Genomic DNA, 56,380 nt, shown 5'->3' with positions numbered 1-56,380 from the left:
TCAACACCGAAGATGCAAAAATAATCGGCATCACTCCGCCTTGATTCAAGCGCAGGGGCAGATAGCTGCGGCTTTCCCGATAAACTTTGCGACCGACTTGGCGGCGGGCCGAAATAATCGGAATGCGGCGAGTACCTTCCTGAACAAAAACAATCCCGACAATCGTCACCAAAAAGACCAGCAGCAGAACTACTACGCGGCCGACAACTTGCGTGTCGCCACTTTGAGCCAATTCAAAAGTTTGTCCCAAAGAACGCGGCAAAACCGACACAATGTTGATAAAGATCAGCAGCGACGCTCCGTTCCCGATGCCTCGTTCCGTCACCAATTCCGAGAGCCACATCACAAACATCGATCCGGCAGTCAGGGCCAAAGCGGTTTGTGCTATGAATAAAGGCGCTGGAGATTGAGCAAAAGGGCTGACCCAAATCGCAATGCCAATGCTTTGCAGAATAGCCCAGCCCAAAGAAACGTACCGAGTAATTTGAGAAATCTTGCGCCGCCCTGCTTCTCCTTCATTTTTCTGCAAGTCTTCTAAACTTGGCAGAGCCGCAGTTAGAAGTTGCACGATAATTGAAGCATTAATGTAGGGCAAAATCCCCAGCGCGAAAATCCCCAAAGCTGAGAGACCGCCTCCTGAAAACAAGTCCAGAAAGCCAATTAAAGGGCTATTTTGGACGTTTTGGGCAAAGGCGGCGCGATCGATGCCGGGGACTGGCAAGTGAACACCCAGGCGCACTAAAATCAATAAGCCAATGGTGACGAGGATGCGGCCCCGCAAACCAGCAGCTTGAGCCATCTGCATGAACGTCTCTTGTGCAGTTGGCGCTTTCTCTTTACTAACGTCCATAGTTACGATTTGGGATTTTAGATTTGGGATTTTCGACTAAATCATTTTCTGATAGCAAGAAGAGAGGATTTGAGATTTGGACATACTCTCAAACCTCAAATCTTCACGCAACTAATTCGCAACTTCCGCCGGCGGCTTCAATTTTGGTGCGAGCACCTGCGGTAAAAGCCTTGGCGCGCACTTGCAGAGCCACATTCAGTTCGCCATCTCCTAAGATTTTCAGCGGCCCATTGTCACTATTGACAATTTTTGCTTCCATCAAAGAGGAGAGAGTAACTTCTGTGTTTGCTGGCAGCGATGCTAATTTACTTACATTAATGGTAGTGTACTCTTTCCGGTTCACTAGAGGGAAGCTTTTCAGCTTGGGCAGGCGGCGGTAGAGGGGATTTTGACCGCCTTCAAAACCGGGTCTAGTGCCGCTACCGGCTCTAGATTTTTGACCGCGCATCCCTTTGCCGGAGCTCGCGCCTTGACCGGCAGAAATACCTCTGCCCAAGCGTCGGGGGCGCTTTTGGGAGCCTGCTTTGGGTCGGGCGTCTTGCAATCTCATAGTTTTAGTAATTGGTAATTGGTAATTGACAGTTGACAGTTGACAGTTGAGAGTTGACAGTTCGTGGAAGATTAAACAAAGAAACTGGTAAGAAGTAACAGACAGCTCAAAGTTGAAAAAACAGGTAATTGCGATCGCTCAACTGTAAACTGTCATAGCTTTGATTCAAGACTCAATATTTAACACCCAAAACTGACTGTTTCCCGTTCCCTCTGCCCTAACCGTAGAGGTTTTCTACTGGAATTCCGCGTTCTTGAGCCACTTCGGACAAGGTGCGGAGGGTGGAGAGGGCGTTGACTGCTGCTCGGGCGTTGTTTAAGGGATTTCCGGAACCTAGCTGTTTGGCTAAGATGTTGCGGACTCCTGCTAGTTCGAGAACAGTTCGCACTGCTCCCCCTGCAATTACCCCGGTTCCCGGAGCGGCCGGACGCATCATTACTTTGGCTCCGCCACCGTCACCGTTGATGGGGTGAGGGATGGAGTTTGATTTGGTGAGGGGAACTTCAATTAGGTGCTTTTTGCCGTCAGCGACGCCTTTTTTAACGGCACCGATTACGTCGCTAGCTTTGCCGACTCCCACTCCAACTTGACCGCGTTCGTTGCCGATAATGACTATGGCGCGGAAGCTGAGTTTTTTACCGCCTTTAACTACTTTGGTAACGCGACGAATCTGAACAACCCGTTCTTGCCATTCGGATTCTTTTTCGCGCCCTTTGTTGTTATTGCTTTTTTTCTTGTTGCGCTGTTCTTTTTGTTCTGCCATAGTTTTGTCTTGTGGGAATTGAAGATTGCTAACTGGTTGTTGGCAAGTAGAAATTAACAATTAGGAATTCAGAATTTTGTTGTCGGTTTTTTCTTCCTTCTTCCTTCTGTCATAGATAGCTAAAACTTGCTTCCTTCTATCCGTTACATCCGTTTCACAATCCGTTGCCGAACTTCCTTCTTCCTAAAAGTCTAACCCGGCTTCGCGAGCTGCATCTGCGAGGGCTTTGACGCGACCGTGATAGAGGTTGCCTCCGCGATCGAATACGACTTTAGCTATGCCAGCGCTGGAGCAGCGTTTGGCAATCAACTGACCGACTTGGACGCTCGCGGAGCAGTTGCCGCCAGAAGTGAGATTTGACTTCAATTCTGGATCGAGGGTTGACGCAGCAGCCAAAGTGTGCTGTGCCGTGTCGTCGATTACTTGAGCGTAGATGTGGTTTTCCGATCGAAATACCGCTAATCTGGGACGTTCGGCGGTGCCGAATACCTTGCGCCGCACGCGGCGGTGTCTGCGGTGAACTGATTCCTTGCGAGTAAGCTTCATTGTTACTTCTTACCTGTTTTGCCTGTTTTACCAGCTTTGCGCCGGACGACTTCGCCGCTGTAGCGAATGCCTTTGCCCTTGTAGACTTCGGGCGGACGCACCGCGCGGATGCGGGCTGCTGTGTTGCCTACGAGTTCTTTGTCAATGCCGGAGACAATGACGTTGGTGTTGCCTTCAACTGCCATTGTGATGCCTTCTGGAGGAGGCATTTCCACCGGCTTGCTGTAACCGACGTTTAAAATTAGGTTCCGTCCTTGAACCTGTGCCCGATAACCTGTGCCGATAATTTCCAGGCGCCGCTGAAAGCCTTGGGATACACCTTCGACCATGTTGGCGACTAGGGTGCGACAGAGGCCGTGCAGTTGTCTGGCGACGCGAGATTCGTCTCGGCGGGTAACGAGTAAAGTCTCGCCTTCGAGTCCCATGAGGATTTCGGCGGGGATTACTCGGGAAAGTTCACCTTTAGGGCCTTTGACGGCTACATTTTGACCGTCTAGGGTGATGGTTACTTTACTGGGAATGCTAATCGGACGCTTGCCAATTCGCGACATAGTTTTTGATTTTTTGTCAGTTGGTAATTGGTAATTGGTAATTGGTAATTGGTAATTGGTAATTGGTAATTGGTTTTCCCAAATTCAGCATTCAGAAGAATTGAGACAATCTATGAATTTACATTTTTAAATTCTTCATCCCGATTACCGATTGCCGATTACCGATTACCAAACATAACAAAGCACTTCACCGCCCAAACCTTGGCGTCGGGCTTCTCTATCGGTCATAATGCCGCTGGAGGTGGAGATAATGGCAATGCCAATTCCGCCTAATACTCTCGGCAGTTCTTTGCGGTTCGAGTAAACGCGAAGTCCTGGTTTGCTGACTCGCTTAAGTGCCGTGATAATGGGCTTGCGAGTTTTACCTTTGTACTTTAGAGAAAGCACTAAATGTCTCTTGATGCCTTCTGGTTCTGCTTCTTCAAATTCGCCGATGAAGCCTTCATTCTTTAGAACTTGGGCGATACTGCGGGTCATTTTTGTAGCTGGAATTTGCGTTGTTTGGTGGCGCGCCATGCAAGAATTGCGAATGCGCGTCAACATATCTGCTATGGTATCGTTAGCTGCCATCTTTTGCTTCTTACTCTAGTGCTTAGTTGTCCCGGAACGGCATTCCCATTTCTTTAAGCAAAGCGCGTCCTTCTTCGTCGGTGTTTGCTGTGGTGATAATTGAAATGTCCATGCCTCGAATTTGATCGATGCGGTCATATTCTATTTCTGGAAAGATTAGCTGTTCTCTCAGACCCAAGCTGTAGTTGCCGCGCCCGTCAAAGCTTTTGGGGCTGATGCCGCGGAAGTCGCGGATGCGGGGGAGTGCGAGGTTGATCAGCCGATCGAGAAAATCGTACATCCGATCGCCGCGCAGCGTCACCATCACGCCGACTGGTACTCCTTTGCGGATTTTGAAGCCTGCGATCGCTTTTTTCGCCCGCGTCACCACCGGTTTTTGCCCGGTGATGATAGCAATTTCGTTAAGCGACGAATCCAGTGCCTTAGCATTTTGAGAAGCTTCTCCCAAACCGCGGTTCACGGTAACTTTGACGAGTTTTGGAACCTGATGGATATTAGTATATTTAAACTGATCCATCAGTTGGGGAACGATTTTTCCTTGATAAAGAACTTTGAGTTTGTCCGGCATAGTTTTTGTGTTTCGTTAACTGTCCCTGGGCTTGGTCAGGGAATTGTTCTTTGTCAGTTGACAGTTGACCTGTGACAGTTGACAGTTGTCACTTGACTGTTGACTGTTGACTGTTGTCAGTTGTTAGTTGTCAGTTAAGGACTGATGACTGATGACTGATGACTAATGACTAATGACTAATTATCGAGGATTTCTCCGGTTTTTTTGAGCTGTCGGAGTTTGCGGCCATCTTCGCTAAATGTATAGCAGACGCGGCTGGCGACTTTCTCTTTTTCGGAATAGTGCATGACATTTGAGCTGTGAATGGGAGCCTCAAACGTGACTATTTTCCCGGATTCTCCCTCTTGCTGGGGCTTGACGTGCTTGGTTCTGATGTTTACGCCTTTAACAATTACTTTGCTGACTTTAGGATATGTCTTTAAGATTTCTCCGACTTTTCCTTTCTCTTTGCCAGTAATTATTTGCACGGTGTCGCCTGCTTTGACGTGCATCCTGTAGCGCTGCGGTTCGCTAGTTGCTTTACCCTTTTTTCCGTACATTTTAAAGTACCTCCGGGGCTAAGGAAACGATTTTAGTAAAGTTTTTGTCGCGCAGTTCGCGGGCGACTGGGCCGAAGACGCGAGTACCTTTCGGGTTGCCTTCGGGATTGATAATCACGGCGGCGTTGTCGTCAAAACGAATGCTCATGCCGCTGTCGCGACGCAAGGCTTTGCGGGTTCTGACTATGACGGCTCTGACGACATCTGATTTTTTGACTGCCATATTGGGGATGGCGTCTTTGACGACGGCAATGATGACATCGCCGACTCCGCCGTAGCGGCGGTTGCCGCCTCCCAATACGCGGATGCACATCAGTTTGCGGGCTCCGCTATTGTCGGCGACATTGAGGTATGTCTGGGGTTGAATCATGGTGATTGGGGAAAAGGTAATTTGATGCTTGCTAACTGCTAACTGCTAACTGCTAATTGATGGTTAATCACAGGGTCGATCGATCGAGAAAGCCGATCGCACTTTTTAGCAATTAGAAATTAACTGTTAGCCATTTTTTGCACCGAAAATCTCAGCAACCGTCCAGCGTTTGGTTTTGCTCAGGGGGCGAGTTTCAGTGATGCGGACGCGATCGCCCGATTTGCACTTATTCTCTTCGTCGTGAGCTTTGTACCGCTTGGTGCGGACTACAATTTTGCCGTATTTGGTGTGGGAAGAGCGGTTTTCGATCGCTACCACGACGGTTTTATCCATCTTGTCGCTGACTACTACGCCAACTCGTTCTTTAACTGCCATAGCTACCTATCTTTATTGTGCAATTGAGTTTTTTTGAGCTGCTGTGCGAGCCTCGGCTGCTGCTCGCTACTCGCTGACTGCGGTTGGAGCCTCGGCTGCTGCTGATTCCGGTGCGGCTTTTGCAGCCGTAGCTTGTGCGTCAGCAGCGATTTGGCGCTCGCGTTCAACTGTCATTAATTGAGCCAGCCGGTGTTTGGCGTGCTTGAACAGGTGAGGCTTTTCCATGCGGCCGGTAGCTTGCTGGAGCCGCAGTTCCATTAGTTGGCGCTTGACGGCTAAAATTTGCTCTGCTACTGCTGCATCGCTTAATTCTCTAGCTTCTTTAATCTTGGTCAAAGACATAATTGTGTGCTTTATCGTTAGCGGTCTCGTGAAGACAGACTTCTTTCTGATGCTGAAGACCGAAGGAAAGAAAAGTTGTGTGTGCCAGACTTTAAATTGCTGTAGCCGTTTAAATTACTGACGGATGCCGACCTAATTCTACCTTCGATCGCCGCTAGGACGGGCTTTCTTCGCGAGTGATGAACTTGGTTTTAATTGGTAATTTGAAAGATGCCAAACGCATTGCTTCGCGGGCAGTTTCTTCAGCTACACCGCCAATTTCAAACATAACCCGGCCGGGTTTGACGACGGCAACCCAAAACTCAGGTGCGCCTTTACCGGAACCCATCCGGGTTTCTGCAGCGCGCTGGGTGACTGGTTTGTCGGGAAAAATGCGAATCCAGATTTTGCCGCCCCGGCGGATATAGCGGGTCATGGCGCGCCGTCCGGCTTCTATTTGGCGAGAAGTGATCCAGGCGGGTTCGACGGCTTGGAGCGCGAAGTCGCCAAAGCTAACTGTGTTGCCGCGGGTGGAAACACCGCTCATTCGCCCGCGCTGTTGTTTGCGGAATTTTGTTCTTTTAGGGCTTAACATGGCTGTGGAATTCAGTAATTGGTAATCGGTATAGCGGACAGCACGAACTTACTCGCCCGGGAGCTGTCAACTGTCAACTGTCAACTGTCAATTGACTGTTAGCCTTCGTTCGATCGATCTTCAAAGTTCTGGCGGCGGCGCTTGTTTTTGGTGCGGGGCACTGCTGCATTTGGTGCGGCTTCTTGTTCCTGTCCGGGAATAATTTCGCCTTTGAAAACCCAAACTTTAATGCCGAGAATACCGTAGATAGTTTGAGCGGTGCAGTACGAGTAGTCGATGTCGGCCCGCAGCGTGTGCAAGGGGACTCTTCCTTCGCGCGTCCATTCGGTACGGGCAATTTCTGCGCCGTTGAGGCGTCCGCTGACTTGAATTTTGATTCCTTGGATGCCGACTTTTTGGGCGCGGGTAATTGCTTGGCGAACTACTCGGCGGAAGGATACGCGCCGTTCTAGTTGCTGGGCGATGTATTCTGCGATCAGTGTGGCATCGGCGTCTACGCGCTGAACTTCAACGACGTTGATGCGAATTTGGCGGTTGCTGCCGAGTTGCTGCTGCAAACCGACGCGCAAAGTTTCAATTCCGGCTCCGCCGCGGCCTACGACAACACCGGGTCTGGCGGTGAATACTTCTAGGTCGATTTGATCGGCTTTGCGCTCAATTTTGACCGAGGAGATACCTGCATTGCTGAGGGTTTTGCGAACGTACTTGCGAATTTTGTAGTCTTCTTGCAAGAGTTCTGGATAGTTTTTGGCGTCAGCAAACCAGCGAGAGCGGTGCTCTTGGGTAATGCCGAGGCGAAAACCAATTGGATGTATTTTTTGGCCCATAAAAGTTTAGGAGTTAATTGGGAAAAAGGTAATTGGGAAAAAGGTAATTGGTAATTGGTGATTACCGTTTTTTTTCAACTTTAAGCTGTTTGTTACCTATTACGTTTTCCCTGGTTTAGTCTTCTGCGATCGGAGCTACTACTACGGTGATGTGGCAAGTCGGCTTGCGGATTTGGTAGGCGCGACCTTGAGCGCGGGGTCTAAAGCGTTTGAGAACTGGGCCTTGGTCTGCGTAAGCTTGAGATACTACGAGCTTGGCTTTGTCCAATCCTGCGTTGTGTTCGGCGTTGGCTACTGCCGATCGCAAAACTTTGACAATTGGTTCGCAGGCGCGGTAGGGCATGAATTCGAGTAAAATCAGCGCTTCTTGGTAGCTTTTGCCGCGAATTTGGTCGAGGACTCGGCGCACTTTGAAGGGCGATGTCCGGATGTAACGGGCGATCGCCTTAATTTCGGTTGTGGTATCTATAGCCATTTCGATTTGGGTAATTGGTAAATGGTAATTGGGAAAAAGGTAATTGGTAATTGGTAAAAATTTTTTCCTCTTACCTATTACCTGTCACCTAATTAGGCTATCTTTTTGCCTTTTTATCACCACTTTTCGCGTGACCTCTAAAGGTGCGAGTGGGGGAGAATTCTCCGAGTTTGTGACCTACCATTTGGTCGGTTAGGTAGACGGGGACGTGTTGCTTGCCGTTGTGAACTGCGATCGTGTGACCTACCATTTGGGGCAGGATTGTGGAAGATCGCGACCAAGTTTTAATTACTTGTTTTTGGCCTGCGGCGTTGAGTTTTTCGATCTTTGTCATCAGGTGGTCTGCGACAAATGGGCCTTTTTTTAACGATCGAGACATAATTTTGGGAATTGGTAATTGGGAATCGGGCATCGGGCATTGGGCATTGGCCAAACAGGTAATTTGTTATTTCCAATAACCCATTACCCATTACCCATTACCCATTACCCATTACCCATTAAACTAACTTTGTCTGCCGCCCTTGCCGCGCTTGGAAGATTTGCGGCGGCGCCGGACGATTAAAGAGTCGCTGCGCTTGTTTTTGGGTCGAGTTTTGGCACCCAATGCTGGTTTTCCCCAAGGAGTGACAGGCCCCGGACGCCCGATGGGCGCTCTGCCTTCGCCACCGCCGTGCGGGTGGTCTACCGGGTTCATTACGCTACCGCGAACTGTTGGTCTGCGGCCTTTCCAGCGGGTGCGGCCTGCTTTACCGAGGCTGATGTTTCTGGCGTCTGTGTTGCCAACTTGACCGATCGTAGCGTAGCAGTCGGCGCGGACTTTGCGCTGTTCGCCGGATGGCAGTTTGAGGGTGACGTAGCTACCTTCTTTTGCCATTAGCTGAGCGCTGGAGCCTGCGGAACGGACGATTTGTCCGCCTTTTCCGGGTACTAGCTCGACGTTGTGGATGCTGGTACCGAGGGGAATGTTCTTCAGGGGTAGGGCGTTGCCGATTTCGATCGGCGCGTCTGGGCCTGAGACAATTACTGTACCGACGTTTAAGTTGAGCGGGTGCAGGATGTACCGTTTTTCGCCGTCTTTGTAGAACAGGAGGGCAATGCGGGCGTTGCGGTTGGGGTCGTATTCGATCGCCTTGACAGTAGCAGGAATGCTGTGTTTGTCGCGGCGGAAGTCAATGTCTCTATACAGCCGTTTGTGACCGCCTCCCCGGTGGCGGCAGGTGATGACGCCTCGGTTGTTGCGGCCTTGTTTGGTGTGCTTGTTGTTGGTTAGAGACTTTTCAGGCTCTGACTTGGTAATTTCAGCGAAGTCCGAGACTGTTTGCTCTCGGGTGCTGGAGGTATAAGGTCGGTAAGAACGGATGCCCATAATCGATCGATTTTAGATTTTAGATTTTGGATTTTGGATTTGACGTTGATCGATTTTAGATTTTAGGTTTAAGATTGGAAATCTTTGGTTAACTTGCGATTTTTCTAGTTCTAGAATTTGCGACTGTTAACCGCAATCTAAAATCTAAAATCTAAAATCCAAAATCGTCTAGACTTCTGGGAACAGGAGTTTGCGGATCGAGTCTCCGTCGGTCAGAGTTACTGTTGCTCGCTTGTAACAAGGTTTAAAGCCGACGAATTTACCAACTCGGCGCTTTTTGCGCGGCGGGTTTTGGGTGTTGACGCCGATGACTTTAACCTTAAATAGCTCTTCGATTGCAGCTTTGATTTGAGGCTTTGTCGCTTTGGGGGCTACGTCGAATGTGAATTGATTTAATTCCATCATTCGGGTAGCTTTCTCGGTGAGAATCGGACGCTGGATCAAATCTGCGTAGTCGCGGGGGTCGATTTTACTCACCGTAAATCTCCTGAATTTTTGCTATGGCTGTAGAGGTGACGATAATTTTGTCAGCCGCGAGAACGTCGTAAACATTCAGGGAAGTTGCCAAGATGACGTTTACTAATTCGATGTTGCGTCCTGACAAGTAGACGTTGAGCTGCGGTTCTGGCAAGATTAACAGAACTTTTGTATCGGGTTCGATGCCCCAACGGGCGATCGCACTCAGCAATTCTTTGCTTTTCGGTCTCGGAAATTGCTCTGCAAATTCTTCAACCACGATCAAGTCTTCGGTGCGGCTTTGGAATGCTGTCCGCAGAGCGAGACGGCGTTCCTTTTTGTTCATCTTGACTTCAAAGTCTCTCGGTTTTGGCCCGAAGATGACGCCGCCGCCCCGCCACAGCGGAGAACGGATAGAACCTGCTCTGGCTCGGCCGGTGCCTTTTTGACGCCAGGGTTTGCGGCCGCCGCCTCTAACTTCCGATCGAGTTTTGGTGGAAGCATTTCCTTGACGGGCGTTATTCAGTTGTCGCGTCAATGCTCTGTGAACGATGTGAGACGCATTTTCTTCTTTGGCTACGCGCAGTTCTAAAGTTGTTTCCCCAACTTCTTCGCCTTGCCAATTTCGCACTACACAGTTAACCATATCTTTTGTCCTTTGTCGCTTTGTGTTTGTTGTCTGTTTTTAGTTATCTGTTGTCTGTTTTTAGTTATCTGTTGTCTGTTGTCTGTTATTAGCTCTTAGTTTTTAGCTTTTAGTTTTCAGCTTTTAGTTCTTAGTTATTGCTGACTATTAACCGCCAACTCATGACTAATGACTAATGACTAATGACGGCAGGACTACTGACTACTGACTACTGACTACCGACTAACGTCCTACTTTTTTCTCAGGTACAACATTGACTAAGGCGCCAGCTTTGCCGGGAACTGCTCCCTTGATCAGCAACAAATTCTGCTCTGTATCCACCCGGACAATTGTGAGTTTGCGGACGGTGACTTGAACGTTGCCCAGCCGTCCTGCCATTCTTTTACCGGGATAGACGCGGCCGGGAGTTGTTCCAGGCCCGATCGATCCGGGTTCGCGGTGATTTTTGGAACCGTGAGACATGGGGCCTCGTTTGAAGTTGTGGCGCTTTTGAAAGCCTGCAAAACCTTTACCGATGCTCGTACCGATGACATCTACTATTTGTCCCGGTGCAAACAAATCGGCTTTTACCTGTTGGCCTAATTCAAAGGAACTGGTATCTTCCAAGCGGTATTCCTGCAAGTGGCGCACTGGTGTCGCCCCCGACTTGGCAAGGTGTCCCAATTCTGGCTTGTTGAGAGCCTTCGGCTTGACATCGGCGTATCCGACTTGAACGGCCCCGTAGCCGTCAGTTTGTTTTGTTTTAATTTGAGTTACTGTACAAGGCCCTGCTTGTATGACGGTGACGGGGATTGCTCTCCCTTCGGCGTCAAACACTTGAGTCATGCCTAGTTTTGTACCAAGAATGCCTACAGACACGGATTTTTTTCCTTTTATTTACGCAAGAGGTTTCGGATTGCGAAGTTTACGTCAATCCGCTTGCTCTTGTGCAGAAACATTTATTTCAGTGTTCCTGCAATTAACTGTTATCAACCAACAGCCTTCCTCGGTGTTTAAAATTTGAGTTTTAAATTTGGGAGCGAGCTTCTGGAAGTCTTGCAAGGCTTGAGATTCGCGGCTTTTTACCCGATCGGTCTCCGAGTCTTGTCTCGGTCTTGCTTGTTTGCGCCAGGACTTGAATAGCAAGCCACTCAGTATCCTTTACGGCGACAATTCATAATAGTACATGAAGTGCTTGCCGTTTGTCAAGGCCGCTCTTAATAACTTTTCGCCTCAGCTTTAGGATTTATAATGTTTCAAGCTCGCAATGAGTGCGATCGACCAAATTTAAAACAGCAGGCCAGACAAATTTATGGGACTGATTACGACGGGTTCGGATATGATTCGGGATTTGGAAAAGTCGGGGTCGCTGGCCCTGTACGTTCCTTTAGAGGGAGGATTTGAGGGCCGTTACCTGCGGCGGCTGAGGGCTGCGGGCTATGGTGCTCTTACCATTACGGCGCGGGGTTTGGGCGATTTGGCAATGTATTTGACGGGAGTTCACGGAGTGCGGCCGCCGCATTTGGGCAAGAAAACTACTGGCAATGAAGGGGCTGTGGGTTATACGTACTACGTGCCGCCGATATTGCAAACTCAATTAGATAATTTGCCGCCGAAATCAAAAGGACTGGTACTTTGGATTATTGAAGGGCAGGTTTTGTCGAGTCAGGAGATTGAGTATTTGACTGTTTTGCCGACGTTAGAACCGCGAGTTAAAATAGCAGTAGAGATGGGTGGCGATCGAGCTTTTAGCTGGAAGCCGCTTAAAAATGCTTTAGTTGCAGCTTAAATTCCGGTATTTGCGATCGCAAATCAACTAAAAAAACTCAGCGAGCAACGAAAGCTCAACAGCTTCTGCTCGCTGGTTTTGCTCTTTTTTGGAAAAAAGTTAATTAACAGGAAAAATCTTATGCTTCAGAACCGCGATTATACCATCATCATTGATAAAAGCGGCAGTATGTACACGAAAGACCAGATGGGCGGTAAAAGTCGGTGGGCGCTGATGCAAGAATCGACGATCGCCCTGGCGAATAAATGCGAAGAACTCGACCCAGACGGCATGACTGTTTATTTGTTTTCCGGTCGCTTCAAGCGCTACGACAACGTAACAGCAGCTAAAGTCGTGCAAGTTTTCCAAGAAAACGAACCTTCGGGGACTACGAATTTAGCTGCGGTTCTACAAGACGCTCTGAACAGTTATTTTCAGCGCAAAGCATCCGGTAAGACCAAGCTAAATGGGGAAACCATATTAGTGGTGACGGACGGAGAACCGGACGATCGCAAAGAAGTGATGAAAACGATTATAGAGGCATCGCGGAAGCTCGATCGAGATGAAGAGCTGGCGATTTCTTTCATTCAAGTAGGGAATGCCCCGGAAGCGACTAAGTTTCTCAAGATATTGGACGACGAACTGCAAAGCGCCGGAGCTAAATTCGATATTGTTGATACTGTGACGATGGATGATATTGAAGGAATGACCCTGACGGAAGTATTGCTGAATGCAATAACAGATTGAGGAGGCGGGCGAATTTCGCGCGATTATATTTGTGCCTGGTTGCTGGGCAGCATTTTTTAGGGGGGGTTTAAGTTATGGAATCGATCGATCGCCTGTTAGCTGAACTTAAGGCAGAATATCAAGCATCTCAAAAAAATCGCCCCGTTGCAAGTGGGCCGCCAGTGGAAGCACAACAGCCTTCCCAACCAACAGCAGTGCCGTCAAATCAAACATTTAAAACAGCAGATATCAAGTATCCAGGTACTTTTGACAAGGATTTAGCGGAAATTAAAGCTGAATACGAAGCACAAAATAAAGCTCAGGAAGTGGCCCCGCAGGAACCGCTTCAGCCTCTGTACGAAGCACCAAATAAAGCTCAGGAAGTGACTGCAATCGAACCGCAACTACCACAAAAGATTGTGCAGTCAGAGTTAGACGTACAAAGGCACAGGCAGAAGGTTAGGCAAGCTCAGGTTTGGCTGAAAAATTTAGATAAAAATTCCGATGAGAGATATTGGTTCGATCAGTTTGCTTTTAAGTATTCTTCGAGGATAGATGCGGCGATCGACTATTTGCAAGCTGTGAATGAGTTTGATTGAAAAGGTTCGATCGTTCGGAATGCGAGTCCTGATTTCTGCGGACTCGCATTCCGAACGATCGAACCCAAGAGAGAAGGTTTAATCGTTCGGAATGCGAGTCCTGATTTCGGCGGACTCGCATTCCTCACTACTAACCAAATGGTCGATCGTCTTTTGGCACAGATGTAGGATTCAGCAGAAATGAAGCGGCTCTATTTGCCGTGCTTTCAGATAGCTTAATTTGTTTGAACTCAACAATACCTTCAGCAATAAAAGAATCTCTCAAAGCAGCTTTTTCTCCGCTGTTAAAAACAGTTTCATAAAATACTTCGCGAATGCCGGCGGAAATAATTAATTTCAAACAATAAATGCAGGGTTCTAAAGTCACGTAAATGCTAGATCCTGCGGTAGATATGCCGTGTTTTGCAGCGGTGGCGATCGCATTTGCTTCAGCGTGAACCGCCCTTGAGGGCAAAGTTTTGCTGGCGTCGCAACTGCTCAAACCGGGATAGCAGAAGCCTTGAGCCGTGCAGTGTACCGAACCTGAGGGGGAACCGTTGTAACCCGTAGCTAAAACTTGCCTGTTTTTAGCAATTACCGCGCCGACAGGAAAAGCCAGACAAGTCGATCGAGTAGCGGCCAATTTTGCCAACATTAAGAAGTATTCGTCCCATGTCGGTCTTTCTTCTTCTAGATTCATCTTCTGTCCTGAATGTATTGGTTGCTGGTTTTCAGACACTCGGCAGCCTTCTGCAATTCTATTCCCAAATAACCAATATGCTCGGGTTGGATGGCCGGGGAAGCCGCACAAATTTCTCGCACTAACTTGAGAGGGTTTTTTCCAGAATAACAGGTGACAGCTTCGCCGCTGCCGGGGGTGGTTTGCGTGACAACGATTCGATCGTCGGCTACTTCAACTAAAAAATTGCCCGCTGCATCGAAAAAGTCTCGATCTTGGCAGATTTTAGCATATTGGGTTTGAATTAGTCGATCGGCATTTTCAAAAGTATCATCATACAAATGAGCCGATTGCGAGAGCGTTATCAGCGGGCCCATTGTTAAATTGTAATCGGAACGGTGAGCAATTTCGTCGCGAATGTACTGCTGCAAAGCCCGCAAACCCATCGCATTCGCCGGCCAAGCCGCAAACATATCGTTGCTGCGGAGAGTTGCAGTTAGCGATAGTTCTTCATCAACAACTCGCACCCAAATGTGATTTAAACAAGGACTGCCGCTGTGTTGGTGGTCGGAGGAACCGTCAGGTCTTCTGTTGATATTTCCCCCAGCATCCCACAAACTAATTACAGCACTTGCCGCGTCAATTTCTTTAATTAGTTTGGCAATAACTTCTTCGATTTGGTCGCGTCCAAACCACGACCGCATCCGCTGGGCGTAGGTATATTTAATGCCTTCGTTGTAGGGGGCATCTTCGAGCATTTGGGGTTTGTACTGTTCGATAAAATCGCGGTCTATTGGTAAGTAATTCGGTTCGGGAAAATAGAACTCGGGCGGTTCATCGGTAATCACTGCCATCAAGTCGATTAATTCTTGCCACTGTCCGTCATAACCTGTCGGCCGGAGTGTGCCGGTGGTCTTGATGCGGTGGATGATTTTTACCCAAGTTTCGGCGATCGTTTTGCCTTCGATTCTGTGTCCGTATTTCTGGCCGGGGAGTACAGTTGGGACGATTTCGACGATCGGAAAAGTTGCGGGTTCTCCCCAAGGTTCAACTGATTGTTTTTGGGAAAACTCCTTGACCAAATTCACTGTTTCTGCTATATTTTTAGCTTCTTTCCATTCGATTGAATGACGCAATAGTTCTAAGGCTTCGGCTGCTATTTCAATATCGATGTAGCCAAATATTGTAGATTTAATCAGCCAGCAATCTCTGCCTGTATCGCTTTTGCCAGCTTCAAAACCGTTGCGAAAAAAGTCGAGCAAGCACTCTGCTGCACCGGAATTGCGGTCTTCTTTGGTAGCGTTGAGAATTACTAAAAAGCGGACGTGGGGATTGCAGAGCAAGTTTCTAATTAAGAAGTTGATGCCGCGAGTAGGAGAGTACAGTTGTCCGATGACAGCAAATTCGTTGGTTTGTAAGTTTTTGACTATCGCACTTTTGACCGTCCAGCCGCTGACAACCGCTGTTTGCCCGGTGCCGCAAATTAATTGATTCGGTTTGTATAGGGGTTTGTACTCAAATTTATTTGCGAGAGTTATTGCTGTCATGGTTTACCGTTACTTGCGCCGGATACTACTATATCAAGACTGCGGACAGTTTGAATGGGCGATCGCCCGCAGCAATTGGAGAGTACGGGTAGAATGTACCCAACTTGTGAGGAGATTTTTGGGTTGAGAGCGATCGGGAGTATGGATGGACGCGCGAAAGCTGTACAATGAAGTTGAGTTCAAAAGCCTGTACGAATCCTTCATGCAAGACCCTAAAGAGCTAATAAATTCTAGGTCTTCTCTAGACTTGGAACAGCGAAAAACTTGGTATTCTCCTATTGCTGATATTTACTACCATGCAAGACCAGACTACTCCCAAGAACTGATTAATCGTGCTGTAGTTCTGGCTGAACTTTCCTCAGATGCAAGGATTCTTGAGGTCGGCTGCGGCCCCGGAAATGCAACTGTGGCTTTTGCTCAATTTGACTTTTCAATGACTTGTCTTGAACCCAACCAAGATTTCTGTCGTCTGGCACAACGTAACTGTGCATCATATCCAAAAGTTGAGATTTGCAATACCTCATTTGAAGAGTGGGCAATGTCAGCGAATCAGTTCAACGCCGTTTTATCCGCCAATGCCTTTCACTGGATATCACCAGAGATTCGGTATTCCAAGGCAGCAGAGGCATTACGAGACAACGGTTTTCTGATTCTGTTGTGGAACATGACTCCCGAACCTCCATATGAAGTGTACCGCGCGATCGAGCAAGTCTATAAAGCCCATGCTCCCTCCCTTGTCCGATATGAAGGTGCCCAAATTCAAGCGGAGATTTTAAAGGGATTTGCACAAGATGTTTTAGACTCTGGTTGTTTTCGGGAGTTGGTAACAGAGCAAATCGCGTGTGAAGTCACCTATAGCATCGATGACTACCTCAATCTTTTAAGCACCTTGAGAAGGCTTGAACCGCAGGCGAAGGAGTTGCTATTTGAAGAATTGCGGGAAAAGTTGGAGAAATTTGGAGACAGCGTACAACTCTCGTTTCTTTCTGCTGTTCATGTTGCGCGAAAAGATGGGTAAAATGCCGTTATGCTGGGTTGTAAGTTTTTGCCGTTAGCGCAGCCCTAGGAGACGATCGCACTTTTGACCGTCGGGCCGCTGACAACCGCTGTTTGCCCGGTTCCGCAAATTAATTGATTCGGTTTGTATAGGGGTTTGTACTCAAATTTATTTGCGAGAGTTATTGCTGTCATGGTTTACCGTTACTTGCGCCGGATACTACTATATCAAGACTGCGGACTGTTTGAATGGGCGATCCTGTCCGTTGGCGTAGCCCCCGTAGGGGCCGGCTGCGCTGACGGGCGGAACACTTCGAGAATTCAGGTAGAATGCAGCCAAGGAATGAGGAACCTTTAATGATGGTCATATTCCTGTTGTGAACCAGTCCTTTGTAGCCTGTTTCATCGAATTCTGTGCCGTGTGATGCGGCGATCGCGCTCGCCGATGACAACTACTTACTCTCTAGATAGCTCCTAATGTCTCAAATTCTGTTTGAGCGGAATTTTAATTACAAACTCCGTGCCTTCTCCAGATTGTGAGCTGCAACTTAAAGTGCCCTGATGCCGGTCGGCGACGATCTGATAACTGATTGCCAGCCCCATGCCAGTGCCGCTTCCAACCGGCTTGGTTGTAAAGAAGGGGTCAAAGATTTGCTGTTCGATAGCTTCTGGAATGCCGCGGCCGTTGTCCCCAATTCGGATCTCTGCCCAGTTCTCGTCGATGAGGGCCGTATAAATGGAGATTGCGGGAGTAATTTGTTTTCCCTGCTCGATCGCGATTTCAACGGCGTCAATGGCGTTAGATAAGATGTTCATAAAAACCTGATTGAGTGGTCCCGGATAGCACTCGACTAGGGGAAGAGAACCATAGTTTCGCAGGATTTCTATTTTTGGATGATTCAGCTTGGGCTTCAGACGGTTACCCAGAATAACCAGCGTGCTATCAATGCCATCATGGATATTGATTGATTTAACTTCTGCTTCATCCAGTCGAGAGAATGTTCGCAATGCTAAGACAATTTCTCGAATTCGCCGCGCCCCCTCTTTCATTGATGCGATCAGCTTAGATAGATCGTTAACCATAAAATCTAAATCCATCGCTTCTGACTGCTGTGCGATCGCTGCGGTCGGTTCGGGGTAATGAGTCTGGTAGGCTTGCACGAGTTTTAATAGTTCTTGAGTGTATTCATCGGCATGATCGAGATTGCCATAGATAAAATTGACTGGGTTATTGATTTCATGAGCAACTCCGGCAACTAGCTGCCCCAAACTCGACATTTTCTCGCTTTGAATCAGTTGAGTCTGAGTCCGTTGTAGTTCTCTGAGGGCAGTTTCAACTTCATCCTTTGCCGCTTTTAGCTGGGCGGTGCGTTCTTCGACTCGATGCTCTAATTGTTCATTGGCTTGTTCCAGCGTGTTAAATGATTCCTGTAACTGTTGAGCCATGCGGTTAAACGACTGCGTGAGTTCTTGCAACTCATACACAGATGATTCTGTCACCGCTTGGCTCAGAGATCCGGCAGCCATTGCCGAAGATGCTTGATTGAGCTGCAAAATCGGTTGAGTAATCCAGCGAGTGGTGAGTATCCCAATTCCCAAAGAGATAGCTAGCGCCAGTAGACTTAACAAAATCGTACTTTGAGTATTGGCATTAATTTGTGCCATAAAGTCTGATTCTGGAACGGTGACAACCACCAACCAGTCAATGCCCCTGCCATCTTGAAAAGGAGCAACTTGCACGAACTGGCGTTTACCGTTAATGGAAAACTCAAGCTGCTCAAATGTCTGGATCTGGTGGAAATCTTGAAACTGCTCTAGCAAAAATTGGCTTGTTTTCTGAGTGGTGAAATTTTCGCTATCGATCGCATTGAGTCGTTCAACCCGCTGTTCTGGCAGTTGCACAATTTTGTCTGCATAATATCGGAACGGTTTTTCGCCTGTAGAGGTGGCAATCAATTCTCCAGAGCGCTCAAGAATAAAACTTTGTCCGGTTGTTCCTATTTTGAGGCTTCTGAGAAAATCCCCAATCATTGACAGGTTTAAGCTCGCCATCCACACCCCTTGCAGCTCACCTGCCCCGTTGTATATGGGTTGACCGGGCGCAATATACATCGTTTTGCCTGTGATGTGCGGAAACACTTTTCCCCAGGTTGCTTGCCTCTGCTGGACTGGAATTGTGTAGTAGGGTCGTTGGCGCGGGTCAAAGTTCGGCTTGCCAGCGTTGATGACTTCGAGCCGATCGCCGCTTGAGTTAGTACGGTAGGTTGTCAGCGCACGGTTATTTTCTACTTCAGAAGTGCGGATCGCGATCGCACCATCTTGCCGCTCAGCACCAAAAAACTCTTGGTTGGTTGTAACGAACGCTGTAAGGCTGAGATTCTCAAAGGCAGGAAGTTGTCGCCACAGGAATTTCTCTATATCCCTTCCGTTATTAAGGTCAATACGGTTTTGGTTTAGTGCAGCTTCATAACTTTCAAAGGCTTGAAAAGGAGTGGCAACCAAGTGAGTTAGATTTTGTGCGATGCGATCGCTCGTCTCCTTGCGCAACTGAGCAGCTACATCGTTGACTGCCTTCTGTCCATTCCTGAAGGAAAGATAACCGATAATACCCACAGCCCCCACCGTTTGAACAACGAACGGGACAACTAGGATCGCCTGTAATGGCACTTCTTTAAAGAGCTTGGGGAAGAAAGGAGCCGATGATTCACTAGCCATATTGGGATTGTTGGGTTAATGGTATCGATAACAACAGTTGAGTTCAGCGGGGGCAGATAACCTTTGCAGCATCACCACTCATCTTTATGCCGCCGCTGCAACGATTTGTTATACTGCGTCAACGCAGATCCTTGCCTGAATGTCTTTTACAGCGAGATCCTTCAGCGGAATTGAAATCACAAACTCTGTACCTTCACCTAAAGTTGAGTTAACTTCTAGAGTTCCAGAGTGTTTCTGGACTACGATTTGATGAGCGATCGCCAATCCCAGCCCTGTTCCTTGCCCCACGCCTTTGGTTGTAAACAGATGCTCAAAGATTTTTTGCTTCACCGCATCCGTCATGCCAATCCCATTATCCTGAATTCGGATCGTTGCCTGAGATTCCGACAATTGGGTCTTGACAGTAATCTGGTTGGGGTTGGCTTTGATCTGAGCAAAACTGCGTCCTTGATTTGATTCCTCAAGGGCATCGATCGCATTTGCCAGCAGATTCATAAATACCTGATTCAACTGTCCGGCAAAGCATTCTACCTGTGGCAGATCGCCATAATCTGTGATGACTTGAATTTCCGGGCGAGATTCGTTGGCTTTGAGGCGATGCTTGAGAATCAAGATCGTGCTGTCAATGCCGTCGTGGATATTGTAATGAATGGGGCGATCGCAATCAGAACGCGAGAAGGTTCTTAAACTAATGCTGATTGTGTGAATGCGATCGACTCCTTCTTGCATCGAATCTATCAACTTGGGTAAATCCTCTTGCAAGTATTCCAAATCTATTTCCTCCACGACTGCCTGTAGTGAGGCACTTGGATAAGGAAGTTCTTTTTGGTATAGTTCGATCAGTTTAAAGAGGTCTTTAATATAGTCTTGAGCGGGTTTCAGATTGCCAGCAATAAAGCCAAGCGGGTTATTAATCTCGTGCGCGACACCCGCCACTAAATTGCCCAAAGCAGACATCTTTTCGGTGTGGACTAAATGAAGCTGAGACTGTTGCAGTTGTGTGAGTGCTGCTTCTAAATCAGCCGTTTGCTCAGCTACACGCTGTTCGAGATTTTTAGTTAACTGCCGTAGCTGCAAATGAGTTTTCACCCGTGCTAGCACCTCCTGTTCTTGAAAGGGTTTGGTGATGTAGTCTACAGCACCCAAGTCAAATCCTTTCACCTTACTGTCGGCATCGGAGAGAGCGGTCATAAAAATGATGGGAATACTGGCTGTAGTGGGATCTGCCTTCAGACGTTGGCAGGTTTCAAAGCCGTCAATTCCTGGCATTTGAACATCGAGCAGGATCAGATCGGGAGGATAAGCTTGGACTCTCTTAAGAGCGCGATCGCCGTCGATTGCGGTTGCTACTTCGTACCCCGCATCACTTAAGGTTTCACATACCACTTCTAAGTTCGCAGGGGTATCATCCACCACCAGAATTAATTCAGGACTAGACATCGGCTTTCTTCTCTGTGAGGTGTTGTTTTAGCAACTCTTCAATCTCTTCAGCTTTAAATTGCTTGGCAAGCTGGAGAATTTGTGAGGCAAAATCAGCGTAGCGAGGGTTAGAGCGAGCAATATGCTCTGTGTGTTCTCGCAGCCGTTTTAAGTTGCCTTTCTGTGCCATTTCTAGTAACGTCTTTAACTCTACAGGGGAAGGAATAATAATCCCTTCTGGGTTCTCTAATGCAGTCGTTGGAGTGGATGAGCCAGAGTTATTTGAGGCTGTCATTTCATATTTCCACTTTAATTCTAAATGAGTAGCTAAGAGGTTAAATAATTCACTGACTTCTACTGGCTTTGCCAGGAAATCATTTCCCCCTGCATCTAAACTTCTCTGTCGATCGGCTTGTGATACTGATGCGGAAGAGACAACGATCTTCTGGTGTTGCAAATTATTTGCACTGCGAATTTGTTTGAGCAGTTCAAAGCCGTTCATAACTGGCATCACCAAGTCTGTAATCACTAAGTCAGGCTGAGACTGTCGTATTTTTTCCAATCCTTCTTGTCCATTTTCGGCCTCAGTCAGTTGGAATCCTAGTGGCTCTAACAAGTTGACGAGAACGGCTCGGTTTTCCCAACGATCGTCTACCACAAGTATGCTGCGTCGTTGTCCTTGGTAACCAATAATTTGTTTTCCAGTTGTGATGGAGTTTTGCTCGGCCCAATCGGTGGCGATCGCCAGTTCCACGTCAAAAAAGAACTCACTGCCGACTCCGGGTTGGCTCTTAACTTGGATTTGTCCGTTCATGAGTTGGACAATCCTTTGGCTGATGGCGAGTCCTAAACCGGTGCCCTCGGCTTGGCGCTGGCGATCGCCCACTTGTTCAAAAGCCTGAAAAATTTTCTCCAATTGATCGGGCGCAATTCCTACGCCCGTATCCTCAACTTGAAATTTGAAAGAGCGAGTGGACGGATTGGGATGATTCTCAACTACCGCAACCTTGAGCGTGACAGAACCTTTGTCGGTGAATTTAATCGCATTTCCCAGCAAGTTGAGTAACACCTGACGCAGCCGTTTTTCATCGGCAAAAATCCCTTCAGGCAACTGCGGATCGGGATCGTAAACGAAGTCAATGCCTTTTTGGTCAGCACGAATGCGGCAGATTTCAGCGACACCTTGGAGGAATGAGGGAAAGTGAATCGCTTTAGGTGTGAGTTCTAGTTTGCCGGCTTCAATTTTGGACAAGTCCAACACATCGTTAATCAGCGTCAGCAAATGAGAACCGCACTGGTGAATGATTTCTACCCCATGACGTTCTTTCGCTGGCAACGCTTTGGATCGGTTGAGGATTTGAGCATAGCCCAAAATACCGTTGAGCGGCGTGCGGAGTTCGTGGCTCATGTTGGCAAGAAAATCACTCTTTGCTTTGTTGGCATTGTCTGCTGCTTCCTTTGCATACTTGAGTTCGGCGGTGCGTTGTTCAACTCGCTGTTCAAGCTGCTGGTTAGTTTGCTCTAGGGCGGTGAAAGAATCGCGCAACTGCTGCGCCATTCGGTTAAAGGATTGAGCAAGTACACCCAGTTCTTTAACGCCAGAGGCTTCGACGTTTTGGTCGAGTTTTCCTTCGGCGATCGCGGACGATGCGTGACTGAGCTGCAAAATGGGTCGAGCAATCCAGCGCGAGGTGTAGATACCCAAAACCGTTGCCAGTGCTAATGCGCCTAAGCACAGCCAAATCGTGTTGACTGTGTTGGCATTAATTCGTCCCATGAAATCTGATTCCGGCATGGCGACGACTAGCAGCCAGTCCAATCCCCATTCGTCCTGCCAGGGAGTTACTTGAACAAACTGCCGCTGACTCTGGAGGCGAAAGTCTAGCTGCTGGATGGTTTGAATGGTTTTCAGATCGCCGAAGCGATCGCCGAGATACTTGGACGTGGCTTGAATTAGGGCGTCCTTACTCTCAAAGCCCCGCAGTCGCTGAGGTTTGCCGTTGGTCACTGAAAACACGGGCGCATCGCTAGAGCTGGCAACGAGAAGTCCGTTGCGCTCCAGAATGAACACCTTGCTGGATTGACTAACCTTAATTTCACGTAAAAAGTCACTAATTTGCGAAAGACGCTGCTCCACCCCCACGCTGCCGATCGACTGACCATTATTGTCATAGATGGGGCGACTTGTGGCGATCGACAACGGGTAGTTATTAGTCTCCCATTGATAGATCTCGCTCCACCCTGGCTTGCCCGTCTCGACACCTTTGGCGTACCAGCCTTCCTTCTGGAACTGATACGCTTTGGTGATTTCAAACATTTTAGTTGGCTTGCTGCGGTCATTCGTAATGTAGTTGTACAAATCTCGATTGCCGTACCGCTTAGGTAGCACCAGGCTAATGTCAGGATTGCCGTGGTTCGGAATGGTTGACTCGCGGTAATATCCCGATGCGATAAAGTCCCCCGTTTTAGATCCGTAGAGGATATAGCCAACGTTGTAGGTTTTTACCTGCTTGGCAAAGAATAGAGCTAGGCGATCGGCATCCTGTAAGTTCAACAATCCCAGGTCAATTTGCTCGCCGTTGATTTGGGTCAAATAGCGGGTTGCAGCGGCATAGCTGTCGAGGTGCTGCTCCACACGGTTACTCACCTCCGTTTGCAAGTTAGTCGCTAGTTCATTCACTGCTTTTTGTCCGTTTCGCAGCGACAGATACCCTGTTAATCCTACGGCCGCGAAGATTTGCAGGATGAATGGAACAACCAGACCGGTTCGCAGGGGAACCTTACTAAAGCCTTTAGCAGCAATTGTGGACTTCGACAGCATAGCTTTCAAAACAGTAAACATAACTTCTTTCGTTACCTGTAGGTCGATCGGTCGGGAGCATCTCATTTTTGCAAAAAGCATTTTTTATCTTCCGTGCTGTCGAGAGCTCGCGATTTTGTATAGCTCGCGAGTTCTCGACAGCACTACAAATTCTGGCGCACAGATGCTCCCGATCGCTCCCACATTCTCATTAAACCCACTCCTCTGCTAAAGTTTCTATTTTTATGATTTTAATAAATTATTTTAACAAATTCCTCAAGCCAACAATTCACTCACGGCAACGCTAAAACCTGCAAGTACAGTTTGAGTGTTAACAACTTCATTCGCATTAAACAAACGCCAGCCTTGACCTGCATTCACAAATACTAATCTCGCTTCAGGAAAAAGCAGCCAGACTTCCTGACAGCCCGACTCCAAATATTCCTGAGCTTTCGCAAATAATTCTTCGGCGCTATCTTCCGGCGAAGCAACTTCCGCAATTAGGGGAAAACTTTGGGAAAATGAGGTAAAATTGCCTGATTGTGGCAGCAGTTCAGGAGTAATGTAAGCGACATCGGGACGGCGGCCTTGTTTAGCTGTTCGGCAAAGTATTTCGGTAAGAACTTCTCCTCCCTGTCCGCTGGAGTCTTTGTAATTTCCCCAGTAACGGGCTAATTTAGATTGAGCCAGACTGTGTTTAAATGTCATGCCTGTTTTCTCCACTAACTTACCGTCAACCCATTCCATTCTCTCCGGCGGCTTGGCGAGAAATTGTTCTAAACATATAACATTTTCTGGTTGTGTTTTTTCAATTTTTTCTGGTAAGTTTTCAGATGTTTCGGGTAAGATTAAAGTAGCTGTCATGGCGGTTGTCTCACTAAAAAAGGTAAAATAAAGTTTCTACATGGGAGGGGGCGGGTTTATAGTTGTTTGGGCTGCCTACAAATACTTTTGGTAAAACCCGCCCCGTAAGGATAATTAACAAGGTGGTAAAAGTTTCTACGTGGGAGGGGGCGGGTTTATAGTTTTTTTCGCCACGTACAAATACTTTTGGTAAAACCCGCCCCTACAGTATTATCAACTTAGAAATCAATACTTTTACTCAATAAACGCTCAATTACAATGATACTCTCAAACCGTTTTTCTGATGCCCTCACCTATGCCGCCGAATTGCACGCAACTCAAATCCGCAAGGGTTCCGGTGTTCCGTATATCGCTCATTTGTTGGGTACTGCCAGTATAGCTTTGGAATACGGCGCCAATGAAGATGAGGCGATCGCAGCTTTGCTTCACGATGCGATCGAAGATTGTGGTGGCGCGCCCACCCGCGAAGCCATCCGCCAACGCTTTGGCGATACCGTCACAGCTATTGTAGACGGCTGTACCGACAGCTCCGCGACGCCCAAACCCCCTTGGCGCGATCGCAAACAAGCTTATATCGATCGCATTCCTACAGCCTCCCACTCAGTCAGATTGGTCTCGGCTGCTGATAAACTTTATAATGTGCGATCGATCGTGAAAGATTACCGTGAATTAGGCGATCGTGTTTGGGAACGCTTCACAAGTAAAAAAAATGGTACTCTCTGGTATTATAATTCTTTAGTAGAAGCATTCCGCCAAGCTGAATTAACTCCGATCGTTGAAGAATTAGCCCGCACAGTTTTAGAATTAAACAAGCTTTCCGTCTAGAAAAAGTAAAAGCTACTAACAAATAACTAATAACCACTAACAAATAACTAATAACAATGGCAAATGTTCGCTTAGAAAATATTACCAGACGCTACCAAAACGTCACCGCGATCGAAAACATCAGTTTCAAAATCCCGGACGGAGAATTTTGGGTATTAGTCGGGCCTTCCGGCTGCGGAAAGTCTACAATTATGCGGACGATCGCAGGTTTGGAAACTGCAACTTCTGGCAATCTTTACATCGGAGATAATTTAGTTAACAACATTCCGGCGAGACAGCGCGATGTAGCAATGGTGTTTCAAAATTACGCGCTTTACCCGCACATGACTGTGGGAGAAAATCTGGCTTTTGGATTGCGGATGCGGAATGTTGACGCAACAAAAATTCAAGCACGAGTCGAAAATGTAGCCCGATCGCTCTCGATCGACCACCTCCTCAACCGCAAGCCCAAACAGCTATCGGGCGGACAGCAGCAGCGCGTAGCACTCGGAAGGGCGATCGCCCGCGAACCCAAAGTTTTCCTCTTAGACGAACCGCTTTCCAACCTCGACGCCCAACTGCGAGACGACACTAGGGCCGAACTCAAACAACTGCATCAACGGCTGGGAATTACCACAGTTTATGTCACCCACGACCAAGTGGAAGCGATGACTTTAGCTGATAAGATTGTCGTCTTAAATGGGGGGAAAATTCAGCAAATTGGAGACCCGCCAAGCATTTACGCCAAACCGGCTAACCGGATGGTTGCCACATTTTTAGGCAATCCGGCCATGAACATTTTGCCTGCAATTTATGCTAACGAATCTTTTCAAGTAGGAAATCAATTTTTAGCCTGTCCGCCTTCGATTCAGAAAAAATTGCAGGCGAGAGAAGGACAAGCATTTGATTTGGGCATTCGTCCAGAAAATATAGAAATCTTTATGCCGCCAACCGCAGAATCCGATGATTTGAACAGGGATGTTTGGGCTTTAGAAAAAGTGCCTATGGACGTAGAGGTCAAAGTAGTGGAACCTCTGGGGCGAGAAACTTTAATTCGGGCGAGTTTGCCTTCGTTGAGCGCTGAAACTACTGTACAGTTGCAAGTACCTGCGAGTGTGCGCTTGCGATCCTCTTCGAGGGCTTCGCTAACGGGCGATCGGCTGACGGTACAGCTTGACTTCGATCGGCTATTTATATTTGACTCATCCACCGGTGAGGCGCTGTATCCCTAACCGGATTCAACATTTCTAGACCTGCTGGTGCCCCGAAACCCGGTTTTTTCACAGCAATATTTCGTTGCAGCAGGCAAGTCTCGGTAAAAAACCCGGTTTCTCAGGGTGGCAGTGCGTAATTCCTATTCAATCTAAAATCTAAAATCTAAAATCTAAAATCGACTGACTTTTCGAGTGGGGAGGTTTGTATTTCTAGTTACAAAACTTTACAGTTGACATTTATCAATTCGCGAAGTAATGATACTATAAGCATTGACCGAAAAAAAAGCATCCCCTCAAAGGCCTATATTTCCTGAAGCGGGGCGATCGCCACCGACAACCTCCCATCTTCCAACTTAGAAGCGGCAAACCCGCCGCAGTGGGAGCAACTCGCCAACCAAAAACTCCGAAAAACGTTCTAGCGGCATTTTTAGATGAATCCCGACAACCTGCCTCAAATGCTGCAAACAGGATTTCACCTAACTTTAGGTGCAACTTCCTTTTTAATTGAGACGCTGCAAGATCCCCAGAAGCGAGAAGAAAATCTGGACAAACTTCGACAGTCTGATTTGAGTCTACTCGCGTCGGAGTTGCTGGAAAAAGGAGAAATGACCGATCGAGAAGCGCGGAATTTTGTCGAGACTATTTTCTCAGGGCCGGGCGATCGGGAGAATGCAGAAAGCGAATCCGGATCGCCTCAGCAATCGGATACAGCAACTGACGCTCCTCCCGAGTCGGTTGTACAGCCTGACGTAAAAGAGATTCAAGAATTAACTGCACAGATGGCAGCGCTGAGGGCCGAGTTGGAAAATTTGCGCGCTGAAAATTCCCCTGATTAAAGAATCAAGCATCTTTAACACAGCCGGAGTTTAGTTGGAAACGCACTTGCAAACCCACTTGCAAACTTATTTAAGATAACCAAAGTTTAGTCGTTGTCCCAGTTTTCAGTACCGATCAAGTCGGCGATGCGATCGCGCAGCAAGAAGTCGCATTTTTCCAGTTCTCCCTCGACGCAAGCCCATTCTCGGGGCGGGATGAACTGACACAGCGTGTAGATAGGCTGTTGCCGGCTGAGAACGCCCTCGTGCACGAGGTGGCGTGCTTCATCTTGGATGACATCTAAAGAGTAGTGGATTTTGATAGTTGACTGAATCATAATGCGCCCTCAAGGTTTTAGTAAAAAAAAAATTATGGCCCTGTTAATAATATAATCCAAACTTACGAATATGTAAGTTAATTTTTTTTCAGTATATTGGTATACAGTTGACTGATTAAGTTAAAAAAAAGTTATAGGAAAGATGAGTAAGCGATCGGATCTGTGTGGGGATTTTTGAGACGCGACAAATTTTCCCGACTAACAGGGGGATGTGCTGCAAAGCTCAATTAAGGACTTAGGCACCACAAATCGATTCCCGGTTTCTGCATGGATGCTTAGCCGCGATCGACCAAATTTCAGGCGAGAAACCGGGTTGATGAATTTAAGTCCTGACGCAGCAGTAAAGGAAAGATTCGCGAGGGGGCGAAAACTCAAGCAGTGCCCGTTTTGTCAGTGCCCAACAGCAACTCTAGAGCGAGAGATTGCGCTGCGGGCATCTGCCCGAAACAAAATACATAAGGAATACTCGGAGGCAAGTGTGGCAAGAATTGCTCTAAAACGTAGGGACTTCCGTAAATTAGCACACCTTGCAGTTCTCCAGTCCTTAATAATTTATTAAACCAATCTTTCGCGGATTGGGTCAAACCAGCACTGCCTCGGAAGCAATTGCCGCGAATGAAAATTTGCAGCAGTGTCGGAGAAAAATGCTCTGCACCTGAATTATCAACGATCGCGCCTGTGCGATCGTCAATTAGTTGCAATTCGTAACCAAACTGTTCGGGAATGGCGATCGCCGGAGTGTGTTTCCCCAAAAACTCGCACCCCAAAACATCGTCCACCACAATCAAATTCCGCAAAAATTGGCTCTCTGACGGCTTGTTCACCTGTAAAGGCAGCTCGCCACCAAATTTCAACGAATCTCGCAAAATATCGGCAGCAGTTGCTACTGCCTCTGCTGTAGCTAGCAAACTCAGGTTGATTAATGCTGGATTCAAACTCCCCCCCGAAGCCCGGGGGGGTTGGGGGGGGTCAAAGATCGACAAACCCACCTTAATTTTCGCCTGCCAAATTCGCTTGACAGATTCCTTTATTTGTGATATTTCAATTCGCCCTTGAGTGACAGCTTCGCAGACCGCGAGAATCGCCCCTTCCGGGTCAAGCGGCATCAGCAAAACATCAGCACCAGCCTCGGCCGCCAAAACAGCAGCTTCATTAGCGCCGTACTTATTGGCGATCGCGCCCATCACCAAAGCATCAGTCACGATCAAACCCTCAAATCCCAACTCTTCCCGCAGCTTCCCAATCAAAATTTTGCGAGAAAGAGTAGCCGGAAACTGGTCATCCCAAGCCGGAATCAGCAAGTGGGCACTCATCACAGCATCGGCCCCAGCGGCGATCGCGCTTACAAAAGGCGGCAACTCAACAGAAGCGAATCGATCGGGCGAATGCGGCAACACCGGCAATTCCAAGTGAGAATCAACCGCCGTATCTCCGTGGCCGGGAAAATGCTTGGCCGTAGTCAAAACCGGGTGTTTGAGAGCGCCGCGAATAAAAGCAGCGGCTAATTTTCCGACAATTTCCGGTGTCTCGCCAAAAGCGCGGACGTTAATCACCGGATTGTCGGGATTGTTGTTAACATCAACCACTGGTGCGAGAATCCAATTGAGACCGATCGCCCTAGCTTCGATCGCAGTCACAGCGCCCATTTGTTCAGCATATCGTGAGGCTTTACCTGCATCGTGCCGCGCAATTTCAGCAATAGCCATCGGCGGCCCGAACCAAGTCGCCCCGGCGAACCGCTGGCCGACACCTTCTTCAATATCAGCCGCCACCAGCAGCGGAAATTTTGCCGCATATTGCAATTGGTGCGATCGAACCGCCAACTCAGCAGCACTTCCCCCCACCAAAATCACCCCACCGACGCCCAACTTTTCGAGATAATAGCGGAGTTTGTCGGCCGTTGGTTCCCAGGCCCGATAGCGAATTTGGTGGTCGAACAAGTAGCCTGAAGCGCGCACCACGAACATCTGGGCTACCAGTTCGGGTAAGGAAAGATTGTCAATCATTCGATTTTAGATTTTAGATTTGAGATTTTAGATTTGGGAATTGGTAATCGGGAATTGGTAATCGGGAATTGGTAATCGGGAATTGGGCAATTCTCCCCCGAACCCCATCGGACTCTCAAAATCCATCCGTTACATCCGTTACCGAATCCGTTGCCGAACTTTCGTCGTCGGCCAATTCTTCATCCCCATCTAGAATATCCGGTTTGCGATCGGCAGAAAGCTGATTCAACAGTATCAGCATTTTATCGCCCCGTTCCAAAGAACGGTCTTCGAGAAATATTACTTCCGGGGTGCGGCGCAGTTGCAACCGTTGGCCCAACTGGTTGCGGACGTAGCTAGTTGCAGATTTCAAACCCTCCATAGTCTCGGCTTTCGCCTCATCCGTACCGTAGATGCTGACAAAAATCTTTGTATGCTGAAGGTCTCCCGAAACAATCACATCGGTAACGCTAACCATACCCGCACCTACACGATCGTCCTTGATTCCATTCAGCAACATCAGGCTGACTTCCCGTTTAATCATTGAAGCTACGCGCTCAATGCGACGACTTGTAGCCATAGCAACTATCCCCTACTTTCATATCAGCCATTTTCTATCAATTCTTAGTTTGGCACAAAGCTGTCAGTCGATTTTAGATTTTAGATTTTAGATTTTAGATTTACTTGCACGTATTGAATCTAGGAGGTTGAACTTTGCTCTAAAATCTTAATCTCTCCCCGACTTAAGTTGTGGGTTTGTACCTATTTTTGGGTCGTGTAGAGGGGAATTCTGCCAAAAGTGCGCCACAATGAATTCTGGCTAGCCTAGCCGTGCCACGATCGCCAATAAAAACATAAAAACTATGGAAAAAGAATTTACCGTGGGTCAAAAAGTCCGAGTTGTGGCTATGCCGCCTTACGTGAAAACTGCTGAACCGATGCCGGTGCTGCGGCCTGCGAATGTAATTGCGATCGGCGCTGAGGGTGTTGTGATCGATCGCCGTCCCGGCAATTATTGGGGCATTCGCTTTGAAAAAGGTGCTTTTCTGTTAGACAGTAAGTACATTGAAGCTGCTATCAGTTGACCTGAGACCGCTTGACAGAAGGAAGAAGGAAGAAGGAAGAAGAAAGAAGGAAGAAGGAAGAAGGAAGAAGGAAGAGGGAAGAGGGAGAATTGCCCAATTCCCAATTCCCAATGACAACTGCCCAATGACAACTGTCAACTGTCAACTGCCCAATGACAACTGTCAACTGTCAACTGTCAACTGTCAACTGTCAACTGTCAACTGTCAACTCTTCAAGAAGCCAACTTGGCCTCAAAAGCCAAAGAATTAACCGAAAATTCCTCCAAAACTTCCTCTAAATTAGGAGATACAAAGTTACAAGGTTGAGGCTTTCCCAAATAATAACCTTGAGCGTAATCTACCCCAAGTTCCTTGAGTTTATCCATAACAGCTTGACTTTCCACATACTCGGCAATAGTTTTGATTCCCATGACGCGAGCAATTTTGGTAATAGCTTCTACCATTGCGACATCAATAGGATTGTCGGCAAGATGCTTAATAAAATTGCCGTCAATTTTTAGATAATCAACCGGCAAGCTTTTGAGGTAAGCAAAGGAAGACATCCCGCTGCCGAAGTCGTCCAAGGCAAACTGGCAGCCGAGTTCCTTGAGTTTCCAAATCAAGCTGGCTGCTTTGCTGAGATTAGCGATCGCCACGGTTTCGGTAATTTCAAAACAAATTATTTCCGGCGGTATTTGATAGATAGAAAACTGCTCTTGAATAAAGTCGATCAACTTTTCTTCGTTGATGCTGTCCCCAGAAAGGTTGATTGCATAAAGGCTGGGATATTTTTCAAATGAGGATTGTGAATTAGACTGGGGAGAACCCGCAGGCAAGGTAACTATTTTATCGCTGTCGGCCCCGGGGTTTTGCACTAATAGATTTGCCGTGAAAATTTTAGATAAATTACTAAATAAAGTGCGTATTACCCAGCGATCGATCGCGTGCATCAAGTTGTAGCGTTCGGCAGCCGGAATAAACGCCATCGGCGACACCAACTGACCAGTTTCAAGCTGGATGCGGAGCAGGATTTCGCAGTGGGTGCCGGTGGTGGGGAGCCCCGGCAAAGGTACGATCGGCTGAGAGTACAAGCGAAAGCTATTCTCTTCTAAAGCTTGATTAATTTGCACCACCCACTGGGTTTCGCCGTGCTGTTTGATTAATTCTCGATCGCCCGCTCGATAAACCTGCACCCGGTTGCGGCCTTTATTTTTCGCAGCGTAGCAGGCAATATCGGCCGCGCTCAACACCGCAGATGTCGATGCTGTTTTGGGATTAATTGCCACCAAACCGATACTGACGCCGATCGAAAAAGTTTTGTCCTGCCACCCAAACCGGAATCCCTGAATGCTAGAGAGCAGCAATTCTGCAATATCTAAGCCCTGTTCGGGGGGACAATTGTACAGGAGTACGGCAAATTCATCACCGCCCAGACGCGCCAAAATATCGGTTTTGCGGATATTGCTTTTAAATAGCTGGCTGACTTGGCGCAGCAGTTCGTCGCCTGCAACGTGACCAGAAGTATCGTTAACTATTTTGAAGCGATCGAGATCCAGATAAAGCATCACGTGTTCTTGGCCGTAACCTTGAGCGCTGTGCAGGGCGTGTTCTAGCTGGTACTCAAATTCGCGGCGGTTGACTAATTGCGTCAGGGGGTCGTGAGTTGCCTGCCAGGTGAGCTGCCGCGCTTGAGTTCGCACTTGGGTGACATCTCGGAACACAACGACAGCGCCGACGATTTCCCTGTTGCTGGCGTGGATGGGGGCGACGCAGTGGTCGATCGCAAATTCGCGGTTGTGGCGCGCAATCAGCAAGCTGTTGTGGCCTTGGTCAACAATCCGACCTTCGTACAAAGCGATTTGGGCGATATTTTCGATCGGCATCCTGCTAGTTTCGTCAACTATTCTCAGCACGCTGGCGAGGGGCAAACCTTTAGCTTCCGAGGTTGACCAACCCGTGAGTTTTTCGGCCACTGGATTGAGGGTAGAAATGCAGCCGTCGCTGTCAGTAGCGATTACCGCGTCGCCGATCGATTGTAGAGTAACCTGAGCGAGTTCTTTTTCCTCAAAAAATGCTTGTTCCATGCGCTTGCGATCGCTAATATCCCGCTGCACGGACACCCAGTGCGTGAGGTTCCCCAACTCGTCAGCAACAGGTACGCTGTTGAGTTCCACCCAATAAGTTGAACCGTCTTTGCGGTAGTTGATCAATTCCAAGCGCAGCGGTTCTCGGCGAGAGAAAGCGCGGCGAATTTTGGCAACTTGAACGCCGTCGCTGTCGGGCCCGCGCAGACAACTCGGTGTTTGGCCGATAATTTCTTCGGGGCGATAACCGGTCATTTGGGTAAAAGCTTGGTTGACGTAGATGATGCTGGGATCGGAGATATCGCTGTATCCCGCATCCATAATCACGATCGCGTCGTTAGCGTTAACTACGGCAGATTCTAGCAGTTGCAGCCGCACCTCGGTCTGCTGGCGGGTAGCGATTTCCCTTTCCAGTCGGGCGTTAGTCAAGCTCAGCGATGCGATCGCTTTTTGCAATTGGCTAGTCTGTTGTTGGACGCTGGCGTGCAAAATATCGATCGCCCCGGACATTTCCATCGGGTCAAGTACGCGCAGCAAGGTGCTTTGAGTAACTATTCCCAGCATTTCTCCCCTAACCCCCGTTACTACCAACCTGCGGACTAAACGCTGCTGCATTTCCTGATGAGCTACCCACAGCGAGTCTTCGGGCTTGAGACTAAATAAGGGGGTACTCATCACAGTTTGGGCGATCGTCTGCGACAAATCTATATCTAAAGCTTGAAATTCCACAATATCCCGTTCTGTGACGATACCTACGGGAATTGGGAACGGCAAATTCATCGATAATTCTGTTGATGCTGTAATTACCACGCAGCTAACGCGGTGCTGCGCCATCAACTCTGCCAAACTGATAACTGACGCCGTGACAGGTGCTTGAATGACTTGTGCGGTCATTACTTCTTTCACGCGGCGCATTTTTAAGATATTTGTCGGTTGCACCATCGCTTGGCGAATGCTTTCCGGCGTAATTACTCCTAGGAGTTGGCCGCCATTATCCAATATTGGGAGGTGGTGAATTCTTTGTTGGCCCAGCAGAATTATGGCGCTGAAAATGTCTTGCTCTTCACCAAAGGTGAGAGTTGCCGCAGGCTGCTTCATGACTTCTGCGATGGTGACATTTTTTAAGTTTTTGCCCGACGCAATCAAATCGACGAGATCCCTCTCGGTGAAGATTCCTTGCAATTGAGAATTTTGACCAGATTGCGAGTCGGATTTTGCTCCTAATTTTTCCACGACAAAGACGCAGATACCTGTCGCGTCTCTGAGGGCGCTTGAGGTGACGGGATTGGCGATTTCTGTTAGTTGCTGGTAGATATCGGTTGGTGGAATGTCTGCGTTTAGAGAGCAACTTGGGCGCCGTTGGCCCATCAGGGTAATTACTTCTGCGAGCGGGGTACGGGGTGCAACTGTCAAGGGGGAGCGGTCAATTACTCGATCTAAAGTCGGCAGATACTTGGAGGAATCGTTTTTGAGCATATTTAATTCATTTTTGCGATCGCGTTGAGTCTGCGACATTCCTAAACAGCGCTGCTTTCCAAGCAATAGGTGGATTTTTACAGCGCTGCTGAGACATAATTAAAATTTTTTGTTAAAAATGCACCCTATCTGGGCTAGGGATCTGGCCGGTGACCCGCCCTAAAACGGATACAAGCCTTCGAGGTCAGTCGCCGACAGCTCAAAATTTGAGACTCCTGTTCCTGCTCCTAGATGAATCTGTGGAGTCAATTTAAAATCTAAAATCTAAAATCCCAAATCGACTGACGGCTCTCCTTCTACCTATAAAGTTATAACCGTATCTTGATTTTAAGTGTAAAAATTCTGTCCAGTGACAGTTTTATTAAAAAATATCTATTTGTTTGGAACTTTTTGCCCTCAAATCAACATATAACATTATCCATCGCCGATCGTATCCATCTTGAGAAATAAACCTCTGTTGGCTGTCCTAGCTAACCTAGAAAATGTTACTACCAAAAGACACTGTATTGAACTCGGCATTGTTAAGTTTTGCGACATTAAGTTTTGCGAGCTTTCCAGACCATCTGTGCGTTGTCGAGGGCAATCGATGTCACAGCAGCTCTGTGAATTCGATCGCAAAGAGCGAAAACAACGGTGGTAAGATTGTAGATATAAAGACAAGAACTTAAACACCCAGTTTGCTGAGGAAAAGGGATTATGAAACGCCATCTACTAGCCGCTACTCTTTTAATTACTCCCCTACTGTTGGCCGGCCCGGCTCGCGCTGGAAATCCCGCTCAGGTCAAACAGTTACTGTCAACGGGGCAATGTTTTCAGTGCGACTTGTCGGGAGCAAATTTTGCCGGGGCCCATTTAATTGGTGCAGATTTGAGAGAAGCAAATTTGCAAGGCGCAAACCTCTCTCAGGCCAACCTCGAAGGCGCTGACTTGACGGGCGCTGACTTGACGGGCGCTAACTTAACCGCAGTTTTCCTGACTAATGCCAGTTTAAATGACGCAGACCTCGATCGGGCAAATCTAACCGCCGCCATCATCAACACCGCTGACGTATCCGGCGCATCAATGGAAAATATGATTATTACTGATGCCAAAATCTACAATACCCAAATCGGCATCGGCGGCAGCTACGACCAATAAACTCTTTTAAAGAATGCAAATCGCCAATTTTCAGTTTAAAAACCCGGTTTCTCCCCAGAAACCGGGTTTTTAGTCTTTAGGTTCGATGTTCGGACTGAGCGTCCTCATCCAATAAGATAGGACGCTCAGTCCGAACGATCGAACCGGGTTTTTAGTCTTTAGGTTCGTAATGAGAATTTCAGTCCCCATCAAACAAGAGCGGACGCTCAGTCCACACTACAAACCGGGTTTTTAGTCTTTAGGTTCGTAATGAGAATTTCAGTCCCCATCAAATAAGAGCGGACGCTCAGTCCGAACGCTCAAACCTGATTGGGGTTATTTTAGCGGATACCAAATCAGATTTTCTCCGGTATGTCCAGATAAAAATCTGACGCACCCTACCACTAAAAACCCAAATCCACAGCAATTCTGTGCGCGCAAGCAAAGCCAGAAAACGCCACCGCATTTAAACCCTGTCCCGGAAACGTACTATCGCCCACACAATACAAACCAGGCATAGAAGTTCGATTAAACGGCATTCCCAGCAAACCCATTAACTTCTGCCGGGGAATCGGCCCGTAAGTTCCGTCTTCGCGCCCCAAAAAGCGGCGGTGAGAACGCGCCGTCCCGACTTCCATATAATCCAAACCAGCATCTAAACCGGGGAAAATCTTTTCTAATCTGTCAATAATTCTGCCGCCTGCCTCTTCTTTTTTATCCTCGTATTCCTGCGGCGAAAGTCCTTCCCACTCTTCCATCCAGCTTGACGTAAAAGCGTGAACAATATGATATCCTTCGGGAGCTAAATCCGGGTCTAGCACCGTCGGAACAGACACTAAAACTGTTCCCTCCGGTGCTTCCATTTTGTCCCAATCTTCTAACAAAATGTGGTGGCAGGCAGTACCAGCAGGGATGACGCTGGCTTCTACTCCCAAATGCAAGCTCAAGAAACTGGGGGCTTTTTGATAGCGCTGCTGCCATTTCTTCTCGCTAGCGGGCATTTCTTCTGCGGGCAGCAATTTCTCGAAAGTATCCCACCGCGTGGCGTTAGAAACTATGCGCTTGGCCCGGTAAACTTCGCCGGTTGCGAGTTCGACTCCGACAGCGCGGCCGTTTTCGGTGATAATTTTTTTCGCCTTAGCTTTGTATTGAATTTTCCCGCCGCATTTTTCTAATCCTTCTACTAATTTTTGGGCAATTTGACCGACTCCGCCTTTGGGATAATTGATGCCGCCGTAATGTCTGTCGGAAAATACCATTCCGGCGTTAATCATCGGCGTTAAGTCTGCCGGTACTACTGACCAGTAGTAGCATTCCATGTCGATAAATTTGAGCAAAGTAGGGTCTTTTATGTAGCGCCGCGCAATGTCGCCAGTATTTTGAGGCAGATATTTTACTAATCCCAAACAGGCTAAAGGATTCTGAAAAAATACTCTAACTAGATATCCAGGTTCTTCTAGCGATAGCAATTCCATGCCGTTGAGGCAGTTGAAGACGTTCCAGCATTCGCCGTAAAATTTCTGGATGCCGGAGCGCTCGTGAGGGAATCTGTCAATTAATTCTTGCAAATATTTGTCATAAGGCTGGGGAACTTCCAGATCCAAGCCGCTGGGTAGGTGATAGTGAAGCTGTACGGGATCGGGAATTGTTTCTAGGGTGACGTTGACTGCTTTCAGGGCGCGCGTGAGGAGGTTGGTGGTGCCGCGCTGTCCGAACCCAAATATCATGGAGGCTCCGACATCAAATCTGTAGCCTTCTCGATCGAAATATCCAGCGCTTCCCCCCGGAATTGTGTAGCTTTCGAGCACCAAAACTTTGGCTTTCTTGGCTGCTAGCTGGGTGGCTGTCACGAGTCCGCCAATACCGGAACCGATGACAATCACATCAAACTCTTGCTCTGTCGGGCGGGAGTTGGGAGAGAATAACTGGGATTGGGTAGGGGCTGACATTAGGTTAAAAATCTTAATATTTCTACAATTTTACAGTCGATCGCTCCAGAAGGAAGAAGTCCTTAGTCAGCAGTCATTAGTTATTTGTTAGTGGCTACCAATTCCCGATGCTACACCGGCCCAATTACCAATTACCGATGCCCAATTACCAATTCCCCGTGCCCCTGCTTCAAAAAAAAATGCGGGAACAGTCTACCATTGCCGACTGCCCCCGTCTGCCGATCCTTTGAGAGGAGAACACTAAAAATTACTATAGCCTTGTTGCTAATCTATGTCAATACTATTGGAAAAATATTTCAATAAGCTGGCGTCCGTCGATCGGCAAATGGGTTCTAACGGACGGCTTGGGAAAAGTCGCAACAGTCCGGCCCGAGAATCCGAGGGCCGGGGTTAAAACCGCTGCCTCAAAGCTGAAGTCCTTTGAAAAGGGCTAAAGAGACGACTAAATTTGAGGTTGATTTGGTTGCTGTGGAATGGTATTTAGAGGAATGGGATCTCGTTCGGCGGGGGTTTGAAACCGCGGCGGCAATCTTGAAAATGGTGCAAGATGTCGATTCTCTCTCTACGGCTTGTATGGGCGCTCACGGATGTGGTAAGTTGCACAGAGCGATCGATCGCCCGTTGGCGAAACCCTCGAAGAGGATCGACGCAGTGTATAAAATCCCTCAAACCTAGCAATATCCCCAATTTCCTAATGTCTCTGCAACTGCGCGTTTACGTTCCCCCGCATCCGTTAATTAAACACTGGCTGGCTGTCGCCCGCGACGCCGCCACCCCCTCGGTACTTTTTCGTTCTGCGATGACAGAATTGGGACGCTGGCTGGCCTACGAGGCAATTCGAGAGTGGCTGCCGACAGTGGACACAACGGTGCAGACGCCTTTGGCAGAATGTCCGGCGACTTTTATCAACCCGGAAGCTCCGTTAGTTGTGGTACCGATTTTGCGGGCGGGTTTGTCACTGCTGGAAGGAATTCAGACGGTTGTGCCGCTGGCTTCGGTTTACCACCTCGGCATGGCGAGAAATGAGGAGACGCTGGAACCGACTTGTTATTTGAACAAATTGCCGGCGCAGTTTAACCCGGAAACGCGAGTGATAATTAGCGAGCCGATGCTGGCGACTGGTGGCACGATTATAGCGACAATGCAGGAATTGACTGCACGGGGAATTGACCCAAACTTGATTCGGATTATCTCTGTGGTGGCTGCTCCTCCGGCTTTGAAGAGGCTGAGTGCAGAGTACCCGAGTTTGATTATTTACACGGCAACGATCGACGAAATAGTCAACGAACAGGGTTTTATTGTACCTGGTTTGGGTGATGCGGGCGATCGAACTTACGGCACCTGAACCAGAAGATTTTGGATTTTGGATTTTAGATTTTGGATTTTGGATTGACTCGACAGATAACTGTGGGGCTTCTATCCGTGTGTGGGTGCGGTGAGTTGTTTCAGGAATCAGTTGCTGAAATCTCCGGCGAAAAAGATGACCCTGGCGCAGGTAAAAGCAGACACACGGAAAGTTAAGATTAAAACTAGAAGTCAAAAATAAATAGCGTTTAGCACTCATTGCCCGTGAAACTTGATTCTGTACCGCCAAGCTTGTCTGCTTCTGACTCACCAACCCCCAATTCCGATTTGCCGCAACACCTACAAGTACAAATAAAAGAGGCTTCTAAGAGTTGTGCTGCTTTAACCCCGGAGCGGGCTAAAGTTTCAGTTAGTGCAAATCCCGATATTTGTCTGGAAGAAAAAGGACTGAAGCCCAAGCACTGGGCAATTTTTGCCTCGACTTTTGCAACTATTTTTTTGGCTGAAGTTGGAGACAAAACTCAGCTCGCGATTTTGCTGATGACGGCTGAATCTCGGAATCCTTGGATTGTGTTTGCGGGTGCGGGTTCGGCTTTGATAGCAACCAGTTTGCTGGGGGTTTTGCTGGGAAGGTGGCTGGCTAGTCGGATTGCTCCGAAAACTTTGGAGAGAGCAGCGGGAGTGATTTTGCTGGCAATTTCGGCGGTTTTGCTGTGGGAAGTGCTGAGTTAAACGATTTTAGATTTTGGATTTTAGATTTTAGATTTGGGAATTACTCATCATCATATGGGTATGTGGAAAGAAACCGGGTTTCTGGCTAGATTTAGCGGTTAAACCGAAGATTTGGCAGAGAAACCGGGTTTCTTGGAGGCTGCGGGCAAGTCGTATATTTGTACAAGAGCTAACTAATAAGTAAAAAAAACATGGATTGGCAACTTTTAGGAATAACTTTTATTACGGTATTTTTGTCAGAATTGGGTGACAAAAGTCAATTGGCTGCGATCGCCCTGGGTAGCAGTTGCAACTCGCCGCGGGCTGTATTTTTCGGCACGGCGTCGGCGCTGCTGCTGGCGAGTTTAATCGGCGTTTTAGTGGGGCAAGGTACGGCGGAGGTGTTGCCGGAGCGACTGGTAAAGGCGATCGCGGCGATCGGATTTGCGGTGATGGGCTTGCGCCTGCTGTGGCCTTCATCAGATGAGGCCCAAGCTTCCGAGTAGGGCGCGCCGTCTGTTGAAAGTTAAACCGATCGCTAAAATCCCAAAAATTAACGGCGGGCGCGATTTCACGCCCGCCGCTGCAGGTTGAGTTTTTTTGGTCAACTCAACCTCTGAGCCTTGTGTCGGTTAAACTTCGTTTTGGTAGCACCAGCCGAGCAGGGTAGCGCCGACAGCCAACTTCAGCGCTTCCAAGGCAAAATATCCTTGGTGCAGTGAATTCATGCCGGCGGGCACTTCTGTGGCGGAGTCGAACAGATTTAGCTGCATTCCCAAGGCGCTCATTTGAGGTGTGAGGCCGTAGGTGTCAATCAGGGCGATCGCCAGAAGTACCAATGATAATACGATTGCTGTGCGGCTGCGCTTGCTTCCGTCACCCATTAAATTGCTCAAAACCATCAAACCCGTTGCCACCACGCCAGAACAGATTAACTCAACGCGGTTGAATCCCCAGAACATTAAATTTCCTGCCGTTGCAAAATCGGGAGATACCATCATACCAGATACGTAGAGACTGGGCATGACTAATAGATCCAAAATCACGGTACCGCTGAGCCAGAAAATTAAGGCTACCATGACAATTGCTTGCCAGCGGGGTCTGATTGATTCCACTCTCGACGATGTAATAGCTGTCATATAATTAGACCCTCTAAATTTTTTTCTGCCTTCTTTCTAAGAGCTTAACTAATTTTCTTCTAAAATCGTGTTAAGTATTTTTAAATTCATGGTAACTTTTGTGTAACTGAGTTATAAGAATTGTTAAGCTGGCCGGCGCTCGGGCGATCGAACAGTTGTAGGGTGCGTCATCCGCGGATTGTTCCATAGATAATTGATGGCTCAAAGCTGACGCACCCTACTGGCATTCGCCCGTCGGGCGATCGTCGCGCAGCAACAGTTTAAAAGTTGTGGCGATCGCAAAAAACTCTTGATAATTACTCATTCGAGCGATAAATCAATAAAATTTATGTGTTATTATTACTTACAGTTAAATTAAAAAATATCAAAGATATTAGCCAATGATTGAAATGAACAAAATCATGGAATTGAGTCGGGCAATAGCCAAACAATTCCAACCGGAAAAAATAATATTGTTCGGCTCTTACGCTTAGGTCAACCCCACGGTCGATTCGGACGTCGATCTGTTGGTAGTTTTATCTTCGGAAGGTAATAATTTTCGCAAAACTTGGGAAATATTAAGTCAAACTCAGCCGAAGTTTGCTGTAGATTTGTTGGTGCGAACTCCTGCTGAAATTGAACAACGGCTAGCTTGGAATGATTTATTTGTAAGGGAAATCATCGAGAAAGGGAAGGTGATTTATGAATCCGCTTATACTTGAATTTATCGAGAAGCTTGCGAACAAATACGGTTTAATTTGGTTTTAACTCCATAATACCCAATCCAGCTTTAATATTCTCTTAATTCTTCAGTCCGCGAAGGCGGACATCGTTCGTGTAGAACTGGTTTCAACCGCCGACTCTTCCTGACTCTTATAAATAATATATGCCTAAATTTCAACTATCATCTTGGCTTCCCCGTCTCCCCACTCAAGTCTGGATTCTCGCCGCCGGCAGATTCCTCTCCCAAAGCGGCACTGGTTTTACTTTATTTTACGCGCCGATCTTTTTTGTCGATCGCGTCGGCTTATCTGCAACTGCTGTTGGGATTGGTTTGGGTAGCGGTTCAATTTCGGGAATATTCGGCCGGATTTTGGGCGGTTCTTTTTGCGATTCCCAATTTTGGGGAAGGCGGCGAACGTTATTGCTGGCGGCAATGATTTCGGCTGTCGCTTCTTTTATGTTGGCGGCGACTCATGATTTTCCCGGTTTAGTTGCGGCTAATTTACTCATGGGTTTTGGTGTGGGTTTGTATTGGCCTCCAACGGAAAGTATGGTGGCGGATTTAACGGAGGGCGCACAGCGACAGGAGGCTTTTGCTTTGACGCGGCTTGCTGATAATTTGGGTTTGCAAGTTGGGATTATTTTGGGCGGTGTTTTGATTGCGGTGACGGGGAATTATCGATCGCTCTTTATTATCGACGGTATCTCGTTTTTAGTGCTGTTTGCGGTGGTGGCGCTCGCGATTTCAGAAACCTACAAACCCGCTAGCACAACGAATACAGGTAAAAAAATTCGGGAAAATGGCTGGATGGTGGCGCTGGGCGATCGCACTTTGCTAATCTATGCTTTGGTAAATACTCTGTTCACTCTCTACATTTCCCAAATTCAAACCACGATGCCGCTGTATTTTAGCAAGTTTGTGCAGGCGGGGACATCGGGAACAGGCTTTTCTACTGGTACAATTACCGTTTTGTTTGCTTTTAGCACGTTTTTAACTGTGGCTTTGCAAATGCCGGTGGTTAAAGCTTTGAGGCGGTTTTCTCATCCGCAAGCTTTGATGGTTTCGGCGCTGCTGTGGGGAATCGGCTTTATTGCGATCGGCTTGACGGGAATGGCTGCAACTGGTAATCTATTTTTAGCTGTTGTAGGCTTGACTTTTTTGTCGGTGGCGACTGTTGCTTATACGCCTTTTGCTTCGGCTTTGGTGGTGGATTTAGCGCCGGAGTCTTTGCGCGGCGTGTATTTGGCGGTTAATTCTCAGTGTTGGGCGATCGGCTATTTAATCGGCCCGCCGCTGGGCGGTTTCGCTTTGGATCGGGGTAAATGGGGGGCGGATAATTTTTGGTTGGGCTTGGCTCTTAGTGTCATGGTGGCGATCGCAATTTTGCAAAAGGTCGATCGGATGTTAAAAAAATAATTGCTAAAATACAACTTTTGTGATACGGTAATCCACCAGATAGATAAATAACTCGCAAAAAATGCCTAGCGGTCTCAAGCTCTGATAGCAGGCAAGAGTTTTACTTATCTTATTAAACCTATAAGAATTCTTAACTCAAAACTTTGTGGTTGGCGATACCAAATAGGTTTACAATTCCTAGGAAGCTAATAGCAATTTTACAATCAAATTTGTGAGGAGTTCTAGTGAAAGCACATCTACTATTTAGTGCTGGCGCAGTAGGTTTACTGTATATACTTGCCGGTTCTTTACCATTGGCAGCGATGCCTCCCGTCGCCGAAAAAGAAACCTTAGGTACTGAAGATTTAAAAGAGTCAGAGGCTAAAATTAGCCTGAATACCACTGTTGAAAATCAGGTCAAAGCCCCTGAAACATCCGAGTTAAAATTAGTTGAGGGGCTGCAAGTTGACAACCCCGTCTCAACAACCAATCAACTCGCCAATCTCCCCCAAGAAACTGCCAACCTGAATCTGCCCGAAACAGCAGCATTAACCGCAGAAAATCCCGGGGAAAACTCATTAAATTTAGCCGAAAAACCAGCAAACCCAGCCCCAGCAGAAGTCACAGAACAAGTATCTGTTGCCCCTTCCCAAAACTCGCAGACACCAGCAGAAGTCACAGAAAAAACATCTGTAATTCCCGCCCCCAACCCTGCACCCGTTATTGCCCAAACAGAAACCTCAACTTCCGAAAAAATAGCTGAAATCGCCAACAGCGATTCCTTAGAACCCACAACAAACAACAGCGAAACCCCAGAAGCCAGCGAACTACAACAGGTAACATCTGTATCGCAACTCTCCGACGTGCGGCCCACAGACTGGGCATTTCAAGCTTTGCAATCTTTAGTCGAAAGATACGGCTGTATAGCGGGATATCCAGACGGCACATTCCGAGGAAATCGGGCAATGACTCGCTACGAGTTTGCCGCCGGTTTAAACGCTTGCTTGGATAAAGTTAACGAGCTAATTAAAGCAGGTACGACCAATTTAGCCACGAAAGAAGACTTAACAAAACTCCAAAGACTGCAAGAAGAATTTGCAGCAGAATTAGCGACTTTGCGCGGCAGAGTCGATGCTTTAGAAGCGCGTACCGCCGAATTAGAAGCCAATCAATTTTCGACAACAACTAAACTCAAAGGCGAAGCAATTTTTAGTGTTGCCGATACTACCAAAAACAATCACAGCGATACTCAGACAGTCTTTAACTACCGACTGCGGCTGAATCTGCTGACCAGTTTCACGGGCAAAGATACCCTAATCACAGGCTTGCAAGCCTACAACATTCGCAGCTTCGGGCCTGATTTGGGTTTGTCAACGGGGGCATTTAGCGGTTTGTCTGACAGTCAGGCAAGGCTGAGTTTTGAGCCGCAATTCCCCGGAATCAATCCTCAGAATTTATCTAGCATTGGCGCCAATACTGTTGAACTTTACAAACTGCTTTACGTTTTTCCAGTTTCTAACAGCATCACTCTATTCGCGGGCCCGAAAGCTGAAACTTCTGATGCTTTTCAAGCCATCACTCCTTTCGCTGGAGAAGGGCAAGAATCTATTTCTAGGTTTGGAGGTTACAACCCTGTAGTGCGCGTATCCGGCGGCACTTCAGGCAGCGGCTTGGCATCGGCAGGTGGGTTTATTTGGAACCTTTCCAAAAAAGTCAATCTTACAGCTTTGTACGGCAGTGTAAATGCTGCTTTGCCTAACGATTTGGGCTTTCCGGCTACTCCGTTGGGTGCGGGTTTATTTGAGGGCAGTACCGTTGCTGCGGCACAGTTAACTATTAAACCAACTAGCAGCATTGACATTGGTTTGAATTACGCTCATAGTCGCCACCAATTGAATATTCTGGCTACAGGATTGTCTGATGCGGATTTGGGTTCAATTTTGGGAAGAGATAGAGAACCTGTTAGCGGTGGCGTGAGGCTTAATTCGTTTGGCGGTACTGCAACTTGGCGGCTTTCTCCGAAATTAGCTGTTTCTACCTATGGAGGTTGGATAATTGCTGATGCTGAAAGAAGCAATGCTTCTACAACTTTTAACAGTTGGATGGTAGGTTTCCATTTCCGAGATTTGTTCAAACAGGGCAATAATGCAGGTATTCTGTTTGGACAGCCTTTGGATCGGGATTCGGTAAGCGGCGGTGCTCGTTTTCAGGCAAATAAGGCAACTCCTTATCATTTGGAAGCTTATTATCGTTTCAAAGTTAACGATAATATCAGCATTACACCGGGTGCTTTTGTGTTGTTCAATCCTGAAGGTACTAAGGATAATGATACTGTAGGCGTGGGAGTTCTCCGCACTACTTTTAGTTTCTAGAGTCGGAAAAATATAGCCTCTGCATGGGGCGGGGCGGGTTTATTTCTCTTGTCTGTGAGTGGCAAATATTGTTGGTGAACCCGCCCTTACCTATAGAAGTTTGAGAAAATATGAGGTACAAGTTGAGATTGGGGGATTGAGGAATTGTTAATTAATTCGTGAATACCTCATCTTTGTGAAAAAGGCTATACCAATTTCCAATTACCAATTCCCAATTACCAATTACCGATTATTTTCGCCGATCGCCCAATTTGCGGTAAACCGCCCTCAAATCAACCTGATGGTGAGCGATCGCAACCAAAGCGTGATAAAATAAGTCCGCAACTTCTCCAGCAATCCCGTCTTTATCGTCATCTTTGCAAGCCATCACAACTTCCGCCGATTCTTCGCCAATTTTCTTGAGAATCTTGTTGTCGCCGCCCTCGAACAATTTGCAAGTATAAGAAGTTTCGTTAGGATTGTCCCGCCGATCGCAAATTACCTCAAATAATTGAGATAACATATCTCCAGGCGGCGGTGAAATTTCCCCGTCAACTTGGTGAAAACAACTTCTTTCTCCCGTGTGACAAGCAATATCTCCGACTTGTTCCACTGTCACCAGCAAAGCATCGCTGTCGCAGTCGTAACGGATCGCTTTTACGTTTTGAACGTGTCCCGAAGTCGCTCCTTTGTTCCAAAATTCGGCGCGCGATCGGCTCCAGAACCACGTTTGACCGGTTTCCAAGGTTTTTTGCAGTGACTCCCGATTCATCCAGGCCATCATCAACACCGTACCGTCTAAGTAATCTTGGACGATCGCAGGTACTAAACCGCGATCGTCGTAACGGATCTTTTCAATTGGGATCGATCGGCTCAAACTAGACAAATCCGTAGCAGACATAATTTTATTGCAACTTTGTAATATAATTTTACGCTTTTTTGTAAGACAATTTTTTTAATTAACCGCTCTTGACACTCTTGACACAGAGCAAGAAAAGAAAAGAAGAGATAGGTAATCTTCCAGCCAGAAGCGAGTAACTGAAGACACTGGTTTTTCGCGATCGACACCTGTGGCAAAATAGCAACTTAGGGACAAATTGTCAATAACTATTTTACAAAAGATTACAATTGAGGGCGATTCCCTACGGGATAGCTTCGCTTCACGGTGCGGGTTCTACAAAGCCTGAAAAACCCAAGCTAGTATTGCTACAGATTGGTTTGTATTCTAAAATCTACTACTATAGTTTCCTTGAATCGGCTTAGCCTTTAACCTGAAGTCGCTATATTAAGTATCCTACCAACAAAAGACCTTCACTAAGGAGAAAACATTGGTTTCCACAACCTTGAAAACGACCAAATCAGAAGAAATCTTTGCCGCCGCCCAGAAATTGATGCCCGGTGGCGTCAGTTCCCCCGTGCGCGCCTTCAAATCCGTCGGCGGACAGCCCATTGTATTCGACAGGGTAAAAGGAGCCTATATTTGGGATGTTGACGAAAACCAATACATCGACTACGTAGGCACTTGGGGCCCGGCTATCTGCGGCCACGCCCACCCCGAAGTCATCAAAGCCCTTCGCGAATCCTTAGACAAAGGTACCAGTTTCGGAGCACCCTCGCTTTTGGAAAACGTGCTCGCTGAAATGGTCATCGATGCCGTTCCCAGCATAGAAATGGTGCGATTTGTCAATTCCGGTACCGAAGCCTGTATGGCCGTTTTGCGACTGATGCGAGCCTTCACCGGGCGCGACAAAGTGATTAAATTTGAAGGCTGCTATCACGGGCACGCCGATATGTTCCTGGTAAAAGCCGGTTCCGGCGTCGCAACTCTGGGCCTTCCCGACTCTCCGGGCGTGCCCAAATCCGTTACCGCCAACACCCTCAACGCTCCTTACAATGATTTGGAAGCGGTTAAAGCTTTATTTGCGGAAAATCCCGGCGAGATATCAGGTGTAATTCTGGAACCAGTTGTCGGGAATGCCGGTTTTATTACTCCAGATGCAGGTTTTCTCGAAGGTTTGCGGGAAATTACCAAAGATAACGGCGCTTTGTTGGTGTTTGATGAAGTAATGACCGGTTTCCGCATCGCTTACGGCGGAGCTCAGCAAAAATTCGGTGTCACGCCGGATTTGACAACTTTGGGTAAAGTTATCGGCGGCGGTTTGCCGGTGGGCGCTTACGGCGGACGGCGCGATATTATGGGGATGGTGGCTCCCGCAGGCCCGATGTATCAAGCTGGTACGCTTTCGGGAAATCCTTTGGCGATGACTGCTGGGATTAAAACTTTGGAATTGCTGCAAAAACCGGGCACTTACGAACAGTTGGACAGGATTACGAAAAAACTGTCGGAGGGATTGCTAAAAATTGCTAAGGAAACCGGACACGCGGCTTGCGGCGGCCAAATTAGCGGGATGTTTGGCTTATTTTTTGCGGCGGGCCCTGTTCACAATTACGAGGATGCTAAAAAGTCGGATTTGACGAAGTTCAGCCGCTTTCACCGGGGAATGTTGGAACACGGTATTTATCTGGCTCCTTCGCAGTTTGAGGCGGGATTTACTTCTTTGGCTCATACTGAGGAAGATGTCGATCGCACTTTGGCCGCCGCGCGCGAAGTGATGGCCAGTATTTAAGGCTCGATCGTTCGGAATGCAAGTCCTTCATGAATGCGGACTAAAGTCCTCACGCTCGATCCAATTTTATGAAAGTGTTTTGTTTGTAGTGAGGACTTTAGTCCTCTGATTTTATGAGGACTAAAGTCCTCACTACGAACCAATTTTATGAAGGTGTTCGTAGTGAGGACTTTAGTCCTCTGATTTTATGACTATCGGGCTAGAAACCCGATTTCTATAAGATTTTGTGTTCAGTAACGAGGAATATACGAAGAAACCGGGTTTCTGAGGAGTTTTTATTTTTTTCGATAACCTATTTAATAACTACTGACGGCAGGACTAATGACGGCAGGACTAATGACTGCTGACGGCAGGACTCATGACTGCTGACGGCAGGACTACCGATTAATTCACTCATTGAGAAATTCACCTTCACAGATAATCGAGTCTCTGTTCTCCAAATCTTCTTGATTCCAGATCGCGTTTAATGCAGCCGAACTTAACGAAGTTGACATCGTATTTAATGTGGTGTTGTAGTATTCTACAGCATTATTAAGTTCCACCTGCGGCGCTTCCTTGAAATACGAATTAATATCAGGCGTGCAGCGCTGGGCCTGGTAGTATACATAAGCTTCAGCATTAATGCACATTACGTGGTAAAAATCCCTATTTGCTGTCGCAATATCTCCCATTTTGTACAGCGCTAAACCCCGATTGAGATAAGCTTTAATGTGGTTCGGATCGAGTTCTACTGCTTTGTTAAAGTCTTCAATTGCAAGCTGCATTTGTTTTAATTTATAGCGAACGCAACCTCTGTTATAATACGCATAAACATTGTTTGCGTCGATGCCGAGTGCAGTGTTGTAATCGGCGATCGCCTGCGTGTTGTCTCCTAATTGGTGGTAAGAGAGGCCGCGATTTATATAAGCTTTGATATATCTCGGATTCAACCGCAGCGTTTCGTTAAAGTTCTCCGTTGCTGCATATTTTTCTCCCAAAAGGTAGTAAGCGCGCCCCCGGTTGTAATAGGTTTTATAATTTTGTGAATTGATAGAGAGAGCTTGATTGTAGTCTTCTATTGCTTCTTCATAATGTCCTAAATTAGCAAGTACGAGTCCCCGGTTGTTGTAGATAGCGTGGCTGTCAGGCTTGCTTGCTAAAGCGCAGTTTAGATCGTCAATGGCTTTGTCGTTTTCTCCGAGATGGCGCCAAGCATTGCCTCGATTCAAGTATGCCTCGAACAAATTAGGATTGATATCTAGTGCTTGGCTGAGGTCTGCGATCGCCTTTTGGTAGTCTTTCATGTAATAGTAAACCAAGCCGCGATTGTTATAGGCTTTGGCATCGGCGGGATTTACTTGCAGTATCTGATCGAAGTCCTCAAGTGCTGCTTCGTAGTTTCCTTTTTTGGCGCTGTGCAAACCGCGCTTGTAAAAATGCTTGAGGTTCAATTCTTTGAGGTTCATAGGTCAACTTTCATTGATGGCTTGATTCTGGTGATTGATTCCTTTGCACTCAGTGTTGAGCTCGACAGGCGTTAATCTGTTGAAAGAGCATCCACACAGCACCCCGAGTAACTCTTGACTTATTCCAGGAAATCTACCCGAAACAGGATTTTAGGTTTATTTTAACAGCAGTTAAATCATCTTGAAAGAGGCTGCAATTCGGCTGGATTTACTCTGTCAGTTCGATTGTTTACCCGATCGACTTTCGCTCAAAAATCGAGTTTTCCTTGGCGAGCCGTGTCTCTGGATGCGGATGCGATCGGCACGGGCAGCCCAATTCAGCTTGACGCAGCTACGAGCGTACAAATCACTGCACGTACTCCGCCCGAGTAAAATTTATATCTTGATTGTCAAACTTACTCTCAGTATTTCCCGCAACACGTCTCTACAAAGTTTTGTTGCGCAATTACCAATTACCGATTACCGATTACCCATTAGCGATTGATTTCCTCTTCCACATAAACAGTCAATTTCTCCAAATCTGGAAGTTCGATCAATTCTTTTTCCTTTTCCTTAACCGACAGGGGCATCATCACAGGTTGGCGCTGTTCTACCCAGCAACTCGCCAGCGGCAAAGTTTGTTCCAAATCTTCCAAAGGCCTGGGAATTACCATCACCGCGTTCAACTCGCCAATGCGCTCAGCTTCGTACATCCCCGCTTCTACGGCGACTGCGACATCTGCGACTGCACCGCGAATAATTGCCGTGCACAAACCGGCGCCAATTTTCTCGTAGGCGGCTAAGTGTACGTCGGCGGATTTGAGCATAGCATCGCAAGCGCCGACCATTGCCGGAAATCCGCGCGTTTCGAGCAAACCGATCGCCTGATTGCTCAGCCGAGAAAAACTGCCGCTTTCCGACAGTTGAGTCAGGCGAAAGCCGATCGGCAAAACCACTTCCAAATTAGCCAAAGGCCTAGGAATCACCAACTTAGAAACAAACTGGCCGAACTGTTCGGCTGTCTGAGCACCAGCTTCCACAGCCAAACGCACGTCGGAAATTCTGCCCCGGACGATCGCCGTACAGTGACCGGAACCAATTTTCTCATATCCTACTAAAATCACCCCTGCGGACTTCAGCATCATGTCAGCAGTCCCGACAATTGCCGGAAAACTCTTGGTAGATACCAAACCCAAAGCAGTGTCTTTGAAATATTCCTGGCGCTGCGATCGCTCGGAGTGACTGCTGTTACGATCTGTTTGTCCGTCCATCTTCTATTACCCTTAGAAACTTCCCAAAATAAAAATTTGTTGATAGTTTTAGTGTCTCAGATGAGAAGACAGACTGCACGAGCTGCAAGATACATATTTATGCTGCAAGGCCTTAAAAATTGCTGAGCTACCAATAATATGAGATTACCTATTTATATTTTTTGATTCTGCCTTCAGCATAGCTGCCTTTTGCACAAATGACCACGCCCGAAAATGGATACAAGCCCGACCCCAGGAGTGCGAGCAAAAAAATTTAGACAAGAGTGCAACCTCCCAGATGCAATGCTGCAAGTAAATCGAAAAATGGAAAATCGAAAAATGGAAAATCGACTGAGGGCTATCCGGTACCGCCCGAGAGAGTTTGACCGTTTTCCTCCGATCGATTAAAAGCTTGTCGGTGCGGAAACAGCGTCCCCAGCAACTGATTGATGTGAGCTTGACCGTACAGAATAGTTGGGACTTCCCCTGGTTGGGGAGGCGGATTGGCGGCGGTTTCTGGTGGCGGAGCGGGGGCTGTCTCCGGCGGTGTTTGAGGCTGTGTTTGGGCGGGTTCTGGCGGCTCGACTGGCGGCTCGACTGGCGGCTCAACTGCTGGCGTACTGGCTTCGGGGGTTTCCGGTGCAGCAGCCGCTGGTGCGGTTGCCGATGCCGCGACTTGGCGGCTTGTATCTCCGATCAGAGAACCTGCTGGCAAGATTTGCATTTGGTCAATACAAGGATTAATCAGCGTTGTTCCCGCGCCAATACAGGCATTTGCCCCGATCGTCCCCGCACCGACAACCAGCACCCCTGCACCCAGAATAACGCCCGCCCCGATTTCCAGAGTACCTTCGCGGGCGTGAAGGATAACTCCCATGCCGATGCACGCACCGGCGGCGATCGAGATCCGGCTGCCGGGATCTGCTTGCAGGATGACTCCAGGGGCGATCGCAGCACCCTCATTCACAACTACATCGCCACTCATAAAAATCTGAGAGTTGCTACTTAATTGCAGTGGCGATAAATACATTCAACTTCACCTTGAAATGAGCTATTTTTTTAGATAAAAGGACTTTAATTTCTCGCTTTCTAGAATGAAAATTTTAACTCTATCAATCTAATCAACGATTATTTACTAATAATTAAAAGCTAGATTTCGACTTACACATTACCAGAAAGAATTGGTTGAAAGCCGGAACCCTTCTAAGGAGAAATTAAAAGAAGACGATTCATTACTGCAATCCTCTTCCTTCTAGGTAGAGGTAGCTGTCAATTGTCAACCCTTCTCCCTTGCGAGCGGGCAAGCTGTCACAGGTCAACTGTCACAGGTCAACTGTCACAGGTCAACTGTCACAGGTCAACTGTCACAGGTCAACTGTCACAGGTCAACTGTCAACTGTCACAGGTCAACTGTCAACTGTCACAGGTCAACTGTCAGGGGTGATTCTCCCGCCAGCCCAACGCGAGGACTTAACGGGAGAAACAGGCTAATTACCAGACCTGATTAAGGGCGCTGGATAATTTCTTCGAGCACGCGGCGCTTGGCCTTGGAGTCGATACCGAGCAAGCGGACGTACTCGCCGCTGTGTTGTTGGAGACAGCTTTCGAGAGCCGAAATTACTTCGGATTCGCGGTTGGAGGCGATCGGCGCGCAACTGCTCCAAGAACCGGTGCGGAAACGGCGCGCGTCGGCGTGTTCCGTGCCAATTTTGTAGCCTTGGGAAAGCAGGTTGCGGATTTGGTCGATCGTCTTGCCGGTCAACATTCCGCTGCTCGCCGCCGAACCAGTCGAAGCTGCTTTGAATCCCGATGTTGCAGCCGGCTTAGCCGATTGAGCAACCGGGCCGTCGGGACGCTGAATAATTTCTTCAACCACGCGGCGCTTGGCTTTCGGGTCAATGCCGATCAACCGCACGTATTCGCCCGGATATTCGTTCATCACAGCTTCTAAAGCGGCGATCGCCTCAGATTCGTTTCTCACTTGCAGCGAAGCCCCGCTTTGCCAAGAACTGGTGCGGAAGCGGCGCGCGTCGGCGTGTTCCGTTCCCACCTTGTAGCCTTGAGCTAGCAAGCTGCGAACTTGAGCGACTGTTTCCGCGCTCAATTTGCCGCTTGACACGGGACCGCCATTGTGGTTTGCAGCTTGTGCAACTTTACCGTTAGATTGGTGAGTTTTGGCGCCGTTAGAACCGTTAGAGCCGTTGTCTCCCGGTCTTTGGACGATTTCTTCTAATACGCGGCGCTTGGCTTTGGTGTCAATCCCGATCAAGCGGACGTATTCTCCTTGGTGTTCGGCCATGCAAGCTGACAAAGCAGCGATTACTTCAGATTCGCGGCTTGAGGAAATCGGGCCGCAAGTGCGCCAAGAACCGGTACGGAAGCGGCGCGCATCGGCGTGTTCAGCTCCCACGCTGTATCCTTGGGCTAGTAAATTGCGGATGCTATCGGCAAGAGTTGAACTCAATTGGGTGCCGGCATGGGTAGAATATTTGCTTTGAGTCATATTGGAGTTTTTAGTTTGCTCGTTGCGAATTGGTGCTAGACAGGCGATGTTCTCAGCGCAGCGATAACCCGCTCTCAGAGCGTCATTGATGCCGATGACATGGGTCGCAAATTCAACGTCTGAATCTTGAACGTCAGGCAAGCGATCGGCTTGCTTCTGATTAGTGATGATGGCTCCCGAAGGTACGTACTTACCGGGGGGAATCTCCACATCTTTAATTAGTACGTGCATCATGACAATGCAGCCGTTGCCCACTCTGGCATTGAACACCGTAGAGCGAAAGCCGATAAAGCAGTCCTCGCCCACGTAGGCAGGGCCGTGAATTAAACTCATGTGGGTGAGGGAAGTATTTTTCCCCACCCACACAGAATAGGACTTGCCGTCGTCTCCTGTGACTCGGCCTTTTTCTAGGCCGTGAATCACTACTCCGTCTTGAATGTTGCTTCCTTCTCCGATATAAAAAGGAGTGCCTTCATCGGCGCGGATAGATGTCCCGGGGGCAATCATCACATTAGAACCGATATGCACATCTCCAATAATGTTAGAAAAGGAATGTACGAAGGCGGTGTCGTGAATTTTGGGCTCAGCCAAGTTTTTCGACCAAGGCGTCGGGGGAGCCGCAACGTTGCGGACTGCCATAAATTAAGTTCTCCTAAGCTGAAAAAAATTTTTGTTAGTTGTTAGTTGTTAGCTGTTCACTGTTAGCTGTTCACTGTTAGCTGTTAGCTGTTCACTGTTCACTGTCACAGGTCAACTGTTCACTGTTAGCTGTTAGCTGTTCACTGTTCGCTGTCACAGGTCAACTGCTTTCGGGTCAACTGTCTACTGTCAACTGTCACAGGTCAACTGTCAACTAGCGGTAAGGGTCGTCTTTTTTACTGTAAATGAGGCGGTTTTCTACATTGACAGTATCTATAATGCCTACTACTAGAGCATCGATCGGACGGTTTTCACTTCCGGGCGCGATCCGGGCTGCGCTGCCTCGGGTTACTAAAACCCATTCATCTATACCAGCGCCCACACAGTCAGCGGCTACCTCATAGCCGGGAACTGGTGAACCTTCCTCATCGATGAATTGCAGCAGGAGAAATTTCGATCCTCTCAGTGTCGGCTCTTTTTGGGTACTGACAACTGTGCCGAGAACTTTGGCCATTTGCATTTTCGGTAATAGGTAATTGGTAATTGGTCTTTGTCATTTTTTCGCCGTCACTTGTCTTTTTTAAATTACCTTTATTCAGTCCCCTGTCTTCATTTTTGAGTTTTTCGTCTAGTAACTAATGACGGCAGGACTAATGACGGCAGGACTAATGACTCGTGACTTATGACTAATAACCAATATCCCATGCCCACCTCAATTAAAAATTAAAAATGCTCAATCAAAAACATCGCGATTTTTAATTTGTGATTTTTAATTTTTAATTACCAAACGCCCCTAACAGCCGATCGCCGCTCTTAAGATCTGTTGAGGGGACGAATGCCGCTGACGCCTTCGCGGAACTGTTCTACAGCTTCGGTGTAGCGAATCGGCAGCACGTACTCCAAGTTTTCGTGAGGGCGGGCGATAATGTGGGTGGACATCACCTGTCCGCCGTTAACGCGCTTCACCGACTCTACTCCAGCGGCGACGGAAGCTTGCACTTCCGAGACATCTCCTCTTACAATGACTGTAACGCGAGCGCTACCGATTTTTTCGTACCCTACCAAGGTGACGCGGGCTGCTTTGACCATCGCGTCAGCGGCTTCTACAACTGCGGGGAAGCCTAAGGTTTCGATCATGCCAACTGCAATTGCCATTGGTTTTACTCCTGATTGAATATTTGGGGAACTAAACTGTAAATTTTTGACGGTCGCACTGATTTTCGTCCAACTTTTCGTCAAACGAAATTTCTGTGCGCTAAGAACTTAGTAGCCTCGGAACTGCTCTACTGCTTCTGTATAACGAATCGGCAGAACGTATTCTAGGTTTTCGTGGGGGCGAGCGATGATGTGGGTAGAGACGACTTCTCCGCCGTTCACCCGCTTGACGGATTCCACTCCTGCTGCGACTGAGGCTTGGACTTCCGACACGTTGCCGCGCACAATTACGGTGACGCGGGCGCTGCCGATTTTTTCATAGCCCACGAGGGTAACGCGAGCAGCTTTGACCATAGCGTCGGCAGCTTCCACAACAGCGGGAAAACCTTTTGTCTCAATCATTCCCACGGCAATTGACATTTTTGAATCTCCAATTTGAGGATTAGCGGAATTACCGTTACAAATCTTTGAGAAATCTAAAAATTTGGACGGGGGGGCCCACATTATTTAGGAACGCAGTGTAAAGCTTCCTATCCTTATAGAATAGGGGAAGCTGTCCACCTTGACAATATAAACTAACATCATAATGTTTAATAACAAAAATTAAATTTTTTTATGTTACTTAAAATATTTTAATATTTTTTTAATAATCTTAATATATCGAGGAGTAGATGCGGTGGGCGCTCGGCAAGTAGAGTAAGTACAAATACTTGTCTAGTAGAGTTCGGTAGGTAAAGGCGAGGGCGATATCCCCTGGGAAAATTGGGGATTTCCCAGGGGGGATCGCGGGGAAACAAGCAAAAAAGGCAGTATGGGGCGATCGGCGGGCGTTTTTTTCGCGTGAGTGCCGAGTCTGAAAAACCTGTAATTTAGTAGGGAGAGAATTCTCAGTTTTGATGCTTTAATGTATAGTTAATGTTGAGTGCAAATTATTTTGCCAGAACTATACGATCGGGTTTAGTCAAAGTTTTAGGGTGTCGCGCGATCGCGCGCAACTGCTTTTGTATAAAGGCAGCCGGTAATTTGAAGTTTAAGGGATAAATTAAATGACTCAATTTCTCCTCCAAGCCTGTTGGTGGGTACCTTTATATGGCTTAATTGGCGCAATTCTAACTTTGCCGTGGTCTACGGGAACCGTTCGCACAACAGGGCCGAGACCTGCGGCTTACTTCAATTTGCTGATGAGTGTGTTGGCTTTCATCCACGGGTCAATTATTTTTACAGCGACTTGGGATCTACCGCCCCAACAGTTGCTCGTGCACTGGGTGCAAGTAGCAGATTTAGATTTGTCTTTTGCAATAGAAATCTCCACGGTCAGCGTCGGAGCAATGGAGTTAGTTACATTTCTGAGTTTGCTAGCACAAATTTACGCTCTCGGCTACATGGAAAAAGACTGGGCGCTAGCTCGATTTTTCGGGCTGCTCGGTTTTTTTGAAGCGGCAATTAGCGGCATTGCGATTAGCGACTCGCTGCTGCTAACTTACGGTTTGTTGGAAGTGCTGACGCTTTCAACTTACTTGCTAGTCGGATTTTGGTACGCTCAACCGCTGGTAGTAACGGCGGCTAGAGATGCGTTTTTAACAAAGCGTGTAGGAGACGTGCCGCTGCTGATGGGAGTAGTGACCCTTTCAACTTTAGCCGGAAGTTTGAATTTTTCCGATTTGGAAGAATGGGCAGAAACTGCAAGTTTGTCTCCTCTAGTAGCGACTCTTTTAGGTTTGGCCTTAATCGCCGCACCTACAGCCAAGTGCGCTCAATTTCCTTTCCACTTGTGGCTCGACGAGGCGATGGAAGGGCCAAACCCGGCTTCGATTATGCGGAATACGGTAGTTGTGGGCGGTGGGGCTTATGTTTTGATTAAACTTCAGCCTGTTTTAGCGCTTTCGCCGGTGAC

Annotated in this window: 58 protein-coding genes and 1 pseudogene (2 of these 59 running past the window's edge); 19 read left to right on the top strand and 40 right to left on the bottom strand. The window is 47.7% G+C overall.

Annotation, left to right across the window (positions count from 1 at the left end; translation table 11 throughout):
* The 19 genes from secY to rplC form a co-directional block, all read right to left on the bottom strand.
* Positions 1-850, bottom strand: partial view of a preprotein translocase subunit SecY gene (secY, locus tag QUB63_RS09685; RefSeq protein WP_332944726.1) — the 5' portion only. It extends 455 nt beyond the left edge of the window; 850 of the gene's 1,305 nt are visible here — the first part of the coding sequence; the start codon lies at positions 848-850; the stop codon falls past the left edge of the window.
* 103 nt (positions 851-953) lie between these two features.
* Positions 954-1,400, bottom strand: coding sequence for a 50S ribosomal protein L15 (gene rplO / locus QUB63_RS09680; protein WP_293250651.1), 447 nt, complete (start codon positions 1,398-1,400; stop codon positions 954-956).
* Positions 1,401-1,617: 217 nt separating this feature from the next.
* Entirely contained in the window at positions 1,618-2,163 is a 546-nt protein-coding gene (rpsE, locus tag QUB63_RS09675) for a 30S ribosomal protein S5 (protein ID WP_332944725.1), read from the bottom strand.
* A 183-nt stretch (positions 2,164-2,346) separates the two neighbouring features.
* Positions 2,347-2,709 (bottom strand): 50S ribosomal protein L18, encoded by a 363-nt coding sequence (gene rplR, locus QUB63_RS09670; RefSeq protein WP_332944724.1) that lies wholly within the window; start codon positions 2,707-2,709, stop codon positions 2,347-2,349.
* Positions 2,710-2,711: 2 nt separating this feature from the next.
* On the bottom strand, positions 2,712-3,260 hold the full coding sequence (rplF, locus tag QUB63_RS09665) for a 50S ribosomal protein L6 (RefSeq protein WP_293250660.1): 549 nt from the start codon (positions 3,258-3,260) through the stop codon (positions 2,712-2,714).
* 165 nt (positions 3,261-3,425) lie between these two features.
* A complete protein-coding gene (gene rpsH / locus QUB63_RS09660) occupies positions 3,426-3,830 on the bottom strand; it encodes a 30S ribosomal protein S8 (RefSeq protein WP_293250663.1) in 405 nt (134 codons plus the stop codon).
* A gap of 22 nt (positions 3,831-3,852) precedes the next feature.
* Positions 3,853-4,398 carry a 50S ribosomal protein L5 gene (gene rplE, locus QUB63_RS09655; protein WP_293250666.1) on the bottom strand — a complete coding sequence of 182 codons (546 nt, stop codon included), beginning with the start codon at positions 4,396-4,398 and terminating at the stop codon, positions 3,853-3,855.
* A gap of 176 nt (positions 4,399-4,574) precedes the next feature.
* Positions 4,575-4,937: a 50S ribosomal protein L24 gene (rplX, locus tag QUB63_RS09650; RefSeq protein ID WP_332944721.1), complete on the bottom strand. Its 363-nt coding sequence runs from the start codon at positions 4,935-4,937 to the stop codon at positions 4,575-4,577.
* Position 4,938: 1 nt separating this feature from the next.
* The gene (rplN, locus tag QUB63_RS09645; protein ID WP_193973611.1) at positions 4,939-5,307 is read right to left on the bottom strand and encodes a 50S ribosomal protein L14; all 369 of its coding nucleotides are present in this window, start codon (positions 5,305-5,307) and stop codon (positions 4,939-4,941) included.
* 126 nt (positions 5,308-5,433) lie between these two features.
* Positions 5,434-5,682, bottom strand: coding sequence for a 30S ribosomal protein S17 (gene rpsQ, locus QUB63_RS09640; protein ID WP_293336075.1), 249 nt, complete (start codon positions 5,680-5,682; stop codon positions 5,434-5,436).
* A gap of 66 nt (positions 5,683-5,748) precedes the next feature.
* Positions 5,749-6,024 carry a 50S ribosomal protein L29 gene (rpmC, locus tag QUB63_RS09635; RefSeq protein ID WP_332944718.1) on the bottom strand — a complete coding sequence of 92 codons (276 nt, stop codon included), beginning with the start codon at positions 6,022-6,024 and terminating at the stop codon, positions 5,749-5,751.
* Positions 6,025-6,178: 154 nt separating this feature from the next.
* On the bottom strand, positions 6,179-6,598 hold the full coding sequence (gene rplP / locus QUB63_RS09630; RefSeq protein ID WP_332944717.1) for a 50S ribosomal protein L16: 420 nt from the start codon (positions 6,596-6,598) through the stop codon (positions 6,179-6,181).
* A gap of 98 nt (positions 6,599-6,696) precedes the next feature.
* Positions 6,697-7,425: a 30S ribosomal protein S3 gene (gene rpsC, locus QUB63_RS09625; RefSeq protein ID WP_332944715.1), complete on the bottom strand. Its 729-nt coding sequence runs from the start codon at positions 7,423-7,425 to the stop codon at positions 6,697-6,699.
* A gap of 115 nt (positions 7,426-7,540) precedes the next feature.
* Positions 7,541-7,900, bottom strand: a complete 360-nt coding sequence (gene rplV, locus QUB63_RS09620; RefSeq protein ID WP_332944714.1) for a 50S ribosomal protein L22 — start codon at positions 7,898-7,900, stop codon at positions 7,541-7,543.
* Positions 7,901-7,997: 97 nt separating this feature from the next.
* Positions 7,998-8,279 carry a 30S ribosomal protein S19 gene (gene rpsS / locus QUB63_RS09615; RefSeq protein WP_265233170.1) on the bottom strand — a complete coding sequence of 94 codons (282 nt, stop codon included), beginning with the start codon at positions 8,277-8,279 and terminating at the stop codon, positions 7,998-8,000.
* A gap of 123 nt (positions 8,280-8,402) precedes the next feature.
* Positions 8,403-9,266: a 50S ribosomal protein L2 gene (rplB, locus tag QUB63_RS09610; protein ID WP_332944713.1), complete on the bottom strand. Its 864-nt coding sequence runs from the start codon at positions 9,264-9,266 to the stop codon at positions 8,403-8,405.
* A 168-nt stretch (positions 9,267-9,434) separates the two neighbouring features.
* Positions 9,435-9,743 carry a 50S ribosomal protein L23 gene (locus QUB63_RS09605; protein WP_006634999.1) on the bottom strand — a complete coding sequence of 103 codons (309 nt, stop codon included), beginning with the start codon at positions 9,741-9,743 and terminating at the stop codon, positions 9,435-9,437.
* Complete coding sequence (rplD, locus tag QUB63_RS09600; protein WP_332944712.1) at positions 9,736-10,368, bottom strand: 50S ribosomal protein L4; 633 nt, start codon at positions 10,366-10,368, stop codon at positions 9,736-9,738. Before rplD ends, QUB63_RS09605 begins: the two co-directional genes overlap by 8 nt.
* 222 nt (positions 10,369-10,590) lie before the next feature.
* Positions 10,591-11,226, bottom strand: a complete 636-nt coding sequence (gene rplC / locus QUB63_RS09595; RefSeq protein ID WP_332944711.1) for a 50S ribosomal protein L3 — start codon at positions 11,224-11,226, stop codon at positions 10,591-10,593.
* 433 nt (positions 11,227-11,659) lie between these two features.
* Here rplC and QUB63_RS09590 point away from each other — a divergent pair, with 433 nt between their 5' ends.
* From QUB63_RS09590 to QUB63_RS09580, 3 genes are all read left to right on the top strand, one after another.
* A complete protein-coding gene (locus QUB63_RS09590) occupies positions 11,660-12,136 on the top strand; it encodes an NAD(P)H-quinone oxidoreductase subunit N (RefSeq protein ID WP_332944709.1) in 477 nt (158 codons plus the stop codon).
* Positions 12,137-12,256: 120 nt separating this feature from the next.
* A complete protein-coding gene (locus QUB63_RS09585) occupies positions 12,257-12,862 on the top strand; it encodes a vWA domain-containing protein (RefSeq protein ID WP_332944708.1) in 606 nt (201 codons plus the stop codon).
* A 74-nt stretch (positions 12,863-12,936) separates the two neighbouring features.
* Positions 12,937-13,440 carry a salt stress protein, Slr1339 family gene (locus tag QUB63_RS09580; RefSeq protein ID WP_332944707.1) on the top strand — a complete coding sequence of 168 codons (504 nt, stop codon included), beginning with the start codon at positions 12,937-12,939 and terminating at the stop codon, positions 13,438-13,440.
* A 130-nt stretch (positions 13,441-13,570) separates the two neighbouring features.
* Here the strand turns inward: QUB63_RS09580 and QUB63_RS09575 are convergent, their stop codons facing one another.
* Both QUB63_RS09575 and QUB63_RS09570 read right to left on the bottom strand, forming a co-directional pair.
* A complete protein-coding gene (locus tag QUB63_RS09575) occupies positions 13,571-14,119 on the bottom strand; it encodes a deoxycytidylate deaminase (protein ID WP_332944705.1) in 549 nt (182 codons plus the stop codon).
* Positions 14,116-15,645: a thymidylate synthase gene (locus tag QUB63_RS09570; protein WP_332944704.1), complete on the bottom strand. Its 1,530-nt coding sequence runs from the start codon at positions 15,643-15,645 to the stop codon at positions 14,116-14,118. Before QUB63_RS09570 ends, QUB63_RS09575 begins: the two co-directional genes overlap by 4 nt.
* A 145-nt stretch (positions 15,646-15,790) precedes the next feature.
* Between QUB63_RS09570 and QUB63_RS09565 the strand changes: the two genes are divergently transcribed.
* A complete protein-coding gene (locus tag QUB63_RS09565) occupies positions 15,791-16,663 on the top strand; it encodes a class I SAM-dependent methyltransferase (RefSeq protein WP_332944702.1) in 873 nt (290 codons plus the stop codon).
* Between the two features lie 44 nt (positions 16,664-16,707).
* Here the strand turns inward: QUB63_RS09565 and QUB63_RS09560 are convergent, their stop codons facing one another.
* From QUB63_RS09560 to QUB63_RS09540, 5 genes are all read right to left on the bottom strand, one after another.
* Positions 16,708-16,836: a hypothetical protein gene (locus QUB63_RS09560; RefSeq protein ID WP_332944701.1), complete on the bottom strand. Its 129-nt coding sequence runs from the start codon at positions 16,834-16,836 to the stop codon at positions 16,708-16,710.
* A 279-nt stretch (positions 16,837-17,115) separates the two neighbouring features.
* The gene (locus tag QUB63_RS09555; RefSeq protein WP_332944700.1) at positions 17,116-19,356 is read right to left on the bottom strand and encodes an ATP-binding protein; all 2,241 of its coding nucleotides are present in this window, start codon (positions 19,354-19,356) and stop codon (positions 17,116-17,118) included.
* 108 nt (positions 19,357-19,464) lie between these two features.
* Positions 19,465-20,796: a sensor histidine kinase gene (locus QUB63_RS09550; RefSeq protein WP_332944698.1), complete on the bottom strand. Its 1,332-nt coding sequence runs from the start codon at positions 20,794-20,796 to the stop codon at positions 19,465-19,467.
* On the bottom strand, positions 20,789-23,596 hold the full coding sequence (locus QUB63_RS09545; RefSeq protein ID WP_332944787.1) for a hybrid sensor histidine kinase/response regulator: 2,808 nt from the start codon (positions 23,594-23,596) through the stop codon (positions 20,789-20,791). The genes QUB63_RS09550 and QUB63_RS09545 overlap by 8 nt, the downstream gene beginning before the upstream one ends.
* A 255-nt stretch (positions 23,597-23,851) precedes the next feature.
* On the bottom strand, positions 23,852-24,439 hold the full coding sequence (locus tag QUB63_RS09540; RefSeq protein ID WP_332944697.1) for a Uma2 family endonuclease: 588 nt from the start codon (positions 24,437-24,439) through the stop codon (positions 23,852-23,854).
* A 258-nt stretch (positions 24,440-24,697) separates the two neighbouring features.
* Here QUB63_RS09540 and QUB63_RS09535 point away from each other — a divergent pair, with 258 nt between their 5' ends.
* From QUB63_RS09535 to QUB63_RS09525, 3 genes are all read left to right on the top strand, one after another.
* Positions 24,698-25,264, top strand: a complete 567-nt coding sequence (locus QUB63_RS09535; RefSeq protein WP_332944696.1) for an HD domain-containing protein — start codon at positions 24,698-24,700, stop codon at positions 25,262-25,264.
* A 56-nt stretch (positions 25,265-25,320) separates the two neighbouring features.
* Positions 25,321-26,475: an ABC transporter ATP-binding protein gene (locus QUB63_RS09530; RefSeq protein ID WP_332944695.1), complete on the top strand. Its 1,155-nt coding sequence runs from the start codon at positions 25,321-25,323 to the stop codon at positions 26,473-26,475.
* Positions 26,476-26,888: 413 nt separating this feature from the next.
* A complete protein-coding gene (locus QUB63_RS09525) occupies positions 26,889-27,293 on the top strand; it encodes a hypothetical protein (RefSeq protein WP_332944694.1) in 405 nt (134 codons plus the stop codon).
* Positions 27,294-27,379: 86 nt separating this feature from the next.
* Here QUB63_RS09525 and QUB63_RS09520 read toward each other — a convergent pair whose 3' ends face one another.
* The 3 genes from QUB63_RS09520 to rbfA form a co-directional block, all read right to left on the bottom strand.
* A complete protein-coding gene (locus tag QUB63_RS09520; protein ID WP_332944693.1) occupies positions 27,380-27,610 on the bottom strand; it encodes a DUF4327 family protein in 231 nt (76 codons plus the stop codon).
* Positions 27,611-27,981: 371 nt separating this feature from the next.
* A complete protein-coding gene (locus QUB63_RS09515; RefSeq protein ID WP_332944692.1) occupies positions 27,982-29,616 on the bottom strand; it encodes a glycoside hydrolase family 3 protein in 1,635 nt (544 codons plus the stop codon).
* 115 nt (positions 29,617-29,731) lie between these two features.
* Positions 29,732-30,175, bottom strand: coding sequence for a 30S ribosome-binding factor RbfA (gene rbfA, locus QUB63_RS09510; protein WP_332944691.1), 444 nt, complete (start codon positions 30,173-30,175; stop codon positions 29,732-29,734).
* A 283-nt stretch (positions 30,176-30,458) separates the two neighbouring features.
* On the opposite strand from rbfA, the gene sipA reads away from it, so the two are divergent.
* A complete protein-coding gene (sipA, locus tag QUB63_RS09505) occupies positions 30,459-30,680 on the top strand; it encodes a regulatory protein SipA (RefSeq protein WP_332944690.1) in 222 nt (73 codons plus the stop codon).
* A 212-nt stretch (positions 30,681-30,892) separates the two neighbouring features.
* Here the strand turns inward: sipA and QUB63_RS09500 are convergent, their stop codons facing one another.
* Positions 30,893-34,258 carry an EAL domain-containing protein gene (locus QUB63_RS09500; RefSeq protein WP_332944689.1) on the bottom strand — a complete coding sequence of 1,122 codons (3,366 nt, stop codon included), beginning with the start codon at positions 34,256-34,258 and terminating at the stop codon, positions 30,893-30,895.
* Between the two features lie 657 nt (positions 34,259-34,915).
* Here QUB63_RS09500 and QUB63_RS09495 point away from each other — a divergent pair.
* Positions 34,916-35,356: a pentapeptide repeat-containing protein gene (locus QUB63_RS09495; RefSeq protein WP_332944687.1), complete on the top strand. Its 441-nt coding sequence runs from the start codon at positions 34,916-34,918 to the stop codon at positions 35,354-35,356.
* Between the two features lie 383 nt (positions 35,357-35,739).
* Here the strand turns inward: QUB63_RS09495 and crtH are convergent, their stop codons facing one another.
* Positions 35,740-37,284 (bottom strand): carotenoid isomerase, encoded by a 1,545-nt coding sequence (gene crtH, locus QUB63_RS09490; RefSeq protein WP_332944686.1) that lies wholly within the window; start codon positions 37,282-37,284, stop codon positions 35,740-35,742.
* 420 nt (positions 37,285-37,704) lie between these two features.
* Here crtH and QUB63_RS09485 point away from each other — a divergent pair, with 420 nt between their 5' ends.
* The 4 genes from QUB63_RS09485 (at position 37,705) to QUB63_RS09470 (ending at position 39,806) form a co-directional block, all read left to right on the top strand.
* Positions 37,705-37,959 carry a hypothetical protein gene (locus tag QUB63_RS09485; protein WP_332944684.1) on the top strand — a complete coding sequence of 85 codons (255 nt, stop codon included), beginning with the start codon at positions 37,705-37,707 and terminating at the stop codon, positions 37,957-37,959.
* 19 nt (positions 37,960-37,978) lie between these two features.
* Positions 37,979-38,629: a uracil phosphoribosyltransferase gene (upp, locus tag QUB63_RS09480; protein ID WP_332944683.1), complete on the top strand. Its 651-nt coding sequence runs from the start codon at positions 37,979-37,981 to the stop codon at positions 38,627-38,629.
* 224 nt (positions 38,630-38,853) lie between these two features.
* On the top strand, positions 38,854-39,321 hold the full coding sequence (locus QUB63_RS09475) for a TMEM165/GDT1 family protein (protein ID WP_332944682.1): 468 nt from the start codon (positions 38,854-38,856) through the stop codon (positions 39,319-39,321).
* A 191-nt stretch (positions 39,322-39,512) separates the two neighbouring features.
* Positions 39,513-39,806, top strand: a complete 294-nt coding sequence (locus QUB63_RS09470) for a TMEM165/GDT1 family protein (RefSeq protein ID WP_332944681.1) — start codon at positions 39,513-39,515, stop codon at positions 39,804-39,806.
* 126 nt (positions 39,807-39,932) lie between these two features.
* Here the strand turns inward: QUB63_RS09470 and QUB63_RS09465 are convergent, their stop codons facing one another.
* Positions 39,933-40,439 (bottom strand): hypothetical protein, encoded by a 507-nt coding sequence (locus tag QUB63_RS09465; RefSeq protein ID WP_332944680.1) that lies wholly within the window; start codon positions 40,437-40,439, stop codon positions 39,933-39,935.
* Between the two features lie 494 nt (positions 40,440-40,933).
* Between QUB63_RS09465 and QUB63_RS09460 the strand changes: the two are divergent.
* The 3 genes and pseudogenes from QUB63_RS09460 to QUB63_RS09450 all read left to right on the top strand — a co-directional run.
* Positions 40,934-41,140: pseudogene (locus tag QUB63_RS09460) on the top strand (nucleotidyltransferase domain-containing protein); the annotation flags it as partial.
* A gap of 164 nt (positions 41,141-41,304) precedes the next feature.
* The gene (locus QUB63_RS09455; RefSeq protein ID WP_332944679.1) at positions 41,305-42,558 is read left to right on the top strand and encodes an MDR family MFS transporter; all 1,254 of its coding nucleotides are present in this window, start codon (positions 41,305-41,307) and stop codon (positions 42,556-42,558) included.
* A 224-nt stretch (positions 42,559-42,782) separates the two neighbouring features.
* Positions 42,783-44,909, top strand: coding sequence for an iron uptake porin (locus QUB63_RS09450; RefSeq protein WP_332944677.1), 2,127 nt, complete (start codon positions 42,783-42,785; stop codon positions 44,907-44,909).
* A gap of 229 nt (positions 44,910-45,138) precedes the next feature.
* On the opposite strand, the gene hisIE is transcribed toward QUB63_RS09450, so the two are convergent.
* Positions 45,139-45,789, bottom strand: coding sequence for a bifunctional phosphoribosyl-AMP cyclohydrolase/phosphoribosyl-ATP diphosphatase HisIE (hisIE, locus tag QUB63_RS09445; protein ID WP_332944675.1), 651 nt, complete (start codon positions 45,787-45,789; stop codon positions 45,139-45,141).
* Between the two features lie 427 nt (positions 45,790-46,216).
* Between hisIE and hemL the strand changes: the two genes are divergently transcribed.
* Positions 46,217-47,515: a glutamate-1-semialdehyde 2,1-aminomutase gene (hemL, locus tag QUB63_RS09440; protein WP_332944674.1), complete on the top strand. Its 1,299-nt coding sequence runs from the start codon at positions 46,217-46,219 to the stop codon at positions 47,513-47,515.
* A 389-nt stretch (positions 47,516-47,904) separates the two neighbouring features.
* Here the strand turns inward: hemL and QUB63_RS09435 are convergent, their stop codons facing one another.
* Positions 47,905-48,960 (bottom strand): tetratricopeptide repeat protein, encoded by a 1,056-nt coding sequence (locus QUB63_RS09435; protein WP_332944672.1) that lies wholly within the window; start codon positions 48,958-48,960, stop codon positions 47,905-47,907.
* Positions 48,961-49,141: 181 nt separating this feature from the next.
* Between QUB63_RS09435 and QUB63_RS09430 the strand changes: the two genes are divergently transcribed.
* A complete protein-coding gene (locus QUB63_RS09430) occupies positions 49,142-49,444 on the top strand; it encodes a hypothetical protein (RefSeq protein ID WP_332944671.1) in 303 nt (100 codons plus the stop codon).
* Here the strand turns inward: QUB63_RS09430 and QUB63_RS09425 are convergent.
* The 6 genes from QUB63_RS09425 to QUB63_RS09400 form a co-directional block, all read right to left on the bottom strand.
* Entirely contained in the window at positions 49,434-50,210 is a 777-nt protein-coding gene (locus tag QUB63_RS09425; protein ID WP_332944670.1) for a carbon dioxide-concentrating mechanism protein CcmK, read from the bottom strand. The two genes, QUB63_RS09430 and QUB63_RS09425, sit on opposite strands and share 11 nt — an antisense overlap.
* Positions 50,211-50,547: 337 nt before the next feature.
* Complete coding sequence (locus QUB63_RS09420) at positions 50,548-51,219, bottom strand: carbon dioxide concentrating mechanism protein (RefSeq protein WP_332944669.1); 672 nt, start codon at positions 51,217-51,219, stop codon at positions 50,548-50,550.
* Positions 51,220-51,693: 474 nt separating this feature from the next.
* Positions 51,694-53,331, bottom strand: a complete 1,638-nt coding sequence (locus QUB63_RS09415; protein ID WP_332944668.1) for a ribulose bisphosphate carboxylase small subunit — start codon at positions 53,329-53,331, stop codon at positions 51,694-51,696.
* A gap of 214 nt (positions 53,332-53,545) precedes the next feature.
* Entirely contained in the window at positions 53,546-53,851 is a 306-nt protein-coding gene (locus QUB63_RS09410) for a EutN/CcmL family microcompartment protein (protein ID WP_172186882.1), read from the bottom strand.
* A 293-nt stretch (positions 53,852-54,144) separates the two neighbouring features.
* Positions 54,145-54,486 (bottom strand): carbon dioxide-concentrating mechanism protein CcmK, encoded by a 342-nt coding sequence (locus tag QUB63_RS09405; RefSeq protein WP_006635058.1) that lies wholly within the window; start codon positions 54,484-54,486, stop codon positions 54,145-54,147.
* Between the two features lie 108 nt (positions 54,487-54,594).
* Positions 54,595-54,906: a carbon dioxide-concentrating mechanism protein CcmK gene (locus tag QUB63_RS09400; RefSeq protein WP_006635059.1), complete on the bottom strand. Its 312-nt coding sequence runs from the start codon at positions 54,904-54,906 to the stop codon at positions 54,595-54,597.
* A gap of 626 nt (positions 54,907-55,532) precedes the next feature.
* Between QUB63_RS09400 and QUB63_RS09395 the strand changes: the two genes are divergently transcribed.
* A protein-coding gene (locus QUB63_RS09395; RefSeq protein ID WP_332944664.1) for an NAD(P)H-quinone oxidoreductase subunit F crosses the window boundary here: on the top strand, positions 55,533-56,380 show its 5' end (the start). The gene runs 1,027 nt beyond the window's last position; the window shows 848 of its 1,875 coding nt (coding positions 1-848); it begins with the start codon at positions 55,533-55,535; its stop codon lies beyond the right edge, outside the window.

Origin of the sequence: Microcoleus sp. ARI1-B5 (assembly GCF_036705795.1) — a bacterium.
Lineage (GTDB): Bacteria > Cyanobacteriota > Cyanobacteriia > Cyanobacteriales > Microcoleaceae > Microcoleus.
This window is presented reverse-complemented; position numbering and strand designations above follow the sequence as displayed.

What these genes read in the sequence shown, in the direction of transcription:
- QUB63_RS09500 (WP_332944689.1), bottom strand. Translation starts at nt 34,258, where the DNA reads ATGTCGCAGACTCAACGCGATCGCAAAAATGAATTAAATATGCTCAAA.
- QUB63_RS09565 (WP_332944702.1), top strand. Translation starts at nt 15,791, where the DNA reads ATGGACGCGCGAAAGCTGTACAATGAAGTTGAGTTCAAAAGCCTGTAC.
- QUB63_RS09590 (WP_332944709.1), top strand. Translation starts at nt 11,660, where the DNA reads ATGGGACTGATTACGACGGGTTCGGATATGATTCGGGATTTGGAAAAG.
- QUB63_RS09495 (WP_332944687.1), top strand. Translation starts at nt 34,916, where the DNA reads ATGAAACGCCATCTACTAGCCGCTACTCTTTTAATTACTCCCCTACTG.
- QUB63_RS09550 (WP_332944698.1), bottom strand. Translation starts at nt 20,796, where the DNA reads ATGTCTAGTCCTGAATTAATTCTGGTGGTGGATGATACCCCTGCGAAC.
- QUB63_RS09420 (WP_332944669.1), bottom strand. Translation starts at nt 51,219, where the DNA reads ATGTATTTATCGCCACTGCAATTAAGTAGCAACTCTCAGATTTTTATG.
- QUB63_RS09535 (WP_332944696.1), top strand. Translation starts at nt 24,698, where the DNA reads ATGATACTCTCAAACCGTTTTTCTGATGCCCTCACCTATGCCGCCGAA.
- rplP (WP_332944717.1), bottom strand. Translation starts at nt 6,598, where the DNA reads ATGTTAAGCCCTAAAAGAACAAAATTCCGCAAACAACAGCGCGGGCGA.
- crtH (WP_332944686.1), bottom strand. Translation starts at nt 37,284, where the DNA reads ATGTCAGCCCCTACCCAATCCCAGTTATTCTCTCCCAACTCCCGCCCG.
- rplE (WP_293250666.1), bottom strand. Translation starts at nt 4,398, where the DNA reads ATGCCGGACAAACTCAAAGTTCTTTATCAAGGAAAAATCGTTCCCCAA.
- rpsS (WP_265233170.1), bottom strand. Translation starts at nt 8,279, where the DNA reads ATGTCTCGATCGTTAAAAAAAGGCCCATTTGTCGCAGACCACCTGATG.
- QUB63_RS09540 (WP_332944697.1), bottom strand. Translation starts at nt 24,439, where the DNA reads ATGACAGCTACTTTAATCTTACCCGAAACATCTGAAAACTTACCAGAA.
- rpsC (WP_332944715.1), bottom strand. Translation starts at nt 7,425, where the DNA reads ATGGGCCAAAAAATACATCCAATTGGTTTTCGCCTCGGCATTACCCAA.
- QUB63_RS09425 (WP_332944670.1), bottom strand. Translation starts at nt 50,210, where the DNA reads ATGGACGGACAAACAGATCGTAACAGCAGTCACTCCGAGCGATCGCAG.
- QUB63_RS09465 (WP_332944680.1), bottom strand. Translation starts at nt 40,439, where the DNA reads ATGACAGCTATTACATCGTCGAGAGTGGAATCAATCAGACCCCGCTGG.
- QUB63_RS09435 (WP_332944672.1), bottom strand. Translation starts at nt 48,960, where the DNA reads ATGAACCTCAAAGAATTGAACCTCAAGCATTTTTACAAGCGCGGTTTG.
- QUB63_RS09555 (WP_332944700.1), bottom strand. Translation starts at nt 19,356, where the DNA reads ATGGCTAGTGAATCATCGGCTCCTTTCTTCCCCAAGCTCTTTAAAGAA.
- rplN (WP_193973611.1), bottom strand. Translation starts at nt 5,307, where the DNA reads ATGATTCAACCCCAGACATACCTCAATGTCGCCGACAATAGCGGAGCC.
- hisIE (WP_332944675.1), bottom strand. Translation starts at nt 45,789, where the DNA reads ATGTCTGCTACGGATTTGTCTAGTTTGAGCCGATCGATCCCAATTGAA.
- rpmC (WP_332944718.1), bottom strand. Translation starts at nt 6,024, where the DNA reads ATGTCTTTGACCAAGATTAAAGAAGCTAGAGAATTAAGCGATGCAGCA.
- QUB63_RS09410 (WP_172186882.1), bottom strand. Translation starts at nt 53,851, where the DNA reads ATGCAAATGGCCAAAGTTCTCGGCACAGTTGTCAGTACCCAAAAAGAG.
- QUB63_RS09520 (WP_332944693.1), bottom strand. Translation starts at nt 27,610, where the DNA reads ATGATTCAGTCAACTATCAAAATCCACTACTCTTTAGATGTCATCCAA.
- QUB63_RS09575 (WP_332944705.1), bottom strand. Translation starts at nt 14,119, where the DNA reads ATGAATCTAGAAGAAGAAAGACCGACATGGGACGAATACTTCTTAATG.
- QUB63_RS09400 (WP_006635059.1), bottom strand. Translation starts at nt 54,906, where the DNA reads ATGTCAATTGCCGTGGGAATGATTGAGACAAAAGGTTTTCCCGCTGTT.
- rplR (WP_332944724.1), bottom strand. Translation starts at nt 2,709, where the DNA reads ATGAAGCTTACTCGCAAGGAATCAGTTCACCGCAGACACCGCCGCGTG.
- QUB63_RS09405 (WP_006635058.1), bottom strand. Translation starts at nt 54,486, where the DNA reads ATGGCAATTGCAGTTGGCATGATCGAAACCTTAGGCTTCCCCGCAGTT.
- rplB (WP_332944713.1), bottom strand. Translation starts at nt 9,266, where the DNA reads ATGGGCATCCGTTCTTACCGACCTTATACCTCCAGCACCCGAGAGCAA.
- QUB63_RS09530 (WP_332944695.1), top strand. Translation starts at nt 25,321, where the DNA reads ATGGCAAATGTTCGCTTAGAAAATATTACCAGACGCTACCAAAACGTC.
- QUB63_RS09525 (WP_332944694.1), top strand. Translation starts at nt 26,889, where the DNA reads ATGAATCCCGACAACCTGCCTCAAATGCTGCAAACAGGATTTCACCTA.
- sipA (WP_332944690.1), top strand. Translation starts at nt 30,459, where the DNA reads ATGGAAAAAGAATTTACCGTGGGTCAAAAAGTCCGAGTTGTGGCTATG.
- rpsQ (WP_293336075.1), bottom strand. Translation starts at nt 5,682, where the DNA reads ATGGCAGTTAAAGAACGAGTTGGCGTAGTAGTCAGCGACAAGATGGAT.
- QUB63_RS09470 (WP_332944681.1), top strand. Translation starts at nt 39,513, where the DNA reads ATGGATTGGCAACTTTTAGGAATAACTTTTATTACGGTATTTTTGTCA.
- QUB63_RS09515 (WP_332944692.1), bottom strand. Translation starts at nt 29,616, where the DNA reads ATGATTGACAATCTTTCCTTACCCGAACTGGTAGCCCAGATGTTCGTG.
- rplO (WP_293250651.1), bottom strand. Translation starts at nt 1,400, where the DNA reads ATGAGATTGCAAGACGCCCGACCCAAAGCAGGCTCCCAAAAGCGCCCC.
- QUB63_RS09580 (WP_332944707.1), top strand. Translation starts at nt 12,937, where the DNA reads ATGGAATCGATCGATCGCCTGTTAGCTGAACTTAAGGCAGAATATCAA.
- rplX (WP_332944721.1), bottom strand. Translation starts at nt 4,937, where the DNA reads ATGTACGGAAAAAAGGGTAAAGCAACTAGCGAACCGCAGCGCTACAGG.
- QUB63_RS09545 (WP_332944787.1), bottom strand. Translation starts at nt 23,596, where the DNA reads ATGCTGTCGAAGTCCACAATTGCTGCTAAAGGCTTTAGTAAGGTTCCC.
- rplF (WP_293250660.1), bottom strand. Translation starts at nt 3,260, where the DNA reads ATGTCGCGAATTGGCAAGCGTCCGATTAGCATTCCCAGTAAAGTAACC.
- rbfA (WP_332944691.1), bottom strand. Translation starts at nt 30,175, where the DNA reads ATGGCTACAAGTCGTCGCATTGAGCGCGTAGCTTCAATGATTAAACGG.
- upp (WP_332944683.1), top strand. Translation starts at nt 37,979, where the DNA reads ATGTCTCTGCAACTGCGCGTTTACGTTCCCCCGCATCCGTTAATTAAA.
- QUB63_RS09560 (WP_332944701.1), bottom strand. Translation starts at nt 16,836, where the DNA reads ATGACAGCAATAACTCTCGCAAATAAATTTGAGTACAAACCCCTATAC.
- rplV (WP_332944714.1), bottom strand. Translation starts at nt 7,900, where the DNA reads ATGGCTATAGATACCACAACCGAAATTAAGGCGATCGCCCGTTACATC.
- rpsH (WP_293250663.1), bottom strand. Translation starts at nt 3,830, where the DNA reads ATGGCAGCTAACGATACCATAGCAGATATGTTGACGCGCATTCGCAAT.
- QUB63_RS09585 (WP_332944708.1), top strand. Translation starts at nt 12,257, where the DNA reads ATGCTTCAGAACCGCGATTATACCATCATCATTGATAAAAGCGGCAGT.
- QUB63_RS09455 (WP_332944679.1), top strand. Translation starts at nt 41,305, where the DNA reads ATGCCTAAATTTCAACTATCATCTTGGCTTCCCCGTCTCCCCACTCAA.
- QUB63_RS09570 (WP_332944704.1), bottom strand. Translation starts at nt 15,645, where the DNA reads ATGACAGCAATAACTCTCGCAAATAAATTTGAGTACAAACCCCTATAC.
- rplD (WP_332944712.1), bottom strand. Translation starts at nt 10,368, where the DNA reads ATGGTTAACTGTGTAGTGCGAAATTGGCAAGGCGAAGAAGTTGGGGAA.
- rpsE (WP_332944725.1), bottom strand. Translation starts at nt 2,163, where the DNA reads ATGGCAGAACAAAAAGAACAGCGCAACAAGAAAAAAAGCAATAACAAC.
- QUB63_RS09415 (WP_332944668.1), bottom strand. Translation starts at nt 53,331, where the DNA reads ATGGCAGTCCGCAACGTTGCGGCTCCCCCGACGCCTTGGTCGAAAAAC.